Here is a 57671-nt window from a genome sequence, read left to right as displayed (position 1 = left end):
CGTCGATCACCAGCCACGCCACATGATCGTCATCGAGCCAGTCCCGGATATCGGGTGGAATCAAAAACCCCTGATCGAGACCGGAAGGTCGATAGTCACGCGCCACCCAGCCATCATCCCAAAGCAGGCCCACCACCACTCGAGCGAAACACCCTCAATTAAGCAACAGGCTCCAGGTTGCAACTATCCGCGCACGGGTGCGGAGCGCAATCAGCGCACGAGCCCCGCAGCGGTCCCGGCGTCGATGATCAGCGACGACACCAGTCCGGATTTCAGCACGGCTCGGACGGCCGCGACCTTCGCTTCACCCGCCGCAATGGCAATGACGTGCTCGATGCCGCGCAGGCCGTCCTCCGACACGCCCATCCGCCGGTCGTCCAACCCGTGCACGCGGTTTCCTTCCGCGTCGAGCAGTAGCGCACAGGACTCGGCCACCACGCCTTTCGCCGTCCAGTCCCTCGCCTCCGACGGCGTCAGCAAGTCGTACACCTGCGACAGACCCGGCCCCCACGCGCCGATGGAGACAACGGCTTTCGTCACCGAGGCATGGTGACGCAACGTCTCCTGAATTCCCCGACTGCTGCTCAGCGCAGCGCACGTGCGGGCGTCGGACACGACGAGCGGCGCGTACATCGACCACGCCTGCCCTCCCCCGAGTTCGGTGATTCGACGCACCAGTTCGGCGGATGTCGCACCGACGGCACCCGCCATGCCCGTCAACTGCACGACGTCGCATTCGGCGATGGCGTCGAGATGCGTCGTCATCCGGGACAACGTTCGACCACAGTCGACGCCGAGTACGTCTGCGGGCGTGACGATTTCGCTCAGCAGCTCAGCGGTGACGCGACCCACCGCGTCCCACAGCTCGTCCTGACCGTCACTGGCGGTACGGACCGCGAACGCCATCCGCAATCCGAACTCGTCCCTCAGTGCGCGCGAAAGTTCGATGTCGATCGATTCCGGGGCGTGCACGGTGATCTCGACCATTCCCGACGCGACGGCGTCCTCGAGAATGCGAGCCACCTTGAAGCGGGAAAGACCGAACTCGTCCGCAATCTGAACCCGTGTGCGCCCGTCGACGTAGTACCGACGCGCAATCAATCCTCGCTGGACGAGTTCCTCCGGCCCCACTCTGCGGACCTCGGACTCCTGCGGCATCCCCCCACCTTTCGCTGTCACTGACACCATCATCATCACATGCGCTCATCTGAGCAAGCTGATTGACACATGAGCACGGACAAAGCATGATCCTGTTCACTATGCATGTGAGCAGTGAGGTACGACATATGAGCAAGCTCGACGACGCCGAACTTCGGCGTCTCGCGCACACCGTGTTGGTCCGGGAGGCCGTCGGCCTGGCCAACCTCGCGGATACCGTCGAGCCCAGCGTCGTTCGCGTCGCCCGCGCCGTGGTCGAGACGTCCGGCAAGGTCATCACCACCGGTTCGGGAACGTCGGGAATCATGGCCGAGCGCCTGGCCCATTTGCTGTCCGTCTGCGGCGCACCCGCCCTCTACCTCCCCGCCATGGATGCACTGCACGGCGGAATGGGCGCGATCGAGACGTCCGATCTCGTGCTCGCCATCTCCAAGACAGGGCGCTCGTCCGAGCTCACTCGGCTGGTGACCCGCCTCGTCGAGCGCGGGGTTCGTGTCGTCGCCGTCACCGAGTCCGTCGAATCCCCCTTCGCGTCCGCGGCCACCGACATCGCGGAACTCCCTGCAACCCAGCCCGATTCCGACCCGGGAAACATGATCGCCATGGCGAGCACGCTCGCAGTCGGCGCATGGGGAGACGCGGTCGGCGTCGTCGCCATGTCGTTGAGCGGCCACACGATGCACGACGTCGTGAACTCGCACCCGGCAGGCGGCGTCGGAACTCGCGACGACGTCATGTCCGCGTCGAACGAACCGGTGGTCGGACTGTGACGCGACAGGTCGTCGTCGGTGTCGACTCGTCGACACAATCGTGCAAGGCCGAGGTACGCGACGCCGAGTCGGGCGAGCTGCTCGCCTCCGGGTCCGCGCCTCATACTCCCGCGTTCCCACCGTGCAGCGAACAGGATCCGCGTTCGTGGTGGGAGGCGCTGGTGATCGCCGTCCGAGCCGCGCTCGCCGCTGCCGGCGACGTACAGGTGACCGCGCTGTCCGTCGCGGCACAGTGCCACGGCCTGGTATTGCTCGACGCCGAAGGTGAGCCGCTGCGCCCCGCGAAACTGTGGAACGACACCACAGGCGCGGAGCAGCTCGCGAAGCTCGTCGAGGCGATCGGTGGCCCGAAGTGGGTGCGCCGCATCGGTTCTCTTCCGACCGCTGCATTCACAATCGCAAAACTCGCGTGGGTCGCCGAACACGAACCCGCGACGCTGGACGCCACGCGTCGAATCCTGTTGCCGCACGACTACTTGACCTTCCGGCTCACCGGTCGCGCCGTCACCGATCGATCCAACGCGTCCGGCACCGGCTACTTCGACGCGACGACGTCGACCTGGCTGCCCGAATTCCTGGATGCGGCCGCGGGTCCACGCGACTGGCTGCCGATGCTCCCGACAGTCCTCGGAGGCGCCGAGCCCGCCGGGGCACTGACCGAGTCCGCGGCCGCCGCGCTCGGCCTCACCCGTTCCGTGCTCGTCGGAGCAGGCGCGGGCGACCAGCACGCCGCATACCTCGGACTCGGTCTGAGCGACGGCGACCAGTACATCGGTCTCGGTACGTCCGGCGTGTTCGCGACCTCGACGCGCACACCGGTGTTCGACGAGGCAGGCATCGTCAACGGCGTCGCCGACACCACCGGCGGGTACCTGCCGCTCGTCTGCACGCTCAATGCAGCCCGAGTCGGTGATACCGCCGCCCGAATCCTCGGAACCGACCACGCCGGGCTCGCCGCTCTCGCCCTCGCCGCCGAACCCACCGTCGGCCCGACACTCGTGCCGTTCCTCGACGGCGAGCGGACGCCGAACCGTCCCTACGCACGGGGCCTGCTCTCGGACCTCACGTCGGCGACGACGCGCGAGGAAATGGCACGCGCGTTCCTCGAAGGTCCGCTGCTGTCTCTACTGGCCGGTCGAGATGCGTTGCGCTCGTTCGGGATCGACTGCAACGGCCCGCTCACGGTCGTCGGCGGTGGCGCCCGGTCACCGGCTACGCTGCAGCTGCTCGCCGACCTTTCCGGCGACACCGTCACCGTCCCCGACGCCGACGAGGCGACGGCACGTGGTGCATGCGTGCAGGCAGCAGCCGTAGCAGCGGGCGTCGACGAGGCGGGGATGGTCGAATTCGCACGGCGATGGACCCCACCCGCACGGACGACCGTCTCGCCGCGGGAGACCACCCGGGACATCACCGAAGTCCGCGCACGCTGGGCGGCAGCAACTGCCGTCGACGCACTGGACCGGCGGGACAACGCATGACGATCACGCTGGCTCCCTGGCACGTCGGGTACGAAAAGCACCTGGCCGGAAGCGTGTACGCCGCAGCACCAGGACTTCGGACGCAGGCCGCCGAGGCACTCGTGGCGGCAGGGATCGCGGTGCACGTCGACGTCATGGCGCCCGGCGAAGGTCTCCCCGTCGGCGTCACGCTGGACGAACTGGACGGGCTCGCTGCCATCGTGCCGCGCGACATGCTCGGAGTGCACCTCGTCGGAAGCGCAGACGGAGTCCGCGCCATGCTTCCTCGTATCCCGGACGTGGGCGATCTGTACGTGCCGCTCGGCACACCCGGTATCGGCTCGTCGCGAGTGTGGGCGGCGGTGTGGGACGAGGTCGACGAGGCGAGCGCATCGACGGTCGATCTGACCGGGTACGACGGTGCGCTGCTCATGCTTCTCGAACCCGGAACATCGGGAGTTGCCGACCCCGATCGCCTCTCGATCGCCACAGCCCTCGCACGTCGAATCGACGTCACGCTCGACGGCGGAGTGACCGAACATCTGATGCCTGCATGCCTGAGTACCGGTGCGTCGACCGCCGTCGTCGGCCGCGCCCTCATCCTCGATTCCCCTCTGCCGGAAGGACACTCATGACCACCGCAACACCGACACCGCCCGCATCGTCGATGCGCGCGAGTGTGATGACGGGCGTGCGCACGCTCGAGATCGAAGATCGCCCCGTTCCGACGCCCGCACCGAACGAGGTGCTCGTCGAGGTCGCGGCAGTGGGCGTCTGTGGTTCGGACGTTCATTACTATCGCGAGGGTCGCATCGGCGACTTCGTGGTTCACGACCCGATGGTTCTCGGCCACGAGCTGTCCGGACGGATCGCTGCCGTCGGCGAGGGTGTCGACGAGAGCCGCATCGGCCAGCGCGTCGCCGTCGAACCCCAGCACCCGTGCCGCCGGTGCGCGCAGTGCATGGCCGGGCGTTACAACCTGTGCCCCGACATGAAGTTCTACGCGACACCTCCTGTCGACGGCGCCTTCTGCCGCTACGTCACGATCGACGCGGACTTCGCCCACCCGGTTCCGGATTCGCTGTCCGACGAGGCCGCAGCACTGCTCGAGCCACTGTCGGTCGCCGTCACCACGATGCGCAAGGCCGGGATCGCTCCCGGGTCGTCCATCCTGATCGCAGGCGCAGGCCCCATCGGCATCATCACCGCACAGGCCGCACGCGCCTTCGGTGCTGCACGAATCGTCGTCTCCGACCCGGTGGCCTCGCGGCGCGAGCGCGCCCTGACTTTCGGCGCCACCGAAGTGATCGATCCGACGGTCGACGAGGTCGCCGCGCTCGACCCCCAGGTCGACGCATTCGTCGACGCCAGCGGTGCCGTCCCGGCCGTGCAGAGCGGCATCCGCGCCGTCGGACCTGCAGGGCGGGTCGTTCTGGTCGGAATGGGCGCCGACGACTACCCCCTTCCCGTCAGTCACATCCAGAACCTCGAGATCACGGTCACCGGCGTGTTTCGCTACACCGACACCTGGCCCGCTGCAATCCATCTCGCGTCCTCCGGACTGGTCGATCTCGACCGGCTCGTCACCGGACGCTACGACCTCGAGCACGTCGCCGACGCGCTCGAAAGCGACACCGACCCTGCCAGCCTCAAGTCGATAGTGGTGCCTGCATGAGCAACAATCCTTTTGATCTGACCGGACGTACCGCGATCGTCACTGGCGGCAACCAAGGACTCGGACGCGCGTTCGCGTTCGGTCTCGCCGCGGCGGGCGCCAAGGTCGCCATCGCCGGACGCAGCGCGGAACGCAACGAGAAGGTCGTCGCCGAGGCCGCAGCCGAAGGCCATGAGTTCGCGGCCATCACAGCCGACATCACCCGGCACGCCGACGTCGAGCGGATGACCGCCGAGGCGATCGACACGCTCGGTCACGTCGACATCCTCGTCAACAACGCCGGAACCTGTTACCACAACGACTCGTGGGACGTCACCGAAACCGAATGGGACAACGTCTTCGACCTCAACGTCAAAGCGTTGTGGGAGTGCAGCATTGCCGTCGGCGCCCACATGCGCGAGCGTAAGAGCGGATCGATCGTCAACATCGGTTCCATGTCGGGCATCATCGTCAACCGCCCGCAGATGCAGCCGGCGTACAACGCGTCGAAGGCCGCCGTACACCATCTCACCAAATCCCTTGCCGCCGAATGGGGCCCGCTCGGCATCCGCGTCAACGCCGTGGCCCCCGGCTACTGCAAGACCGAGATGGCTCCGGTGGACCGTCCTGATCTCAAGCGCTACTGGATCGACGACGCACCCATGCAGCGATACGCGATGCCCGAGGAAATCGCTCCGAGTGTCGTGTTCTTGGCAAGTGACGCAGCGAGTTTCATCACCGGTTCGGTTCTCGTCGCGGACGGAGGATACACAGCATGGTGAGCACCGAGGTGTCCACCGTCCGGCGCATCCTCGTCGAAGGCATCGACAGCGTCAGCGTCGAGACGGTCGCGACTCCGGAAGCGGCGACCGGAGAAGTCCGCGTACGCAGCACCGTCGTCGGCATCTGCGGATCCGATGTCCACGCCGCACACGGTCGGCATCCGTTCATCGACCTTCCGTTTCGGCCCGGCCATGAGGTCGTCGGCGTCGTCGACGCAATCGGCGACGGTGTCGACGCATCCCTCGTGGGCACACGCGTAGTGGTCGAACCCAATCTCGCCTGCGGGCACTGCACTCAGTGCCTCGCCGGGCGTTACAACATCTGCGCCGAACTCGCGGTGTTCGGGTGCCAGACACCCGGCGGCCTGACCGACGCGTTCACGATCGCTGCCGACCGCGTGATCCCTCTCGACGACGCACTCGACGACCGTCATGCTGCACTCATCGAGCCCCTCGCCACCCCCGTTCACGCTGTACGACGGGCCGCGACACTCGTCGACGGACTCGACGGCAAACGCGTCGCAGTGTTGGGCGCGGGGCCCATCGGATTGTTCGTGCTGCTCGCAGCACGTCGTGCAGGTGCGACCGTCGTCGTCGCCGATCTCCTGGAGTCGAAACGCGCTCGGGCGCAACGGCTCGGCGCCGTCGGCAGTTTCGATCCGACCGCGACGGACGCAGTCGCCACCGCGAAAGAAGCCCTCGGCGGGCCTGCCGACGTCGTCATCGACTGTGTCTCGCGGGAATCGTCGGTCGCTCAGGCAGTCGACCTCGTGGACAAGGGCGGCGTCGTCCTGATCGTCGGCGTTGCTGCCGGCGCGACGGCGGTACCCCTCGACCTCGTTCAGGACCGCGAGATCATCGTCGCCGGGTGTCTGATGTACGTCCGCGAGGACGTCCAGGAGGCCATCGACATGCTGACCGAAGGCCTCGTCCCGATCGACGAGTTCGTGACCGGCGAATTCCCGCTCGATCGCGCCGCCGACGCGTTCACGGCGTCGACCGATCCCGAACACGTCAAGGTACTTATCACCGTCGGAGGACGACCGTGACACGGCTGCTCGAATGTCGAGAGGTGACGAAGAGTTTCGGTGGAGTGCCTGTCCTGAAGGGCATTTCGCTCGAGCTGGAGCCCGGCACCGTCACCGCTCTGGCGGGTGAGAACGGCGCAGGCAAGTCCACTCTGATGAAGATCGCGACCGGTCAGATCCGCGCCGACACGGGGACCGTCACGATCGGCGAGCACACCTTGTCCGCCGGCGACCCGAGGGATGCCGTGCGGCACGGTGTGGCCATCGTGCCGCAGGAACTGGCGTCGATCGACGACATGACGGTGTACGAGAACATGTTCGTCGGCCGCGAGAAGCGCCGCGGCTTCTTCCTGGACCGCCGCGCGATGATCGACGAGGCAGCGAAAGCGCTTGCGGTGTTCGACGTCTCGATCTCGCCGACCGCACGGATGGGCAGTCTGCCCGTCGGCCTGCGCCAGATCATCGAGATCGTCAAGGCCGCGCGGACGGGCGCGCAGGTCGTCATGCTCGACGAGCCGACCTCTGCGATCTCCGAGCGCGAGGTCGAGGGTCTCTACAAGGTCATGAAGCAATTGCGCGATCGCGGTGTCGCCATGGTCTACACGACCCACAAGATGGCCGAGATCCGTGCCATCGCAGACCGAGTCGTCGTGCTGCGCGACGGAAAGCTCATCACCGACGAGAAGCTCACCGACATCACCGACGACGAGATCGTCACCGCGATGATCGGACGTGAACTCGAAACACTGTTTCCCGACGTCGTATCCGGCACGGGTGACGTCGTCCTCGAGGTCGAGAACCTGCACGTTTCAGGCGCTTCGGCTCCGGTGAACTTGACGGTGCGGCGCGGCGAGATCGTCGGTCTGGCCGGACTCGTCGGCGCCGGCCGCACCGAACTGCTCGAAGCACTGTTCGGTATGCGCGCGGTGACGTCGGGAACAGTCAAGGTGGACGGTCGCACGGTCCAGAAAGGCAAGCCCGCTGCGGCCATCACCGCAGGCATGGCGATGGTTCCCGAAGATCGCAAGATCAACGGCGTAGTCCTGTCGATGAGTGTGTTGGACAACGGATCACTGCCCAGACTGTCGAGCTTCAGCATCGCCGGTTGGCTGCGAAACAGGACGCGCACCAAGACGGTCTCCGACGCCATGGAGTCGGTGCGGCTGCGCAGCCGAGGAATGGGACAGTCCGTCGGTACTCTTTCCGGCGGAAATCAGCAGAAAGTCGTGCTGGCGCGGTGGTTGACCGGTACCGTCAACGTACTGCTACTCGATGAGCCCACTCGTGGCGTCGATGTCGGGGCCCGCTCCGAGATCTACCGCATCATCACCGAATTCGCCAGTCGCGGAATGGCTGTCGTGATGGCGTCGTCGGACATGCCGGAGATCGTTGGACTGTCGCACCGCGCGTTCGTCATGCGCGACGGCGCGTTCGTCGGCGAACTCGATCGGGACGCACTCGATCACCCCGAAGTTCAAGACTCGGTCTTCCGCATGGCGACCGCCCTGGACACACGTAGCGAAAACCCTGCGGCCCTTGACCGGTCGCCACTCGAGGAGGCACAACAGTGACAACACCCGTCGCTGAACCGGACGCCAAGACGTCCGTCTCGGCAACGACCGGAGAACCGGTGCGCCGATTCTCCGGCGCGTGGGCCGGAGCTCTGGCATTGCGTTATTCCATGGTCATCGTCATGCTGCTGGTGATCGGCTACTTCTCCTACCGCAGTGCTCGCTTCGGCACCGTCGACAACCTGCAGACCATCCTCGTGGCGGCCGCGCCGTTCGCGTTGATCGCCCTCGGGCAGACACTCGTCATTCTCACCGGTGGCATCGACCTGTCGGTCGGCAGCGTCATCGCAGTCTCGGCCATGGCGTCCGCCGCCGTGGCCAAGGCCAACCCGGGCCAGATCTGGATGACGGTACTCGTGGCCGTGGCAGTCGGACTCGTCGCCGGTTCGATCAACGGTTATCTCGTTTCTCGCATCAATGTGCCCCCGTTCATCGCAACACTCGGTATGCTCACGGCCGGTTCGGGTTTCGCGTACGTGATCGGCGGTGGCGCTCCGATCAACGGCCTTCCGTCCGAGTTCGGACAGATCGCCAACACCAAGATCTTCGGAATTCAGATTCCGGTGCTCGTGATGATCATCGGAATCCTCGTGCTGGCCGTCGTCATGAAGCGAACTGCGTACGGCATGCGGGTCTACGCCGTCGGTGGCAACCGCACGGCGGCCGAGATCGCCGGCATCAACGCCAAGAACGTCCTGTTCAGCGTCTACGCGCTGTCAGGCGTGCTCGCGGGATTGTCGGGTGTCATGCTTGCCTCTCGCGTCATCTCGGGCCCGCCGAATCTCGGCCAGGGATACGAACTCGACGCGATCGCCGCGGTCGTCATCGGCGGCGCGAGCCTCATGGGCGGACGCGGAACCATCTGGGGCACCGCGCTCGGCCTGTTCATGATCCAAACGCTCAACAACGGTCTCGACCTTCTCGTCGTCCCCGCCTACTGGCAGGACGTCATCAAGGGCGTGCTCATCGTCGCCGCGGTGTCGGTCGACGTCTGGTCCTCGAAACGAAGAACCTGACCGATCTTTTCCGAACCCTCGCACAACCCTTCACCGATCTGGAGATGACAATGAAGTTTGCTTCCAAAGTGCTGACCGTGGCTGCCGCCGGCGCGCTCACTGTCGGCCTCACCGCCTGCGGCGCAGGTGATACCAGCGCACAGGACGGCAAGACTCGTATCGGCGTCACCGTCTACGACATGAGCTCGTTCATCACCGCGGGCAAGGAAGGTATGGACACCTACGCCGCGGCGAACGACATCGAGTTGCTGTGGAACTCCGCCAACAACGACGTCTCGACGCAGGCAAGTCAGGTGGACTCGCTCATCAACCAGGGCGTCGACGCGATCATCGTCGTGCCTGCCCAGGCTGATTCGCTTGCCCCGCAGGTCCAGTCCGCCAAGGACAAGGGAATTCCGGTCATCGCAGTCAACGCAGCACTCGAGACCGATCAGATCTCCGGCAACGTCCAACCCGACGACGTCGCCGCAGGCGCACAGGAAATGCAGATGATGGCCGACAGGCTCGGCGGACGCGGCAACATCGTCATCCTGCAGGGACCACTCGGCGGATCCGGTGAGATCAACCGTGGCGCAGGCATCGACCAGGTTCTCGCGAAGTACCCGGACATCAAGGTTCTGGCCAAGGACACCGCGAACTGGAAGCGTGACGAAGCCGTCAACAAGACGAAGAACTGGCTCTCCAGCTTCGGTGACCAGATCGACGGCGTCGTCTCGCAGAACGACGACATGGGCCTCGGCGCGCTGCAGGCACTGAAGGAAGCCGGACGCACCGACGTTCCGATTGTCGGCATCGACGGCATCGAGGACGGTCTGAACGCCGTCAAGAGCGGCGAGTTCATCGGCACGTCCCTTCAGAACGGCACCGTCGAACTGTCCGCCGGTCTCGCCGTCGCGAACCGCATCGCCAAGGGCGAAGAGGGCGACACCGCGCCGGTGTACGTCATGCCTGCCATCACCCAGGACAACGTCGACGTCGCCATCGAGCACGTCGTCACCGAGCGTCAGGCCTTCCTCGACGGTCTGGTCGAACTGACGAACAAGAACCTCGAGACCGGCGACATCGCCTACGAGGGAATTCCCGGTCAGTAGCTCGACCGAAGTCGATTTCACTTCGAGGCGGGGCGGTGCCCCTCCATGCCCGCCCCGCCTCGAACACCACTGCTCGAACGAAAGGTGTGCCCTGACATGACGTCCCTCCCCGCGCCCGTCGACTTCTCGTTCGACGGCATGGTGGCCGTGGTATCCGGCGGTGCGTCGGGTATCGGCGCTGCCATCGGTGCAGCCTATGCGGCACAGGGCGCCACCGTGGTACTGCTCGATCGCGACGGCGACGCGGCCGCCGGAGCTGCGTCGGACATCGGCGCTCGCAGTGTTTCCTGCGACGTGGCCGACCGCGAATCGGTCCGTTCCGCAGTCGACTCGGTGATCGCCGATTTCGGACACGTCGACGTTCTGGTCAATTCGGCAGGCGTGGCGCGTCTGGCACCTGCCGAAGACCTGTCCGACGACTTCTGGAACCTCACCATCGACGTCAATCTCACCGGCACGTTCCTGATGTGCCAGGAGTTCGGGCGCGCCATGCTCGAACGCGGCTCGGGCCGCATCGTCAACATCGCGTCGCAGGCGGCCACCGTCGCCATCGAGGAACACGCCGCCTACTGCGCCTCGAAGTTCGGTGTACTGGGGTTGACGAAAGTCCTTGCCGCAGAGTGGGCGGGTCGCGGCGTCACCGTCAACACCATCTCCCCCACCGTCGTCATGACGCCCCTGGGTCGCGAAGCTTGGTCCAACCCCAAGGGCGACGCTCTGCGCGCCCGCATACCGGTGGGCCGCTTCGCGGAAACCCACGACGTCACGTCGGTTGCCGTCTTCCTCGCCTCCCCCGGCGCAGCCATGATCAACGGCGCCGACATCCTCGTCGACGGCGGTTACACGATCTTGTAGTGCGGCTGCGCCACCCGTGCGTGGATGGTTGGCCCAGGTTGCAGCTATCCGCGCACGGGTGCGGAGCGCAACTCCCGCTTCAGAAGTTTGCCGCTCTGGTTACGCGGGAGCTCGTCGACGAACGTGACGGTCTTGGGCACCTTGAACGGTGCGATCAAGCCCTTCACGTGGTCGACGATCTCCTGCGCGGTCACGCCGTCCGCGCCGTCCTTCAGCACCACCACCGCGGTCACGGCCTCGATCCATTTCTCGTCGGGCGTACCGATGACGGCGACCTCCGCGACAGCGGGATGCGTGTAGACGGCGTCCTCCACCTCACGTGAGGCGACCAGAATGCCGCCGGTGTTGATCACGTCCTTGATCCGGTCGACGACGGTGATGAACCCTTCGGCATCCCGCGTCACGAGATCACCGGAGTGAAACCACCCGTCCTGGAACGCTTCTGCCGTCGCCTCGGGCTTGTCCCAGTAGCCGTCGCACAGTTGCGGTGAGCGGTAGAGAATTTCACCGGGCTCGCCGTCGGGAACGTCGTCGCCGTTCGCGTCGACGACACGTGTCTCGACGAAGAACACCGCACGACCGCACGAGGCAGGACGCTCCTCGTGCTCCTCGGGTTGCAATACCGTTGCGAGCGGACCGATTTCGGACTGTCCGAAGCAGTTGTAGAAGCCCAGGTCCGGATACCGCTCCCGTAGACGGTTCAGTACGGTCACCGGCATGATCGACGCGCCGTACTGGGCCTTGGTCAGGGACGACAGGTCACGCGTCTGCAGATCCGGATGATTCGCGAGCGGCACCCACACCGTGGGCGCGAGGAACAGCGAACCGATCCGGTCCTCCTCGATGCGCCGCAGGATCTCCGGCACATCGGGACGCCTCATCAGATGCACTGTCGCACCGACCGACAGGTACGGCATCGTGAACACGTGCATGCCGGCCGAGTGGTACATCGGCATCGCGATCAGTGGATTGTCGTCCTTGGTGAAACCGAGCGCGATCACCGACGAGACGTACTCCGCGATCAATGCGCCGTGAGACATCATGGCGCCCTTCGGTTTCGACGTCGTCCCCGACGTGTAGAGCAGCTGCGCCAGGTCACTCGATTCTGCGGCGGACTCGAGTTCGTCGACGCTTTCGGAACCGTCGAGCAGGTCCGGAAGAGCCAGCACGTGATCGACCGGCAAGTCGGCACGGACGGAGTCGAGCGTGGCCGCGAGTTCCGGGTCGACCAGTACCGCGCGCGAACCGGACTGCTCGACAAGGTATTTCAGCTCGTCCCCGACGAGTGCGTAGTTGACCGGAACGTGCACCAGCCCTGCCCGCGCGCACGCGAGGAACCCGACGACGTACGCATCGGAATTCACGCCGTACGCGGCGACACGGTCGCCGGTGACCAGCCCCAGCGCGAGCAGGCGTCGTGCGGCCCGGCTGACCGCATCGTCGAGCTCGCGATACGTGTGGCTGCGGCCCTCGAACGTGATGGCGGTGCGCTCGGGGAATCGGGCGGCCGACCGGCGCAGTACGCCGTCGATGGTGTTGGCTCGGGTGCTCATGAGCGGAGATTATCGTGCGGCTGTGCCACCCGTGCGCGAACAGTCGGTCCAGGATGCAACTATCCGCGCACGGGTGGCGAAGCCGCCCGAACGAACGTCCGCATTGGTTACCATCGCGGGATGCGCTCCTCCGTGCCCGAAGCCGCCTCGTCGTGGCAGGACACACTGTCCCCCGAGCATCTGCGTCGCATACTCGGGGTCCTCGACGTGTGCCGCACTTCCCCGGGTGGCACGCAGTTCAAGGAAAGTCTGGTCGACGCCATCGCGACGATCTTCGACGTCCGCGACGTCACGTTCTTCTTCGGATCGACCTATCCGACGCTGTTCGCCGACCCCGCGCCGCTGCTCACCGGGGCCGCCGAGCCGCTGCTCGTCGAATACCAGGAGCGATGGCGCGACAAGGACGTCTTCGCGCTCCCGCAAGCCCGACGCACGCTGACCGACGACGGGTTCGCGACGCTGGACGATCTCGCTCGTCTCCCGGTTCCGCAGAGGTCCTACGTCGAGGACTATCTGGCATCGCACGGGATGGGCACCGCGTCGGCGATCCACCTTCGCTTCGCCGACGGCGAGGCCCTCGTCGGAATGTTCGACCGCGAGCGCTACTGGGATCTCGGCGATCTCACCGCGATCCGATTGCTCGCCGCCCACCTGCGCGTGGCCAGTCGATCCATCGTCATCGGTGACGACGTCGACGCAGAGGACCCGCTCGCGGGGTTGACTCCCCGACAGGTCGAGGTGGCCGAACTGATCAGTGACGGCTTGACCAACGCGCAGATCGCCGCCGAACTGACACTGACCGAAATGACTGTCAAGAAATACGTGAGCCGAATCTTCGAGGCCACCGGACTACGCAACCGCGCAGCTCTCACGGCCTCGTTGCTGCGCAGAAACGGGTCGGCTGCCCGTTAAGTTGTCCACTTTCGAGGACTGTCAACGAGTGTGGCGTGGGTCATACAGTCGCTGGGACCCCATCCCCTCGTCACAGTTGGAGAACCGATGACGCGCCTGAAGTTCGGTACGTTCCTCGCCCCGATCCACACACCCGGACAGAACCCGACGCTTCTGCTCCAGCGCGATCTCGAGCTCGTCGAATACATCGAGAAGCTCGGCTACGAGGAAGCGTGGTTCGGCGAGCATCACTCTGCGGGCGCCGAGATCTACGCATCCCCCGAGATCATGATCGCCGCCGCAGGCGAACGCACGAGTCGTATCAAGTTGGGCACCGGCGTCACGTCGGTCAGCTACCACAATCCACTCTGGGCAGCCGAGCGCATGGTGATGCTCGACCACCTCACCCACGGCCGCGTCCTGTTCGGCCTCGGTCCAGGATCGCTGCCGACCGACGCCGCGATGCTCGGCCTGTCGCAGATCGACACCCGCGAGCTGTTGGCGGAGAACGCCGACATCATCATGCGACTGCTGCGCGGTGAAACCGTCAGCGCGAAGACCCGCACGCACGAATTGTTCGACGCGAAGATCCAGATGGCCCCGTACTCGGATCCGCTGTTCGACGTCGTCGTCGCCGCCATCGCGTCGCCGACCGGCGCTCGCCTCGCCGGCAAGCTCGGCATCGGCCTGCTGTCCATCGCCGCCACCCTGACCGCCGACGGCTTCAGTGCACTGCAACACCATTGGGGCATGCTCGAGGAATTCGCCGAGCAGGCGGGACGGTCCGACGAAGTGGATCGTTCGACGTGGCGCCTCGTCGGCCCGTTCCACATCGCCGAGACCGTCGAGCAGGCATACGAGGATGTCGAGCACGGGATCGAGTACTGGTTCAACTACCTGCAGCACGTCGCCGCGTTCCCGCAGATGGACGTCCGCGGTGAGAACAAGAAGGAGATGATCGACTTCATCAACACGTCGGGCATCGGCGTCATCGGTACCGCGGGGCAGGCACGCGCACAGGTGCAGCGACTCGTCGACCAATCCGGCGGCTTCGGCACGTTGCTGCTGCAGGGCCACGACTGGGCGAACCCGCAGGCCACCAAGCGTTCCTACGAACTGTTCGCACAGGACGTCATGCCGTACTTCCAGGGCCAGGCGCAACCGATGCTCGACGCGGCAGCCCATGCCGAATCGGTCCGCGAGGGCCAGGCCGACGAGCATCGCAAAGCCGTCGACCACATGACGAAGAAGTACAACGCCGAGTTGGGAAGGGCCTGATCATGGCAACCGTCTCGGTACGACAGGAGTTCGCCCAGAGCCCGTCCGCGCTGTGGGCCGTCGTCGGCGATCCGGCGGCTGCCGCGTCGTGGATCCCGTCGCTCGGCTCGGCCACGATGGAGGGCGACGTCCGGCACGGTGTGTTCACCGACGGAAACCCGGTGCGGGAACGCATCGTGGCCCACGACGACGAGAACCGCACGTACACGTACGAATACGTCGACGGGCCGCTGCCGCTGGCCAAGTACGTGTCGACGATTCGCGTCGACGCCGCGGGATCCGGATCGGTCGTCTCGTGGGACGCGGAATTCACCGCGTCGGGTGACGCCCCGGCCGCGTTGGAGAAAGATCTCGAGAGCGGCATCGGCGACATCTACCGCGCCGCACTCGACGAAGCCGGGCGGCTGGCCCAGTCGTGACGGACGGTCTTGCTTCACTGTTCGACAAGGTCACCGTCATGCACTCGACCAGCGAATGGGCCGACGTGCATCGTGACCTCGTCGACGTTCTGGGTCCGGCCGTCTTCTCCGACGGCCGGGCCTGGGCCAGTTTCGGCGCGGTCAGCCTGTCCGACGAATCCGGGCCTGCGTGGTCCCTTCTCGCGAAGACGACCGATCTCGAGGCCGTCGCCCGGGCCGCGGAAGACCTCGGGTGGGACGTCGGCACACCGGTTCGAGGTGGTCACGAAACGCGCCTCCCTCTGCGCTCCCCCGCCGGGCTGACCGTCGTCGCCTACGCACCGGAAGGAAAGACCTCATGACCGCACCAGCGCACGACCCCACGCACTTCCGCACGGTGTTGGGCCAGTTCTGCACCGGAGTCGTCGTCGTGACCTCGGTCGACGACGCCGGAAGCCCGCTCGGCATGGCCGTCGGGTCGTTCACCTCCGTCTCGCTCGACCCGCCGTTGGTGGCGTTCTTCGTCGCGCACACTTCGACGACGTTCCCGAAAATCGCTGCCAGCGGGCGGTTCTGCGCGAACATCCTGTCCCACGACCAGCTCGACCTCTGCCGGGCGTTCTCCAAGTCCGGCGGGGACAAGTTCGCGGGAATCGGTTGGCATCCGACCGAATCCGGTGTCCCGGTGTTGGACGGCGCTCACGGCTGGATCGACTGCGCCATCGACAGCGTGCAGCGGCTCGGTGACCACGACCTGGTCGTCGGCCGAGTCGAGCAGCTCGACACCGACGGCGCCGACGAGTCTCCTCTCGTGTTCTACCGCGCCGGGTTCCACGCACTGCAGCGCTAGGGCCTCAGCCCCCGTCGCCCAGGGGTCGGTGCGCAACGAGGTCGAGGGCGAACCGAACGTACGCGGCCGCGATCTCCTCGGGCTGCTCGTCGCCCTGCGGGTTGTACCACTGGGCGACGGACACGCACATCGTGACGACGGCACGCGCGGCCTCGTGCGGTCGGTTCGTTCCGAACAGGCCGAGGTCGACGCCGGACTGCACCTCGACGTCGACCATTCGCTGCAGCGCAACGCGTTTCGTGGCGATGGCGGCGTAACTGCCGTCTTCGAGGCTGCGCATCTCGCTCGATCCGACGAAGCCCATTTCCTTGCGGTAGCTGTGGTAGAGCGTCAAGCTTTCGACGAGGCGTGAGAACCGCTCGACGTGATCGTCGGGATCGCACTCGTCGCGGGCGGCGGTCGCGCGTCGCAGTAGATCGGTCATAGTGAGCTCGAACAGGGCGACCAGCATGGCCTGTTTGCTGGGGTAATAGTGGTAAAGCGCGGACACGCTCGATTCCGCTTCCTCGGCGATGTCGCGAATCGAGCAGCCGTGGTAGCCCTTGCGGACGATGCAGGCCAGTGCGGCCCGCAGGACGACATCCATCGGGACGTCGTCGAACTCGCGCCAGTTGCCGGTGGTGGATTCGTCCTCGTCGGGCCGCCTCGACGCGACGCTCACCGAACCCGTCGCGAACAGATCGGCGGGCGAGACACCGAGCGCGATGGCAATCTCGTGCAATCGATCGACACTCATGGTGGTTCTGCCCTTCTCGAGGGCGGTGATGGTCGCCGGGCTCAGTTCGAGACGTCGCGCCAGTTCGCGGAGGGACACACCCGTCGCCATCCGGATCTCGCGTACGCGCGCCCCGATGTGCACCCCGGGACTGTCTGCCATGGACACCATCTGTTCAGCGTAACGGAACGCGATTGTTCGGCACGATCGAACGACTCGGACATGCGTCAGGTCTAGGGCTTCAGCGCATCGAGATTCGTCCGTAACAGCAACACGTTGTAGTCCGACCACCGAGAAGCCGTGAAATACAAGTCTTTTCCGTTGGTCGTCGGGTGAATGTAGGGCGCGTAGATGCCACCCGAGGTGTTACGGGCGTCGAGCAGCGTGGTCGGCGCGGTCCACGGGCCCTCGGGCTTCTCGGCGGTCCGAGCGACGATCGTGCGGTTCGCCTCGTTGCCGTACAGCATGATGTACCGCTGCAGGTAGTCGTTCCAGGCCACCGACAACTCGCTGACGGGTTCTTCGACGACCGAGACCGAATCGGCGACATCCGTCGACCACGGTCGTGCAGGATCCGCCGTCGAATACTCGTACTTGCCGAGATCGAGAATGTTCTCCGGCAGGACACGAGACAGGAAGGCTGCGCCGAATCGTCCATTGGGCGTGCCGAATTGGTAGATGTAACCGTCCTGCCCGCGTGTGTACGCGTTCATCTGGAACTTGCCGTTGCTCTCCTCGACCTGCTCGACGCCGGGGATCGTGACACCGGCATTGACACGGATCGTCGACGGCGCCGTCGCCCAGGTCTGGCCGTTGTCGTTCGAGACGGCGATCGCAGAGAAGTTCGTGACCCACCGCCCGGGCGCTCCCCATTCACGCACCGACATGTAGTTCATGTACTGGACGCCGTCGATCGAGATGGCCGCGGTCGGGATCGTCGTGTCCTCGACCTTCGGCAGTCCGAGGCTCGGAATGACTTCACTGGCGAAGTTCGCGGCGAGTGGCTGCACGACCGCGCCCGAGTCGACATCACCCGGAACAGCCGGGCCGACGGTGATGCCGTCGGACAGGTTGTCGTCGTTCGACCTCAGCAGAACGTTGCTGCGCCACTGCTGACCGGTGACCGAGCAGTTACCGAAGGTGTCGCCGAACGCCATCAGCGTCTGACCTGCACCGTTGTCCCAGCTGATGCCGAGGTCGGTGCCCGAGATACCGAGGGTCTCGTACGTGTCGTTGGGACTCTGCGGTCCGGTGACCCACGCGATCGACTGCGTGGCGCCGGTATCGATGCGCGGCAACGGGCCCTGCGGGCCTCGTGGATCTCTGCCGTCGCCACTTCCCGACGATCCGAACAGCGGCGACGACCCCGGGCCGCCCAGTCCTCCACACGGTTCCGCCGACGCGACAGGGCCGGCGAGGACGGCGAGCCCGCTCGTCATCAGAGTGAGGGCCGCACCGAGTGCGATCTGTCGACGTCGTGTGCGCATACGAATCCTCACGGGGGTCGTGTTACTCGTGTGACTGATGTGGTGAGTGTTACTGAAATGGACTGTTTGCGCAAGAAATGGGCAACGGCAAACCCCGTTGTAGCGGAATGACATTGGTGTGATTTACGTGGGAATGCAGCGATGCGACGGGCAGCGGGGACGCTACTCGGGCGGTCTCTGCGGAACGGCACCTGTGAAGAACAGGGCGGTCACCGCCAGGAGTGCGGTGAGCGACAACGCCATGCGCAGAGCTTCGAGACGCGCATCCGCATTGAGCTGCACGATGTCGTTCACTCTGGCCTCGTCGATCGAGGCATCCTCGGCGGCCGCGCGCAGCTGTGTGTCGGACAGGAACGGTACACCTGACGACAGTTCGGTCGACGCCTGCTCCTTCACCGCGGCGGGGACATCCGAATTGCCCTGTATGCCAGTGACTATCGACGCGCTCAGCGTGGCGATCAAGACCGAGCCGATCAGAGCCGTTCCGAGGGATGCCCCGAGATTGGTGGCCGTGTTCTGAAGTCCACCGACCTCTGCACTCTGCGAATCCGGCACCGCGGACACCGTCACCGCACCGAGTTGCGACGCGAGCGCACCCAGTCCGACACCCATCAGCAGCATCGGTAGTGCAACGATCCCCGCGTTGGCCCCCGGATCCAATCCAGCGACCAGGATCAGGATTCCGACGATCATCGACGCCCAGCCCGCTCGTACGACACGTCTGGGATTCGCGCGCGGCCACATCCGCGGAATGCCTGCGGCCGAGACGAGGAGCGCCACCGACAGCGGCAGCAGTCGAAGTCCGGTCTGCAACGCACTGAGTTCGAGGACGACGGACAGGAACAACGGGACGGTGAAGAAGACACCGGCTTGCACGGTGAATTGCGAGAAGAACATGGTCAGGCCACCGGTGAGCTGGCGGTTTCGCAGCAGTTGTGGGTCGACGAGCGGCCGCGCATCCGTGGCCGCGAGGTGAGTTTGCCAGCGCAGGAAGACGTACAGCAGCACTGTTCCGGCGAGGATCAGCCAGATCACCGGCGACAACCCCAGGATCACCGGGCCGCCCGTCTGCGCACGCACCCAACCCCATTCGCCGGAACGCAGGACACCGAACACGATGGATCCGAGACTGACGATCGACAGCAGTGAGCCGACGACGTCGAGCCGGGCAGGCTCGGGTGGAACATCCTTGACCCGGCGCAGAACCGCCAGAATGACCACGACGAGAACGACTTCGCCGAAGAACACGTACCGCCAGGAGGCGAACGTCGTCACGGCACCGCCGATCAGGGGGCCCGCGGCGACCGCCATTGCCCCGGCCGCTGCCACGAGACCATAGGCGCCTGCACGTCGCTCGGGCGGGAAGTTGGCCGCGACCAGCGCCACGATGGCCGGCATGATCAACGCAGCACCGATGCCTTCGAGCAGTGACCACCCGAGCAACAGGACGGGAAGTCCGGGTGCGAGACCCGTCGTGAACGAGCCGGCGCCGTACACGACCAGTCCGATGCCGAAGGCCCGTCTGCGCCCGATGATCGTGCCGATCTTTCCGCCGGTGATCATCAGTGTCGCCATCACCAGCGTGTACAACGTGATCGCAGTCTGAATCCCGGTGATGGAGGTGTCGAGGTCGGCCGCGACCGACGCCATCGACACGTTCATCACCGAGCTGTCCAACGTCATCAGGAATTGGCCTGCGGCCAGTACCGCAAGCACCAACGACGAACCGGACTTCACCCGGGCGGGCATCCTCCGATGATGCGCCGGGAGCTGCCGCCTACGAATCACCCGGGGAGGGTGACTGTCACCGCTGTACCGCGGCTCCCGCGCCCGCACGGGCGGTGAAGATCGTGGGTGCCGGGTAGCCGCTTTCGGCGATGTCCGACGCGATCTTCTCGGCGATCGCATCTTTCTCGGCGGCCTTGACGAGAGCGATGACGCACCCGCCGAATCCGCCGCCGGTCATGCGGGCCCCGAGCGCACCGTGCCGGACCGCCGAGTCCGCGATGAGATCGATGTGCGGTGTGGTGATCTCGAAGTCGTCGCGCATCGACGCATGCGACTGATTCATCAGATCACCGACGCGGCGGAATCCGCCGGCCGTCAACGCTATTCCGCAGTCGAGGACGCGTTCGTTCTCGGTCAGGACATGCCGTGCTCGGCGACGGTCGGTCGGATCGTCTATTCGGCTCAGGACATCCTGCCCCTGCACTTCCCGGAGCGAATCCGCCCCGAGAACGTGCGCCGCCCGTGTGCAGGAATCCCGACGCGCCGCGTATTCCCCTGTCGAATGCTGATGTGCTGCATGGGAATCGACGACCAACAACGCCAGACCGTGACTGGCCGGGTCGAAGTCGACGGGCGTGACGTCGGCCGCCTCGAAGTCGACGAGGAGCGCGCGGTCGGCTTCGCCGTGGAGCGACGCCAGCTGGTCCATGAGGCCGGTCGGGGCGCCGACGAAGTCGTTCTCGGCACGCTGCGCGATCCGCGCGACATCGAGAAGGTCGAGTTCGACGCCGGTCGCTTCGTTCACGGCCAACAGCACCGCACATTCGAGCGCTGCGGACGACGACAGTCCCGCGCCGATCGGCACAGTGCTGCTGATCGACATCGTGCCGCCGACGACGCGGTGGCCCGCCTCGGCGAGCGCCCAGACGACGCCGGCCGGGTACGCGGCCCAGCCGTCGACGTCGCCGGGTTGTACGGTGACGTCGAAGGCGTGCTTCCCTGCCTCCCTGTCTGTTTCGAGCGTGATCGTCGTGGAGTCGTCCGGCTCGAAGCGGACGGTCGTACGCTGCTCGAGCGCAATGGGCATTGCGTACCCGAGGTTGTAGTCGGTGTGTTCACCGATCAGATTGATGCGCCCCGGCGCGTGCGCGACGATCACTTACGCAACTCCTTCAGTCGGTCGGCCATCTGTTCCGGCGTCACGTCGGTGATGAACGCGTCCATCGCCGACTCCGACCCCGCCAGGAATTTCAGCTTCGTGGCGGACCGACGCACCGACATCAATTCGATGTGGAAGTACCCGTCCTGCTGACCGCGATCCGGTCGATACTGATGTAGCGCCGAAATGTAGGGCAGCAGTGTGGGATACATTCGGTCGAACCGACCTAGCACGTCGAGGTACACGTCGGTGAGCCCGTCGAGCTCCGGTTCGGTGAGGTCGGTCAGGTTGTGCACGTGGCGATTCGGATAGATGTGCACCTCGACCGGCCAGCGCGCCGCGAACGGCACGAACGCCGTGAATTGCCCGTTCGACGCGATCACTCGGACACCGTCCTGAATCTCTCTGGCCAGGATGTCCTCGAAAAGGTTTGCGCCGTCGTTGTTCTCGGCAAAAGTGCGAGCCTGACGCAGCATCGACGTCGTTCTCGGCGTCAGATACGGGTAGCCGTAGATCTGGCCGTGCGGGTGGGACAGCGTGACGCCGATTTCCTCTCCCCTGTTCTCGAAGCAGAAGACCTGCTCGATCCCCGGCATCGCCAACAGCGTTTCCGTCCGCTGACGCCAGACGTCGACGACGAGCCGTGCGTGCTGGTGACTCAGTTCGAAGAACGACGTCGTGTGGTTGCTGGAGAAACAGATGACCTCGCAGCGGCCGACGCCGGGACCCGAATCGCTTTCCGGGTCCAGCGGTTCGGCGGCAGGTCCTCCGTGCGACAGGCTGGGGAAACGGTTCTCGAACACGACAACGTCGTAGTCCGCGGCCGGCACCTCACTCGAATCGCCTCGCGGGGACGGACACAGCGGGCACTGATCGGCCGGAGGCTTGTAGGTGCGGTCCTGACGCAACGCGGCGATCGCGATCCAATCACCGGTCTGACGGTCACGACGAACCTCGGACTGCGCGACGGTGGGGCGCGGCGACAGCGGCCTCACATCCGGCACCGGACGAACGTCGTTGCCGGGCAACGAGAAGAAGAGTATTTCGCGACCGTCCGCCAGCGCCGCCTGTGTGATCTTCATGCATTCTCCGTCTCGGCTACGACAATGGTGTCGACATGTTTCGCGAGTGCCCTGCGGTCGGCGGACGCGAGTCCGTCGTCCACGACGAGCGTGTGGACGTCCGACATCCGTCCGAACACGTTGGTTCCGACCTCGCGGTACTTGGTGTTGTCGGCGAGCACGAACAGTCGCCGACCGGTGGCGATGAGACGTCGATTCGTCTCTGCCTCAGCGATATTCGGTGTAGTCAGCCCCGATTCGACGTCGAATCCGTGCACACCGAGGAAGACCGCGTCGACACGGAAAGAATCCAGCGCCGCGTTGGCGACCGGACCCACCAGCGCATCGGACGGCGTGCGCGATCCTCCCGTCAGGTACACGATGGGGTCGGGTTCCGACGGGTGCCCGGTCAGCTCCTGAAAGATCGGGATCGAATTGGTGACGACGGTGATCGAACTGCGTCCGCGCAGTAGCTTGGCCAGCTCGAGCGTCGTGGTTCCTGCGCTGACCGCGATGGTCATACCGTCCTCGACCGCTCCGAGAGCTGCTCGACCGATCGCCACCTTCTCCGCGTGCTGACGTGCGGCCTTCGCCGTCGACGGTGGTTCGACGCCTCGGTTGTCGCGGGCGATCGCGCCACCGTGCACCTTGCGCAGAACCTCCCGCTCGTCGAGAACGTCGAGGTCACGCCGGATGGTCATCTCGGACACGTCGAGACTGTCCGCGAGGTCGACGACCTTGACGGCACCCTCCGCGCGAAGCGCCGACATGATTCGTTCATGCCGCTCTGCTGCGAGCATCCGCTTCTACCTCCGAGTCCCTGGTGAAATCGAACATTACCAAACATCGAGCCGGCAAATAACGGTCGAATCTGTACGTAAATGTTTGGCTCTGTTACTTTATGTTCACATTGCTCACGACCGTGAGCCAGCTCACTCGACCAGGGAGGTTGACGCGTGACGTCGAACCTTGCGGCAGAAGGCGCGTTGTCGTTCAACACGAACGCGCTGGACTACGTCCTCATCGCCGTATATTTCGTATTCGTCCTCGGAATCGGATACGTAGCCCGCCGACAACTGTCGACGAGCCTCGACTTCTTCCTCTCCGGCCGTCGGCTACCCGCATGGGTCACCGGCATCGCATTCGTGTCCGCGAATCTCGGAGCCGTGGAGATCATGGGCATGTCCGCCAACGGCGCCCAGCTCGGTCTTGCCACGATGCACTACTACTGGATCGGAGCGATCCCGGCGATGCTGTTCCTCGGCATCGTCATGATGCCGTTCTACTACGGCTCGAAGGTGCGCAGCGTTCCTGAGTTCATGCGCAAGCGGTTCGATTCCAAAGCGCACCTGGTCAATGCGATCAGCTTCGCCGTCGCGCAGATCCTCATCGCGGGTGTCAACCTGTTCCTGCTCGCGACCGTCGTGAGAACCCTTCTGGGATGGTCGCTCTGGGTGTCGCTGGTCGTCGCCGCGGCAATCGTGTTGACGTACACCGTCCTCGGCGGCCTGTCCGCCGCCATCTACAACGAAGTGCTGCAGTTCTTCGTCATCCTCGCTGCGCTCGTGCCGCTGACGGTCATCGGGCTCATCAAGGTCGGCGGCTGGTCCGGGCTGAAGGAAAAGGTCGTCCCGACGGTCACCGACGGCAGTGTCACCGCGTCGACGGGTGAACAGCTCTCGTCGTGGCCCGGGCAGGCGTTGAGCGGTTTCGATTCCCCGATCCTGTCCATCGTCGGCATCGTGTTCGGACTCGGATTCGTGCTGTCGTTCGGCTACTGGACGACGAACTTCGTCGAGGTGCAGCGCGCCATGGCGTCCGATTCGATGTCCGCAGCCCGGCGAGCCCCGATCATCGGCGCGATCCCGAAGATGTTGGTGCCGTTCGTCGTCGTGGTCCCCGGCATGATCGCGGCCGCGGCCATCGGCGACATGATCAACCTGAAGCAGAACGGCACCGGCGACATCACCTACAACGACGCCATGCTGTTGATGATGCGCGACATCCTGCCCAACGGTTTGCTGGGCGTCGCCGTCGCCGGTCTGATGGCCGCGTTCATGGCAGGTATGGCCGCGAACATCTCGGCGTTCAACACCGTGTTCAGCTACGACCTCTGGCAGCAGTACATCGTCAAGGATCGCGAGGACGGCTACTACATCACGGTCGGACGCGTCGCGACCGTCGTCGCAACGATTCTCGCGATCTTCACCGCGTTGATCGCGTCGGGATACTCCAACCTGATGGACTATCTGCAGACGTTGTTCGGATTCTTCAACGCACCGCTCTTCGCCACGTTCATCCTCGGTATGTTCTGGAAGAAGATGACGCCCGCGGCCGGGTGGATCGGGCTCGTGTCCGGAACGGCGTCAGCGGTATTCGTGTTCGTCCTGTCCGAGGTCGGGGTGATCAACCTGCCCGGTCAGGGCATGCCGTTCGTGGCCGCATCCGCTGCGTTCGTCGTCGACATCGTCGTCAGTATCGGTGTCAGCATGGTGACCCGACCGAAACCGGCGAAGGAACTGGTCGGCTTCGTGTACTCCGAGACTCCTCGCGAGATGTTCGCCGACCCCGAAGATGCCACCAACCCGTGGTTCAAGCGGCCGGTTCCGTTGGCAGGCTTCGCGTTGGGCCTCGTCGTCGTTCTCAACATCGTCTTCCACTGATAGGGCACTGACATGACCTCACCAGATTCGAAGCCCAGCGCGATCGCGCGATTGTTCGACATCCGTTCCGTCATCGGCGCGCTTCTCGGCATCTACGGAATTCTGCTGACGCTGGCGGGCCTGTTCCCGTCGGTGTTCGGCAACGAGACCCATTCCTCGCCGTCGAACAACGTGGTCGACATGAGCGTCGGAACGAGCGCCAACCTGTGGGTCGGGCTCGTCATGCTCGCTCTCGCGCTGACATTCGGTGGATGGGCACTCGCGCGGCCTGCGGTCGTCGGGGACAAATAACACCCGTGCGCGGGAATGTATACCCCTCTATACATTCCCGCGCACGTGAGGCTTACAGCCCGATGGTCACACCACCCGACAGCAACGAGTCGTGCAGTTCGATCTGTGTCGGAACGGTCCCGACAGGGACGTCGAAGACGATCGTCGCCTCGATCGAGTTGCCCGGGTTGATCTGCTCGAACGCGATCCCCTGATCGAGCACGATGGTCGCCATGTCGGCGACGGAGTACTGACGCCCCTGGCCGTCGAGCAGCTTCTGCGCCGACGTCGTGAAACTCTGCGCCTGATCACCGATGTTGCGGACCGACATCGTCACGAGCACGTACTCGCCCTGCGCGGTCTCGGTCAGAAATTCCTGTCCGACGCTGGGTACTCCGGGCTGAGCGCCGGTGACGACGAACTCGAATTTGCCGTCGCGCACCGGGGTTCCGAGGCCGACGACCGGTTCCGTCGCCTCGGGGGCCGAGGCCCCGGGGCTCGACGGACTGGTGTCTCCTGATCCGCTGTTGACCGCCGTGACCACGATGACGAGCACGATCAGCGCGAGAATTCCGGTCAGGATCTTGTGCCGGAAGAACCAGTTGCGCTTCGGTTCGGTGGCGACGGGCTGCGGTGTGGTCATGATGTAATCCCTTCGTTCGTGAGCGATGGGACAAGAACACCGCAGCGGGTTTGGTCACCACTTCGGCAGAACGGACGAACCGTCTCATCCTTTCGGTCGGGGTTCGAACCGAACGACCGGTGCGTTCGTGTCGGCGGGCGACCGTATCGTTTCCGGTCATGAGCACGAGCACTCCCAGCAGGTGGCGTCGCCGCGTATGGACGACGGCAGCCGTGAGCCTGAGCGTGACCTGCTCGATGTTCACGGTCATGTTCGCCTCGACCGCCGAGAACGTCCCGCCGGTGAACTACTTCGTCGGCTTCCTGCTGAACCTGGTTGCCGCAGTCGCCCTGGTGTGGCGGCACGACAAGCCGTTCGTCGTACTGGGTCTCGCCGTTGCCGGCCCGCTGTTCTTCGAGACCGATGCGACCGCCGCTCTCATCGCGTTGTACGCCGTCGCACGATTCGCGACGGGTCGCAGACTGGCGCTGTCCGCGGGCGTCGTGCTCGTCGCCTGTGGCGTCTCCCTGACTTACGACGCGTACCGTCGGCGTGACTATTCGGTGCTGACGGTCGGCACCCAGACAGTCGAGGACGGGCCTGTCCCCGACTGGAACGTCCCCGTGTGGATCGCGTGGGTGGTCGCCGCCGTTCTGGTCGCAGCGGTCACGGGTCTTGCTGTTCTACGCCGCACTCAATCGGATCTCGATGCTGCCGTTCACACTCGCGACCGGTATGCCAAGCAATCCGACGCGCTGCGTGAGGAAGCAATTCTCGTCGCCGAACGCACTCGAATCGCGCGCGACATGCACGACACGTTGGCGGCCGGCCTCAGTCGAATCTCGTTGTTCGCGGGCGGATTGCAAGTCAACAGCACCGAAGGACCCGAGAAAGTCGCCAACACCGCGTCGTTGATCAGGCAGACCGCCCACGACGCGCTCGACGACCTGAGGCGCATCATCGGCGTGCTCCGCGGCACAGGCGACTACGCGGGCGGACGGCGAAGCATCGAAGGGGTGTCGGATCTCGTGCACAGCGTCCGCGACGCCGGCACCCATGTCACCTACTCGCTCGACCTGTCGCCCGGAGACCTGGGAGCGTCCACCAGTCAGGTGGCCTATCGCGTCGCGCAGGAGTCGCTGACCAACGCCCAGAAGCATGCACAGGGCGCACCGATTCATGTTGGCGTGCGCGGCAACAGCGACGTCGGACTCCGCATCGTAGTCCGTAATCACCTCACCGGTGCACCGGCGTTCGCGCACGGATCGGGCACCGGTCTGACGGGGTTGAGCGAGCAGGTTCGTCAGATCGGCGGCACCTTCGAAGCACAAGTCGTCCCCGGCGAATTCGTCGTCCAGGCCTGGCTTCCCTGGCACACGTGAACTTCTGTCGGTGGCGCGTCGTAAGCTTCGCGCACCATGACAGCACCGGGTATCATCACAGTTCTCGTCGTCGACGACGATCGGTTCGTGCGCGCAGGAGTTCGTGACATCTTCGCTGCCACGGGCGACATCGAGGTGACTGCCGACGTCGACGACGGTGACCGAGTCATGCAGGCCGTGAGTACATTCCGTCCGCACGTGGTGCTGATGGATCTGAAGATGAAGCGCGTCGGCGGACTGGAGGCCACCCGTCGGCTCATGACGCTGCAGAACCCGCCTGCCGTCATCGCGATGACGGCACTGGACGTCGACGACGTCGTCGTGCAGGCGGTCGCGGCAGGCGCGCACAGCTTCGTCAGCAAGGACGAAGCGCCCGAAACCTTTCATCTCGCTGTACGCGGGGTCGCCACGGGCAACACGGTCTTCAGCAAGGACTCGCTGAGACGAATCGTGGCGTCACAGGCCCCGGCGCCGCAGGCGGTACCTACCGCACTGAACTCGCTCACCGAGCGTGAGCGAGAAGTGCTGTGCATCATGGCTTCCGGTGCCACCACGTCGGCCATCTCGAAGAAGTTGTTCCTCAGCGAGACGACGGTGAAGACACACATCAACGGCATCTTCACCAAGTTGGGTGTCTCCAACCGGGTGGAGGCAGCACTCGATGCTTTCCGCGCCGGATGGGTGACGTGAGCAGCCCGTCAAATCGGCAGCAGCGATTCCAGAAGTGCGAACTGTTCCCGGTCCACCCACGACGGGTTGGATTGCTGCGGTGAGCGAAACACCTCGAGACCGTCGAGACCAGGAACGTTCCTGATCGTCGATGCGAGAACGGGCTCGGCGAAGAGTTCGATGTCGGTGGCAATCTTCCACCGAGGCCCGGGAACCGCGCTGCCGGTCACGACGCCCGCGCCCCAGAATCCGCGTCGAGGATGTGCACTCACCCAGAACAGCACTCGCTGACCGGCACTCATCAGCCGCGTCCGATAGTTCGAGGCGACACACCAGTTCTCGTGGGCTCTGCCGGCGGCGACCATCGGCCCGAGGTCCGTCGTGTTCGGGTTGCACTTGATCACCCAGGCGCCCAATGACTCGGGCGTCACCGTTCGTGTCGTCACCGTTGCCAGCGTAGGACGCTACCGTGGGCAGCATGATCTGGTACGTCTCCTACGGCTCGAACCTGCTGGCAGAGCGGTTTCGGACCTATCTGACCGGGTCAGCCGCCGACGGCGAGTTCGGCTTCCATCCTCCTGCTCCCTCACCGACGCCGCCCGCGGACGACCGCTGGCTGTGGATCGACCACGCCCTGTATTTCGCCGGGGTGTCTCAGCGGTGGACGGGTTCGGCCGCATTCGTGTCCACCGAGCGCGGCGACGTGCGGTCTGTTGCCCACGGATACCTCGTCGAGCACGACCAGTTCGCGCACTTACTCGCCGTCGAGAACGTCGTCGACGACATCGACGTGGTCGAGCCCACCGAGGTCGAGGTCGGAACCGTCGGACTTCTCGACATCGACCGGCGCGGCCAGGCTTTTCGAGGTAAATACGACGCCGTCCTCCGCCTTCCCGACATCGACGGCATCCCGGCGGTGACCGTCACCAGTTCGACGGTCCGTGAACGCGGAACACCCGCCGACCGCTACGTGCAGACGATCGGACGAGGGGTCGCCGCGTCCCCGTTCGATGTCGATCCCGACACCTATGTCGCCGACGCGATCGCCCGGTCGTCGACGATCACCCTTCCCGAGAAACCGGACGAAAGCCGTCTTCCCAGGTGATCGAGTTTGAAAGTGCGATCGACCGTCAATCCTCGGTCGGAGCGCGGCAGGCCCGCGCCTGAAAAGAAGGTACGTCGACCGAAAGGCATCCGATGAGCATCAACGACGACGACATCACCACGAGCGGCTCGGGCGGCGAAGGACCTGCCGACGGCGGCTCGAACCCGAACGGCCACGACGGCGGCGCCGACGGCACGGCAGGACCCGGCGAAGGCCCCGCTGACGGCGGCTCGAACCCCAGCGGCCACGACGGCGGCGCCGACGGCACGGCAGGACCCGGCGAAGGCCCCGCTGACGGCGGCTCGAACCCCAGCGGCCACGACGGCGGTGCGGACGGCACGGCTTGAGCCACATAACTGACGACCAGCGCGGATCGGGCAACCGGTCCGCGCTGGGCCGTCTGATCTCCGTCCACGAACGAGTTTTCGCCGACGACTACTGGGGCCGACAGCCCCTTCTGTCGCGCGCCTCCGAGCTTCCCGGATCGTTCGACGACCTGATGACGCCTGCGGCGGTCGACGAGCTCGTCTCGCATCGCGGTGTCCGCACCCCGTTCGCGCGCATGGCCAAGGACGGGTCGCTGCTGGACAAGTCGCAGTTCACGTCGTCCGGCGGATTCGGCGCCGAGATGACCGATCAACTGGACTCTGCCGCCATCCTGTCCGCGTTCGCCGACGGGCACACACTGGTCCTGCAGGGTTTGCACCGCCTGTGGCCGCCGCTGATCGACTTCGTCCGCGATCTGGTCGACGACGTCGGGCACCCGACGCAGGTCAACTCGTACATCACGCCTGCGTCGTCGAAGGGATTCTCTCCGCATTACGACGTGCACGACGTCTTCGTGCTGCAGATCAGCGGCGAGAAGCGCTGGATCCTGCACCCTCCCGTGTACCCGCATCCACTGTCGAATCAGCCGTGGTCGGACCGTACGTCGGCGGTGGAGGAGCGTGCACGCGACACTCCCGCGATGGACACCGTGCTTCGGCCCGGGGACGTCCTGTACCTCCCTCGTGGTTGGATTCACTCCGCGGAAGCATTGGGCGACACGACGATTCACTTGACCATCGGGGTTGCGTCACTCAATCGATACGACGTCGCGCACCAGTTGTTCGGCGCGCTCCAGGACGAGGCCGCTCTGCGTGCGCCACTCCCCGCAGGCATCGATCCGACCGACACCGACGCCGTGCTCCCCCATGTGGATCGAGTCATCGACGACGTCGCACACGTGCTGCAGCAGCTCAGGACCGACGAGTCTGCGCGTCGGCGCATCGCCGAACGACTCGGCCGGCGCTTCTCCGACATCACACGACCCGAGCCGGTGAATCCGCTGCGCACCGTCGACTTCATGAACGACCTGCGCGCGGAGAGCGTCGTGGTGTGGAGGCAGGGACTCGACCCGTCGATCACGCAGGGCGGCGGCAAGATTCACCTTGGACTTCGCGGTAAGACCGTGTCCCTTCCCGATGAATGCGCCGACGCGATATACCAGCTGCGGTCTCGAAAGCCCTGCCGCGTAGGCGAACTCGTCGGCCTCGACTTCGGCAGCGCGATCGTCGTCGCCCGACGCCTCCTTCGGGAAGGCGTACTGGTACCGGCGTCGTGACGTGCAGTGAGGCCGCGCGGTCGCGTGGGGATTCGCTGGCGGGAACCGCGTCCGCGGGTCGGCGCTGGTTTTTGCTCGAAATCGACGGCGCGTGGGGACATTCGGCGTTCGTGAATTCCGACCGTGTTCTCGCACCCGCGCTCGGTTTCGAAATCGCGCGGCACGTGGAGGCCGCCGGTATGCGCAGCCTGGCGATTCGACGCCCTGGCCGTCACCGCGGTGAGGGTCGGTGGCGCTGGGCCGTCGTCGATGCCCGCGTCGGCACGGAAAGCATTCGCTGGGGTGAGGTCGAGCGTCCCGAGGACGTTCTGGAACTCGACGTCGACGATCCTGCCGGGACGCTGTCGACCGACCCCATCGTCGCGGTATGCACTCACGGCCGTCACGACCAATGCTGCGCGGTGCGCGGGCGCCGAGTTCTGCCTGCACTCATGACCGCGCACAGCGAGATCACCTGGGAATGCTCACACCTCGGCGGCGACCGGTTCGCCGGCACGATGGTGGTCTTTCCCGAAGGCTTGTATTACGGGAACGTCGACGACGCGGATGCGGAGCAGATCGTCGGTCTACACGGCGAGGGAATGGTGGATCCCCGCTTTTTCCGCGGACGCTGCTCGCTGTCGGCCGTCGTACAGGCGGCGCAACACCACGCACGAGTTGCGCTGTCCGACAACCGAATCGACACCCTTCATCCGGTTTCCGAACGACAGGACGGGTCGTCGTGGACCGTCGTTCTCGATCACTACGGCCGGCATGTCGAAGTGCGGCTCGAGCAGGGGCTGTCCGACCCCATCACCACGACGTGCAGAGCCACGCAGGCAGGCCCGGTTCGTAGGTTCGACGTCATCTCCATGTCACCGGTTGGGTAGCGTGCGCCGAGTGGATCAATCGATGACTGGCCGACGCGTCTCGCTCTCCGCCGCCTCAGGACTCGCGGCCGCCATGGGCGTCGGCAGGTTCGTGTTCACACCGATTCTGCCGATCATGGTCGACTCGGCCGGCGTCAGCCCGAGCAGCGGCGCGGTCATCGCCACCGCGAACTACGCGGGCTACCTCCTGGGCGCAGTCGTGCTGTCGATTCGGCCGGGCGTCAACACCACCGCGGCGTTCAGAGCGTGGGCAGTCGTGCTCGTCGTCAGCGAGCTCGCCATGGCTGCCGTGGACAGCACCGCATTGTTCTCGTTCCTCCGCTTGCTCGCCGGTATGGCCAGTGCGGCAATTTTTCTCGGATGCGCCAGCACCGTCGCACATCATGCCAAGGCGTCGCCCGGTGTGACGTTCGGCGGGGTCGGCACCGGCATCGCGGCGTCGGGAATTCTCACACTCGTTGCAGCGCCGCACCTTTCGTGGCAAGGACTGTGGCTCTGCTCGGCATTGTTGACGGCGATTCTGATTGCGCCCGCGCTCGCCCTCCGCATCCACGCCGAATCCCGTTCGGGCGGTGGCGAAAACCCGTTGTCGACGCGTGATCGCACCATCTGGCGGGTCCTGCTGGCCACGTACTTCCTCGAAGGCCTCGGTTACATCATCGTCGGCACATTCCTCGTTGCAGCGGTCGGCGGTCACGGAAATTCGTCGGTCGGCCCTGCCGTCTGGATCGTGGTCGGCCTGGCCGCGGTGCCCGCAACCGTCCTGTGGCACGCCGTCGCTCGTCGCATCACGACGAAACGCGCACTGGTGGCTGCATTCTCGTTGCAGACGATCTCCGCGCTGCTCCCAGCGCTGACCTCGAACTCCGCCGTCGCCGTCGTCTCGGCCGTCCTGTTCGGCGGCACGTTCATGGGCATCACGCTGCTGACTCTCACGACCGCCGCCCGCCTGCCCATCGGCCGCACGGCCGCCGCCCTGACCACGGTCTACGGTGTCGGCCAAGTCCTCGGGCCGCTGGTGGTCGCACGGGCAATCGGTGACTCGTACACCGTCGCGTTCATCGTCGCCGCGGTCGTTCTCGCTCTCGGCACGATCGGCGCCGCTGCGGTCGCACGACTGCAGACGGCGGCGTAAGCCACCAGAACACTCGCGATCGGAAGGCGATCCGCGTCACAGTAAAGAATTTCTATGTTCCGAGTCACACATGCGTTACTGTATGTGCACAGAGGGCAACGGTGTTGCATATAGTGCAACACATTCACTCGGAGGCAGATTTTGATAACTACGATCACCCGCCCAATCCGGCTCATCGCCGGTAGTGGCGCGGCAGCAGCGATCCTGATTGGAACCTTCACCGGCTGTGCCGATCGATCGGGCGGAGGATCGTCGGACGACGACTTCCCCAGCGGGAACATCACCCTGTTGACACCGACCGCGGCCGGTGGGGCGACCGATCTGACTGCACGCACACTCGGCAAGCAGATGGAGGCGGACCTCGGCGTCAGTGTCATTGTCGAGAACCGCCCTGGCGGTGCAGGATCCATCGGAATGCAGTACCTGGCCGACCAGGACGCGAACGGATATACCATCGGCGTTCTGCCGGTCGAAGTCAGCCTTCTAGGGCATCAGGGGTACTCGATCGACCCAGCCGCATACGACTTTCTGGGACAGGTCAACTCTCAGCCCGGCACGATTGCGGTACCGGCTAACAGTCCATTCCAGACACTCGACGATCTTCTTGCAGCAGCGAAGGCCGAGCCAGGCTCGGTCACGGTATCCAACGCAGGCCCCGGATCGATCTGGGAGGCAGGCGCATTGGAATTGGGACGAGTCGCCGACGTCCAGTTCACCGGAGTGCCGTTCGACGGCGGCGCCCCCGCGGTCACGGCCGCGGTCGGCTCGCAGGTCGATGCCGTCGTCGCAGGAATCGGCGAGACCGCGCCCGCACACGCCGACGGCCGTCTCCGTGTGCTCGCCGTCTTCACCGAAGAGCCCGCGCCTGGGCTTCCCGGAGTTCCGACCGCACAGGAACAGGGTCTCGACGTCGTGATCGGCAGTTGGGCGGTCATCGCCGCGCCCACGGGGCTTCCCGACTCGGTGGCGACACGCCTCGAGGAAGCCGTCGAATCCGCCTCAGCTACCGACGAATACATCGACCTGATCGAGTCGGGCGGAAACCTGCCGCTGTACCGCTCAGCAGACGAGACCACCACGTTCGTCGGTACCGAGTCCGATCGATTCGAACAGTTGGCGGCGCAGGAATGACGACCCAGGAGATTCCCGCGAACGCCGTCGGCGTGCCCGACCACGTGCGATCCGACGTTGGACGCCCCAACAAGCGAGTTTACGAAGCCTCGCTTGGTGTCGCTGTCATCGCGGTCGGAGCAGCGGTCTACTTCGCGACGGACGGGATCGACGTCGCGCGGGAGGGCCAGTCCTTCGGCCCACGCTGGTGGCCGACGGCCCTTGCGGTCACGATGGTCGTCATCGGACTGATACTGATCGTCCAAGCGATACTGAGCCGGGTCACATCCGACGAACCGCCCGTCACGATGTCCGGCGGTGTCGCTCTGACTGCGACGCTGAGCCTGATTGTGGTGTACGGATTTGCTTGGCAATACTTCGACTTCAGAGTCGTCACCGTAGTCCTTCTCGCCGGCCTCGTCGCCATCTCCGGAGGACGAGGACTCAAAGCTCTGATCGTGTTCCCACTGGTCACAACCTTCATCCTGTGGGCTGTTTTCGGCCTGCTACTGCAGGTTCCGCTGTGAACGCGGTTGCCGAGGGACTGAGTGCCCTCCTCGATCCGAGCATCGGTCTGTGTCTGCTCGTCGGTGTCCTCCTCGGCACCCTCGTCGGTGCCGTTCCTGGCATCACGGCAGCCATGGCCGTCGCGCTCGCGGCAGGTTTCACGCTGACGCTGGAGCCCCTTCAGGGATTGGCCGTTCTCCTGTCCATCTATGTCGCAGCGCAATTCGGTGATCGCGTTCCCTCCATTCTGATCAATACACCCGGCACACCCGCGTCGATCGCGACCACCTTCGACGGCTTCCCGATGGCCAAGCAGGGCCGCGCCGGTGTCGCGCTCACCAGTTCGGCTCTCGTCTCCGCTGTCGGGTCCGTCGTCGGGATTTGCATTTTGATCTTCGCCGCACAGCCGATCGCAGGCGTTGCGTTGCAATTCGGGCCGGCCGAGATGTTCGCGCTCGTCGTGTTCGGAATGACAATGATGATCGGCGTTTCCGGCGGCCGCGTCGTGAAGGGATTGTTCGCCGGCGTCCTCGGATTGTTGCTCGGTACCATCGGGCGCGACCCGATCACGGGCGACGGACGGTTCACCTTCGGCCTGAACGAACTGAGCTCAGGTGTACCGTTCATCGCTGCGATCGTCGGTCTGTTTGGCATCGCCGAAGTGTTCAATCAGATGATCTGCCGCCATCCGAACCTGATCCCGGCGCCGATCACGCAACTTGGAAAGTGGTGGCCCAACAAGGCGGAACGCCGCGAGCTCGTCAAGCCGGCGCTGATCGGTTCGGGTGTCGGTGCGGTGGTCGGAGTAGTTCCCGCAGCGGGCGGTGACATCGCCGGGATCGTGTCGTGGGACCAAACGCGTCGCGCGTCGAAGACACCGGAGAAGTTCGGAAAGGGTTCACTCGAAGGACTTGCCGCGGCCGATACCGCAAGCACGGCAACCATGGGCGGGTCACTCACGACCACGCTCGCCCTTGGCGTCCCCGGTGACGCTGTGATGGCCGTGATGATCGGCTCGATGGTCATCTGGGGCCTACAGCCCGGACCTGCGCTCTTCGTCGATTCGCCCGATCTCGTCTACAGCCTCGCTGGAATAATGTTGCTCGCAACGTTCGTCGCTCTCGCTCTCGCATTGGTTCGAATGCGTGGAGTGATCAAGCTACTCGATCTACCCCAGCAATACCTGTGGGCGGTCATCATCACGTTCTGTATGGTCGGCACCTACGCCGTGCAGAACAGCGCATTCGACGTCGGTTTGATGCTCGTATTCGGACTACTCGGATTAGCATTGCGACGCAACGGCTTTCCCGCAGGGCCGCTCGTCCTCGGGCTGATACTGGGCCCGCTCGCCGAGAGCAACATTCGACGCGCGTTCCTGATCGACGGTGCAGCAAGCATCTACAGCAGCGCAATCGCAGTCGGGCTTCTCGTACTCAGCGCGCTCGCGGTCCTCGGGCCGTACATTCGCGCCGGGCTGAGGAAGGGACTACGACGTGGTAGCAAGGAGAGCGTCGATGCCTGACATTCTGTGCATCGGCGAGACCATGACGCTCGTCACCCCTGTCGACGCGGCTCCACTGGCCTCCGCCGACCTGTTCGGTCTGCATATGGGCGGTGCAGAATCGACTGTCGCGCTGTACCTGGTCGAACAGGGACACAGCGTTGCGTGGGTGAGTCAAGTGGGCAACGACCCTCTCGGACAACGAATCGTCGATGAGATTGCGTCACACGGCGTCGATACGTCGTTTGTCACGATGCTCGACGACGCCCCCACCGGCGTTTATTTCAAGGATCCCGACGACGGCATCACGACTGTGCACTACTACCGCCGAGATTCCGCCGCGTCACGCATGTCGCCCGCTACTCTCGACCGCTTGCCTCTGCGCGAGGTGTCCATCGTGCATGTTTCGGGAATCAACGCAGGTTTGTCGAATTCGTGCGCAGCAATGATGGATTCACTGTTCGACCTCTGTGCCGGGTCGCCGACTTCGATCTCGTTCGATGTCAACTATCGCCCAGGCGTATGGGGAGTCGACGAAGCCTCCCCTGTTCTACTCGAGCTGGCTCGACGGGCGGACATCGTGTTCGTCGGCAGGGACGAAGCCGCCGAACTCTGGGGCACGACCGACGCTGAATCGGTCGCGACTTTGATCAGAAGTCCTGAACGCGCGGCCACACTCGTGGTCAAGGACAGTGACGTCGGTGCCACGGAGTTCACGGAGTCGGGCGCGGTGTTCGTTCCTGCACACGCCGTCGAGGTGGTCGAGGTCGTCGGCGCCGGTGATGCGTTCGCTGCTGGATATTTGTCGGGGTTAGTGAACGGCAAGGCCGCATACGGCCGGTTGTCCATGGGGCATGATCTCGCGGCCAGGGCATTGTCGAGTACCAGTGATTTTGTCCCTGCCGAAGGCCTCGATGCCTGACCGAGCACGTCCTATCGTCGAAGGAGCAGAAAATGTCGCAGAGCGTGGAACGCGCGGTCGAGATCCTGGAATTCGTGGCGGTCCAGCCGCGAACTCAGAGCGAAGTCGCCGCCCACCTCGATGTCCACCGCTCCACCGCTCTGCGTCTGTTGCAGACCCTCACGGACTACGGACTGACCCGTAGGCGCGGGGACGGCAAGTACAGCGTCGGGTATCGACTTGCAGGGCTCGCCAACGCGGCACGTGAGCAGTTCGACTTCGCGAACGTGGCGCGTCCGTACCTCGTGTCACTGGGTGAACAGTGTTCCCACACCATTCATCTCGCAGCGTTGGAGGGCCGGCGCATTGTCTATGTCGACAAGATCGAACAACCCGGAATGATCAAACTGTTCTCGCAAATCGGCGCCCCGGTATGCCTGCACACGGCAGGCGTCAGCAAGGCCATTCTCGCTTTCCAGCCGCGAGACATCGTCGACTCCGTCATGGAAGCAGCCGATTTCGAGAAGCACACGTCGACGACCATCACTTCCCGCAGCCAGTTCGACGCAGAACTGGCTGTCGTCTCGGAACGAGGCTGGTCCGTCGACGATGCCGAATACGAGGACTACGTCAACTGTGTCGCGATGCCGGTGCGCGACGCGAGCGATCGCGTCGTCGCCGCGGTATCCGTCACAGCACTGAAGGGGCGTGCAGACCTCGCGGCCCTCGAACACTTGCTGCCCGATCTGCGAGCAGTAACCGACAACGTATCGAAGGAGCTCGGATGGAGACCATGAATTCCTGGTTCGACCAGGCATTCTCCCCGGCGTCGGTCATGGCCATTCTGCGCGGATTCTCGCCCGCGCGGACCGTCGAACTCGCCCAACGCGGTTGGGACGCCGGGATCGCCTGTATCGAAGTGCCCATCCAGTCCCCTGCCGCCGTCGCAGCGTTGGTGGCGGTCGCCGAGGCCGCCGAGAAACGGGGCATGATGGTAGGAGCAGGTACCGTGATATCCACGGAACTCGTTGCCACGGCACGAGACTCGGGTGCATCTTTCACCGTCGCGCCCGGCTTCGACCCTGTCGTCGCGGAAGCGAGCACGGCCGCCGGAATGCCGCATCTACCCGGCGTCGCCACCGGTTCCGATCTGCAGAGCGCCGCAGCGCTCGGACTGGGATGGGTCAAGGCGTTTCCGGCGTCGGTGCTCGGTACCGAATGGTTTGCGGCGATGAAAGGACCGTTCCCGACGATGAAGTTCGTCGCCACGGGCGGAATGAACGCGCGCAACGCTTCCGATTACCTGAGGGCAGGCGCCGACGTCGTGGCCGTCGGGTCGGCGCTCGAAGACGAGACCCAGATCGGCCTTCTGACAAATCTTTTCGTAACTCGATAGGAGCTCTTACCGAATGCCTTCCCTGATCGACGACGCCTACACCCCGGCGCCGAACCGTTACGACAGCATGGACTATCGGCCCGTCGGAAACTCTGGGTTGCTGCTGCCCGCAGTCGCGCTCGGAATGTGGCACAACTTCGGTGACGACACCCCGATCCAGAAGCAGCGCGACATCATCCGTGCCGCATTCGATCTCGGTATCACGCACTTCGACCTGGCCAACGGATACGGCCCCCCGATGGGGTCCGCAGAGAAGAACGTGGGCCGAATACTGGCCGAGGACTTCGCAAATCTGCGCGAGGAGATCGTCGTCTCGACCAAAGCCGGATACAATTTCTTTCCAGGACCCTACGGACGCGGCGGCGCTTCGAAGTATCTGCTCGGTAGCCTCGAGCACTCGCTCTCGAGCCTCCGACTCGACTACGTCGACATCTTCTACAGTCACCGTTACGATCCCGACACTCCACTGGAGGAGACTGCACGCGCACTCGACACCGCCGTTCGCTCGGGTAAGGCGCGCTACGCCGGAATTTCGTCGTACTCCGCCGCGCGCACTGTCGAAATGGCTGGAATCATGCGAGATCTGGGCACGCCGCTTGCCATTCACCAGCCGTCCTATTCGCTGCTGAATCGCTGGGTCGAAGACGGCGAACCCTCCCTTCTCGAGGTGCTGAGGAGCGAAGGCGTTGGTTGCATCGCATTCTCGACACTCGCACAGGGATTGTTGACCACCAAATATCTGAACGGCATCCCTGACGGTTCTCGGGCGACACAGGGCAAGACCCTGCGCAACGGCATGCTGTCGGACAAGAACCTGCAGAACGTGGCTGCACTGAACGAGATTGCCGAACGGCGCGGACAACCGTTGGCGCAGATGGCACTCGCATGGGTGCTGCGACGCCCGGAGGTCTCGTCCGTTCTTGTCGGCGCATCGCGCCCGAGCCAGTTGGCGGACAGCGTGCTCGCCCTTCGAAGCCCGGAGTTCACGCCTGACGAGTTGACCGAGATCGATCAGTTCGCCATTGACGGCAACCTGAACATCTGGCTGGCTTCCTCTACCGCATGACGACGCCAGGACTCGAGGCAGTGACCGCCGACGAACAGGCGGTCCGCTTCGACAAATTCGACTACGACGACGCATGGAGACTCGGTTGCCAGATGCGAGACATCGCTGCGTCCCGAAACCTCCCGCTCGTCATCGGGGTCACGCACGGTCAGCAACGTGCATTCCACGCTGCACTGCCCGGTGCTTATCCAGAAAACGATCAGTGGCTGTCCCGCAAACTGGGGGCCGCCAGAAGGTACGGGCGAAGCTCGATGGGCGTGCTCGAATTCTTCCTTGCAACCGGACGTGACTTCGACACCCAGTCGCGCCTCCCCGCCGAACGGTTCGCGGCCGCGGGGGGAGTTGTGCCGGTACAGGTGACGGGAGTCGGAATCGTCGGCTACGTCGGAGTCTCCGGGCTTCCGCACCGGGAAGACCACGCATTTGTCATGGAGCAGCTCAAGAGCTTCTCGGTGAGTACCTGACAACGGTGGCCGGTGCACGTACGCCGACAAGTCGTGCACCGGCGACCGACGGGCCTATGTCCGTGCCGAGGTGTAACTTGCGGTCATGACTACCTCGTGGCAAGACCCGAAAGCAGTCGACCTCATGCTCGACGACCTCGAGACGTGGGCAGTGGTCGGTCTGTCCGGCGATCCGAGCAAGACCGCGTACTCCATTGCCGAATTGTTGCAGCAACGTGGCAAACGAATCGTTCCGATTCACCCCGACGCACCGACCGTGCTCGGCGAACAGGGCTTCGCGACGCTGGCCGACGTCCCCTTCCCGATCGATGTCGTCGACGTGTTCCGACGATCCGAGGCGGCAGGCCAGTTCGCCGACGAGGCGGTAGCGGTGGGCGCCAGGGGCGTGTGGTTTCAGCTCGGCGTCGTCGACGAGGCAGCGTTCGAACGCACGACCGCCGCTGGGGTTGCGATGGTCATGGACACCTGCCCGGCCATCGAATGGCGGCGCAGACCGTAGCCTGAACCACACGAAACGGACATCTCCGAAAGGTTTCCCATGGCGATCGACAACACCCGCAGACCGTCCGATTCCGGTGCGTCCGGCGTCAACCTCGGCAAGGTCACGCTGTCCAAGGCTGCGCCCACGGTCAGCCTGGCCAAGAAGGGCGAGTCCCAGGGCACCATGCGCGTGAACCTGAACTGGTCGAGCGGGGCGCCAGCGCAGCCGAAGAAGCAGGGCTTCTTCGCCAAGCTCGCCGCGGCCGCGAGCGCACCGAGCGCAGTCGATCTCGACCTGGGCTGTCTGTACGAGCTGGCCGACGGATCGAAAGGCGTCGTTCAGGCCCTCGGCAACAGCTTCGGCTCGGTCCAGGGTCACCCGTTCATCGCTCTCGACGGCGACGACCGATCCGGCAACGTCGCGGGTGGCGAGAACATGCACGTCAACCTGGCGAACCCCGCCCTCTTCAAACGAATATTGATCTTCGCGATGATCTACGAGGGCGCGCCCAACTGGGCTGCCGTCGACGGTGTCGTCACGTTGTTCCCCACCAGCGGACCGCAGGTCGAAGTGCGACTGGATTCAGCCAGCAATGCCGCCCGCATCTGCGCAATCGCACTTCTGCAGAACTCGGGCCAGGGTTTCACCGTCACCCGCGAGGTCAAGTACATCGACGGCGGCCAGGCCGAGCTCGACAAGGCATACGGCTGGGGAATGCGCTGGACGGCGGGGCGTAAATAGAGGTCCGACCACACCCGGTTGCGTGATCGCATTCACCGACGGTCACTATGGAGGTACAGAGGATCGGTTACGTGAACTAAGCAACAGGGTGGGTGCACATGAGCGACGCGGCAGCAATCGGAGACGGCATCTACCGCATTCCGGTGCCCATCACCGACAACCCCCTCGGCCACACACTCGTCTACGCGATGGAGTCACCGAACGGCTTGATCCTCGTCGACGCCGGATGGGACGACGACAACGCCTGGCACGGCCTTACTTCGGGCCTCGAGGCCATCGGACACTCGGTGACCGACGTGGAAGGCGTCGTCCTGACGCATTTCCACCCCGACCACATCGGGCTGTGCGGCCGGGTGCGCGAGGCGTCGGGCGCGTGGATCGCGATGCACGAGGCGGACCATGCCCAGTTCAAGGGCATGGTCGAACCACGCGACAACGACTGGCTCGAGGCCGAGAAGCAGAACATGATCGCGGCGGGCGCGTCGACGGCTGACCTCGCCGCGTGGCAGAACGTCGCACCCGAGCCGCCGACGGGTCCCGAATCCGCGCCCGATCGAGTACTGGTGGACGGCGAAGCGATCGCACTCGCCGGCCGTGAGCTGCGTGCCGTCTACACCCCCGGCCATACCCCGGGACATGTCTGTTTTCACCTTCCCGCGTCCGATGTCATGTTCACCGGCGATCATGTTCTGCAGAAGACCACCCCACACGTCGGGAACTTCGTGTACCCACTCGAGGAACGCGACGCGTTGGCCGAATTCATGGACTCGCTACGACGGGTGCAGACGATGAACATCACTCGCGGCCTCGGCGCTCACGGACTTGCGATCGACGATGTCGCCGGTCGTGCAGGCGAATTGATCGAACATCACGAGGAACGACTCGACCATCTGTACGACGCGTTCGGCGACGATCGAATCTCCGTCTGGCAGGTCGCCGAACGGATGCAGTGGTACAAGCCGTGGGCCGACATCTCACCGATGGGCAAGGTGATGGCGCTGTCCGAGGCGGCCGCACACCTGCGACACCTGGTGGCGCGCAACCTCGTTCGTCAGGTGCCGGAGACATCGCCTTCGTTGTTCGCGAGGGTCTGATCGACCGGGGTCATCTCCAGTCGGACACCCATCAGGCGCACTTGTCGAGTGTGATCGAAGCGGTCGACGAGGGCGGCGGCGGCGGCGGAGATAACCGCCGGGTCGAACGTCGGTTCTCTCAATGCGGCTGTGGTGGTGTGAGTTTCGAACGGCACGTATCGGACTTTCAGCGTGACACGTACGGCCATGCGGTCGGCTGCCATGATGTCCTCGCGTACTCGCAGAGCCAGCGTCCGCACCTCCTCGGTGACGGCTGACCAGTCGTCGAGATCCTGCTGAAACGTCGTCTCGCGACTGTGCGACCGCGGAATCCACGGTTCCGCGGACACCGGTGACAGGTCGACGCCCCGGCCTTTGGTGCCGATCCACGGCCCCGTCTTCGGACCGAAGGCCGCAGCGAGCACACCGTCGTCGGCCGCTGCCAGCTCCGCGACCGTCGTGATGCCGAGTGTCGCGAGTTTTTTCGCGGTTTTCTTACCTATCCCCCAGAGCGCGTCCGTGCCGCGTTCCCCCATGACTTCGAACCAGTTGTCCTGCGTCAGGGTGTAGATGCCTTGCGGTTTCCCGAAGTCCGTGGCGATCTTCGCCCGGAGCTTGTTGTCGCCGATGCCTACCGAGCAGTGCAGAGCCGCCGCCTCGAAGACCTCATCGTGTACTCGTCGTGCGAACGCGATCGGATCATCGGTCTCGACGCCGAGAAACGCCTCGTCCCAACCCATCACCTCGACGACCACGCCCAGCCCTCGCAGCGTCTCCATCACCACGTTCGACGCGGCCGTGTACGCCTCACCGTCGACCGGAAGAAAAATTGCGTCCGGCAACTTCTTCGCAGCCACACGTAGCGGCATCCCGGAGCCGACGCCGAACGCACGGGCCTCGTACGACGCCGTCGACACCACGCCGCGTTCCGTCGGATCTCCTCTGCCGCCTACGACGACCGGTTTACCCGCGAGCTCCGGATTGCGTAATACCTCGACCGCGGCTATGAACTGATCCAGATCGACATGCAGCACCCACCGTCGGCGCGGGGTGGCGGTCATGAGGACATTCTGCGTCATCGGGGCGATCAGTTCGAGCGAACCGGGGCGCCGGATGTCCGACGTCCGATCATCCAGTCGAATGAATTCCTCCGGCCCCTACGTCGGATCAGGCAGTTCGAAACGACGTCGTCGAAGATCGCCGCGTGCAGCACTGCGGGGGTCATGCCAAGATGTCCGGGATGTTCGAATTCGGTTCGCTCAACCCCAACGTGGTGGTGCTATGTCCCGTCAGTCCGACAACGGGGACAGCACGACGAGGATTCATATGAAACATCACGACGAGATGCCGTGGTACACCCAGCATTCGCACAATAGGGTGGTCCAATTCCTGGGTGTCGACGCCGCGACATTCACTTCGCAGCTCGACCCGCTGCCTGCCGACGCACCCGCGATCGTTCAGCTTCCGATCGACGAGGCGCAGCCACAGAACCGGCTCGTGAAGTCGATACTCGACCTCCTGGAAAGCGCAGCGCGTCAACTATTCCCTGTGTGGCTGCCGGGCGCCGAGGACTTCGACGGCCCCAACCGTCTCGACGTGCTGGCTGCACGACGTCTTGCGAACGACCTGTCCGAGTCGGCCGGTCACTTCGGCCCGTACGTTGCAGCGCTGGCCGAATCCGCATTGCGCGATCACGTGATCACGCGGACGTTCATTGCCGAAACCAGGGCAGAGGGTGTTCGGCGGTTGCTCGCGTCGGCGTACGAGCGCGACGCGGTCGCTCTGATCCTCGACGTCGATCCACGCGTGCTCGAAGCAGCGCCGAACCAATTCGTCGGCGCGTGCGAATGGCTCGCGCATCACGGAGGGTTCGCCGTCTGGGTAGTCGGTGCGCCGAATCCCGTATCCGACCGCGTCCGCAGCGTCGCCGTTCCGCTGGACAAGGTGCGCCTGCACACCAGGACGGACGCCGAGGACACCGGACCCGTCCGAATTCCTGCACTGGCCGGTCGACCGCATCCTGGCAGCGCGGCCGAGAAGAAGCTCGAACGCGCTCTTGCGCTCTGCGTCTGGGCCACCGGCCGAGAGTGGAATCAACCCTTTCAACCGTCCAGCCTCCACGAACGCATCGTCGTCGACTTGCGTTGGCCCGCCGAGAAATGTGTCGTCGAAGTCGATGGTCCGGAGCACCGCCACGCCGCCAAATTCGCGCGGGACCATCAGCGGGACGTCGTTCTTCAACTTCACGGCTACTCCGTGCTGCGGTTCACCAACGAACAAGTGCTGGACGACGTCATCGCTGTAGTCTCCGCAATCGAGAGCTTCATCGAGAAGAGGCGGCGAGCGATGCTCCCGCGTAGTGCACATATCGAAGGGAAACCCAGTGGCCAGTGACGAATTGACCGGCACAGAGCGATTGATCCTGCTCGTGTTGATGGCCCAAGCCGAGGAAACGTCGAACACGCGGCTGAAGGAACTGGGTCCCGAACTCAAGAAGGACCACAGGGACAGACTGAACCGACTTCGCTTGATCGAGACCGACACCAGCAAGAAGCCGATGGTTCACACACTGACCGACAAGGGCTGGGCCGAGTGTGCACGCGAACTGAAGAGCGGCCCTCCTCCCCGCGCGACCCCGCAGGCAAGGGGTCTCTATACGGTGCTCGCCGGGCTGCAGCGCTACCTGGACAAAGAGGATCTGCGGCTGTCGCACGTCTTCCGCGTCGAAACGCCTAGCGACGAGACGCCGTCCGTCCCAGCATCGGACACGCCTGTTCGGCCCGTCGCGGTGACACCAGCGGCTGAAGTCGACATCGAGGCGGGCGTTCGCAAGGCCTATTCGAACCTCGCCTCGCGTGAGGGCGCATGGGTGACGCTCGCTGACATCCGTTCCGAGCTCGCACATATTCCGAGAGCCAAGCTGGATCGAGAACTCGGCGAGATGAAGAGGTCGGCCGACGTAACTTTCATCGCTCAGGAAAATCAGAAAGAACTCACCGATTCTGTGCGAGGCGCCGCCATTACCATCGCCGGACGACCAGTACACCTGATAGCAATCGAGGGATGATGAAGGATCTCGAACGGAAAGCCCTGAGATCGATTCGACTCAACTGGGCTCCCACTCCGGACGACGTCTGGAAGTCGCAGTCGGAGTTGCACGCTCACTCGCTGCACGACTCTGCGTTGAACTTCATCATGGAAGCTTTCGACGATGCTGACGCCAGCCCCGACGCCAGCCCGATCGGTGTCGCCCTGCGCGGTACCGCAGGCTCGGGAAAGACCCACCTACTCGGTCAGGTACGCGAACGGGTGCAGGCAAGCGGCGGCTACTTCTTCCTGATCGGTCTACTCGATTCGACGACCTTCTGGCAGACCACTCTCGTCGGCATGCTGGATGATCTGACACGCCCCGCCCCTGAACAGGACACACAACTCAAGCTGTTTCTCTGGCGTCTGGCCTCGACTGCACGCGTCTCGCGAGCAGAACGCCGGGCAATCATCGGCGAAGACAAACTGACACCGGAAACGCTCGACAGGTTCGTCGCTGCGGTCCATACCGTGCACACACGTCTGATCAACCAGAGTCAGTCAACTCTACGAGCTCTGGTCCTCTACGCCGCGACCGAACTGAACGTCCTGGACATCGGCAACGCATTCCTGCAGTCGATCGAGGAGGTGGCAGTCGGAAGTCGGGAGAAGTGGGGAATTCAGCAGAGTGTGCTCACTCCCCAACAGGTAGTGCGCGATATTTCGAGGTTGCTCGCGGCAACGGGTCCTGCGGTACTGGCGGTGGATCAGATCGATACCCTTCTGGCGCAGTCACGATCTTCGACGGATGCGCAGGGTACCGCTGACATGTCGGACGACCTCGTGCTGGAGCAGGTCGCGCACGGGTTGATGGCGCTCCGCGAAAATCTCGGACGCACAGCCTCGGTCGTCGCGTGTCTGCCCTCCGTTTGGGAATTGATCCAGTCGCGCGCGACCGCTAGCGTTGCGGACCGCTTTCGAGTCACGCAGACGATCACAGGCCTCGACAAAGGCTCGATTGCAGAAGAGATCCTGGAGAAGCGGTTCACGCCGAAATACACAGCAGCCGGATTCGAGCCTCCGTACCCGACGTGGCCCGTGTCGCGCGCTGCCTTCGCGACCGCTGAGGGGATCACTCCTCGGCAACTGATGATCAACGTAGACAAACACATTCGGCGTTGCCTGGAGACCGGCGAGGTCGTCGAGATGACGAATTTGGTTGGCGACCAGGTAACGCTGCCGCCACCCGATGACAACGAATCGGAACTGAAACTACTCGACGAACGCTACGAGGAGTTTCGCAAGTCCGCGGTCACCAATCTGCCCACGAGCCCGAAGTTCGAGGACAAACTCGTACCACCGCTTCTGCACGCAGGCCTGACGTCCTGGATCAAGGAACTAGGGGACATCGGCGACGCGTTCAGTCTCGACAATCTCCCGAGCGCCAAGCCTGCGCTGCACGCCCGACTTCGGCAGAAGTTGGATCCCGCGACAGAAGACGAGCAGCATTGGGCATTCCGTGCGATCGCGTCGGAGAACGCTGTGGCAGTGCTGAACAGACTGCGTGCAGCGTGCACCACGGCGGGACTGCACACGGGAATCTCACGCCGGCGCCTGTTCATCGTGCGCAACGCCGCATGGTCGTCGGGCCCCAAAACGGCGCAGGCAGTCAACGACTTCGAGCAAGCGGGCGGTCGAACCCTGTCGATCTCCGAAGAGGATCTCGCGTCACTGTCGGCCCTGAAAGACATGGTCGACGAGGCGTCACCCTTACTCGACTCGTGGTTGGCCACCCGTCGCCCCGCGCACGACATCAAGGTCCTCGTCGACGCGATCGACGACTCCCCGGCGACCGGCTCCGGCCTGTTCCCTATCGATGACACCGGCTCGACGGACGAAAATGGCGGCGAGGCGTCGCCGGAGGCGGAGACACCAGTGGAGATCGACCCGCGCATGGTCCCGTTGGGCGCGAAGCTGGACCGGAACGGGCATCTTGGAATCGACCTCGAAGCCCTACGCAAACACACCGCGATCTTCGCCGGATCCGGTTCGGGCAAAACAGTTCTCATCAGGCGGTTGGTCGAGGAATGCGCACTTCGCGGCGTGTCCGCAATCGTGTTGGATCCCAACAACGACCTTGCACGTCTCGGTATCGCGTGGCCGACGCCTCCCCCTCACTGGGACAGTGCCGAGGTCAGCCGGGCCGCCGAATACCATCGGAACACAGAGGTGATCGTGTGGACGCCTCGTCGTTCCGCTGGACGTCCGATCAGCTTCCAACCTCTGCCGGACTTCGCAAGCGTGAAGGACTTCCCGGACGAGTTCGCGGAGGCACTGGACTCAGCCGTCGCAACACTCGCGCCGCGGGCACTTGTTTCCGGCAAGACATCGAAGGCGATGCAGGCGAAAGCTGTTCTGAAGCAAGCGTTGGAACATTTCGGCCAGAACTCGGGCAGCAACCTTGTGCAGTTCATCGATCTTCTCTCCGAATTACCCGATTACATAAGCGATCTGGAGAACTCGGAGAAGATCGCTGCAGATATTGCACAGAATCTGCGGGCGTCGATGGTCAACGACCCGATGTTCGGCGGCGAAGGTACGCCCATGGATCCAGGCCTGCTGCTGACTCCGTCGCCCGACAAGCGTGCGCGCATCTCGGTGATCAGCATGGTCGGCCTCCCGTCCGACGAGCAGCGTCAGAGCTTCGTGAACCAGTTACAGATGGCACTCTTCGCGTGGATCAAGAAGAACCCCGCCGGTGAGAAGCCGCTGGGCGGTCTGTTCGTGATGGACGAGGCGCAGACCCTGGCTCCATCCGGGGCTTTGACGGCATGCACGCAAAGCACTTTGGCACTTGCCTCGCAGGCCCGAAAGTACGGACTGGGGTTGGTCTTCGCCACACAAGCCCCCAAGGGCCTGAACAACCGGATTCCGGGTAACGCCGCCACCCAGTTCTTCGGATTCTTGAACAGTCCGGTGCAGATCGATGCCGCACAGGAAATGGCACGCGCGAAGGGCAGTTCGGCGACCGATATCGGAAGGCTCAAGACGGGACAGTTCTACGCCGCGGTCGAGGGCGAAGGATTCAACAAGATTCAAGCCCCACTTTGCCTGAGCTACCACCCCAAGAGTCCGCTGACCACCGAGGAAGTCATCGATCTGGCCCACAAGCCGATACCCGGACGCTGAATGCACGGGTGGTGATCGGCGCGCGAACATCCGACCACCGGTCACCACCTGTGCCACACTCGAACGCATGGACTCGCATCCACTCGAGATCACGGTCGTCGGGCGAGGTCAGGCGACGTTCACGCCGGAACGCTGCACGGTGTCGCTCGTCGTCAGGACCGACGGCCGTTCCGCCGAGGCAGCGGCCGAGCCGGCCCACCGGCTGGTGAAAGACCTGACAGGACTGATCGACCCGCTGTTCAACGAGACGTCGGGTCCCATCGACACATGGGCGCTCGATCAAGTGCGCCATTCGCGCAGGCTCCCGTTCAACCAGGACGGCGAGCAGCTTCCCTACGTCTATCAGGCAGTCGCAACGATCGAAGTGCAGTTCAGTCAGATCGACGTCATCGATGCGTTCGTCTACGCCGTGTCGGCGCTCGACGGCGTCGACGTCGGTCGTTTCGACTGGGCTCTGACCGAACAGAGCGCGTTGGAGAAGACCCGCTTCGTCCGCACCCTCGCGGTACAGGACGCCGTCGAGAAGGCGGAAGTGTATGCGCAGAGCGTCGGACGCACCGCCATCACCGCACTGGCGATCGCCGATCCTGGACTTCTCGGTGTAGCGGCCGCCACCCACTCCGACTACGCACTTGCGTCGCGCGCTTATGTGGGCGGGGCGGACGACGGGTTCGAGTTGAAGCCGCAGGACATCGTCATTCACGCCGAGGTACACGCCCGGTTCTCCGCGAGCTGAGGCCTGCGCGACGGCTCTGCGCCGTTGCGCCGCCGCATGCGTTCGACGCACGACCGACCACGACCATGACGGAACGGCGGCCGTCACGACACCCTTCGACTCGAGCTGATTCTGACTCTGGACCGGTACCGGACGCATCCGTACCTTCGTCACAATGTCAGGAAACACGCTGTATCGCAGACTGATCCGCACACTCGCCGCGGTCAGCGCTTTGTTGATGTCTGTATCACTGGCCACAAGCTGTGCGGGCTCGTCCGAACCGGAGAAGACGCTCGACGGCCGAACCGTCCTGCGGTATCAGGGATCGACCGGACAGGTCACGTTTCCCGAACTCGCCGAGAACCTCGGATATTTCGACCGGATAGCGCTGAACTGGGTAGGTGACACCACCAGCGGACCGCAGGACATCCAGTCCGCCGCGACAGGTGACACCGAGTTCGGCGGTGCGTTCAACGGTGCAATCGTCAAACTCGCGGCCGCGAATTCTCCTATCCAGTCGGTACTTTCGTATTACGGCGCCGACAAGGAGACGTTCAACGGATTCTACGTTCTCGACGACAGCCCGATCCGATCGGCACGAGATCTCATCGGCAAGAAGGTCGCGATGAACACATTCGGCGCGCACGCGGAGTTCGTCATCAGAGAATGGCTGGCACAGCAGGGACTGTCGAAAGACGAGATAGCACAGGTCGAATTGACTGTCGTCCCGCCGGTGAACACCGAACAAGCACTACGGCAAGGCCAGATCGACGTCGGAACCCTCGGATCGGTCTTCCGACAGACGGCCGTCCAACGAGGTGGTTTGCGCGAACTCTTCACCGACGAATCCCTGTACGGAACCTTCTCGTACGGAACCTACGTTCTGAGAAAGGATTTCATCGCAAAGAACAAGGACGACGTCGCCGACTTCGTCCAAGGTGTCGCCCGCGCGATCCGATGGACACAGACCGTTCCGCGCGACGAGGTGATCGCACGCTACAAGGACATCATCACCAATCGGGGACGCAACGAGAACCCCGATCTGGTCGATTACTGGCGCAGCTCGAGCGTCGCGCCGGGCGGCGTGATCGCCGACAAGGAGTTCCAGATCTGGATCGACTGGCTGAAGCGCAACGAGGACCTCGGCGACGACATACAACCGTCCGATATCTACACCAACGAATTCAATCCGTATTCAAACGGTACCTACCCACCGAACAGCGACTCCGACGGTCGGGCGTTGCAGGAGGCGAAATGACCATTCCGAAACTGACTTTGGACGGCGTCACCAAGCAATTCGACGCTCGTGGCGAACACGAGAAGTTCACGGCAATCGACGACATCACTCTCGACGTCGCGCCAGGCGAATTCCTCGTTCTGGTCGGGCCGAGCGGTTGCGGCAAATCGACCTTGCTGGACCTTCTCGGCGGCCTCAGCGATCCGACGCGTGGACGAATTCTGCTCGACGGCAACCCGATCCAGGGTCCCGGTCTCGATCGCGGCATCGTCTTCCAACAATACGCGCTACTCCCCTGGCGTACTGCGAGACACAACATCGAATTCGGTCTGGAAGCAAAGGGACTACCGAAGAACGAGCGCCGCGCCGTCGCGCAGCATTACCTCGAACTCGTGGGTCTCGACGCCTTCGCCGACCGCTATCCACACGAGTTGTCCGGCGGCATGAAGCAACGCGTCGCAATCGCACGCAGCCTCGCGTTCGATCCCGAAGTCCTCCTGATGGACGAGCCGTTCGCCGCGCTCGACGCCCAGACGCGCGAATCGCTGCAGGACGAACTGCTCCGCATATGGAAGGCAACCGGCAAGACGATCGTCTTCATCACGCATGGCATCGACGAGGCAATCTACCTGGGCCAACGCGTCGCCGTTCTGACGTCACGGCCAGGCCGAATCAAAACCGTCGTCGACGACGTCCGTTCCGACGCGCAGTTCCGATCGTTGCGCCACCACATCTGGACGCTGCTTCACGGTGAAGTCGAGCGTGCACAGTCCGTCGAACTCGAGGTGTCCCATGGTTGATCTCAAGCCCACGCCGACGAAAGTCGTTCGTACAGAGCCGATTGCCGCAGAGTCGGCTGTGCCGTCATTGCATCGACAGGGCGCGTCGGTGGTGTGGCGCATCGTCAAGCCGTTGATCGCCATCGCGGCCTTTCTGGCCCTGTGGGAGCTCGCACCCCGATTCGGCCTCGTCGACGAGGTCTTTCTTCCGCCCTTCTCGGTCGTCGCCGAAGCGTTCGTCGAACTCGTCGTCAACGGGCAACTGTGGGAACATCTGTCCGCCAGTTTGTCTCGTGCGCTGACAGGTTTCGCCATTGCCATCCTCGTGGCCGTTCCTCTCGGCGTCGCGATCGCGTGGTACAAACCCGTGGCCGAGTTCCTCGGCCCGATCCTCGAACTGTTCAGAAACACAGCGGCGCTGGCTCTCTTGCCGGTGTTCATTCTGATCCTGGGTATCGGTGAGACTTCGAAGATCTCACTCGTTCTGTACGCCAGCACATTCCCGATTCTGCTCAACACCATCTCGGGTGTGCGCACCGTCGACCCGTTGCTCATCAAATCGGCTCGGTCGCTGGGTTTCTCACCGCTGAGGCTGTTCCAGAAGGTCGTGTTGCCCGCAGCGGTACCGACGATCTTCACCGGGGTCCGGATGGCAGCCGCGTCGTCGATCCTCGTTCTGATCGCCGCCGAGATGGTCGGCGCAAAAGCGGGTCTGGGGTACCTGATCACAGCGTCGCAGCTGAACTTCCAGATCCCGAACATGTATGCCGGCATCCTCGCGATCTCACTCGTCGGACTGACGTTCAACGGTCTCATCGTCGCCGTCGAGCGGCGCATCTCGCGCTGGCGCCCGACTCACTGAAAGGGAAGTCATGACCGAACGAAAACAGCTTCACCTCAATGCATTTCTGATGGGTGTCGGGCATCACGAAGCCGCGTGGCGCCACCCTCGTACCGACGCACACAAGGTGCTCGACGTCGAACATTTCCAAGACCTCGCACGGTTGGCCGAGCGCGGTAAGCTCGATTCGGTGTTCTTCGCCGACAACCTCGCTACTGGGCCTCGGGTGAAGAACAACGCACCGGCGATCTTCGAGCCGATCACGTTGCTGACGGCGATGGCCACCGTGACGAGTCATGTCGGACTGATCGCGACGGCATCGACCGGTTACAACGAACCTTTCACTCTCGCTCGCAAGTTCACGTCGCTCGACCACATCAGTGGCGGACGCGCCGGTTGGAACATCGTCACCTCGGGAGGCGTCGACGAAGCAGCCAACTTCGGCTACGACGAAGTCCCCGATCACGCGGGGCGTTATGATCGCGCAGCCGAATTCGTAGACGTGGCAACGGCACTGTGGAACAGTTGGGAACCGGATGCGTTGGTGCTCGACGAGGAAACCGGCACCTTCGCCGACGCCGACAAGGTCCGGACGATCGACCACGTCGGCGATCGATTCGCAGTCCGTGGCCCGCTGAATTCCCCTCGGTCCGTTCAGGGTCGACCTCTGCTGGTGCAGGCCGGCTCGTCGGAGAGCGGAAAGAACTTCGCTGCGCGGTATGCCGAAGCCGTCTTCACGGCACAACGGACGCTGGTCGAAGGTCAGCAGTTCTACAGTGACCTTAAAGCCCGATTGGCCTCGTACGGCCGCGGGGCCGACGACCTGAAGGTGCTCCCCGGCATCGTCCCGTACCTCGCGTCGACGGAGGCCGAAGCACGTGCGCTCGAGGCCGAGTTCACCGATCTCATATCGCCGGAATACTCTCTGCGACAGCTGTCGTGGATGCTCGGTACCGATCTCAGCGCCCATTCCCTCGACGAACCGCTGCCGACGCTGCCCCCGATCGAGAACATCCGCGGCAACAAGAGCCGCTACCAACTCGTGAAGAACCTGGCCGAATCAGGGAACCTCACCGTCCGTCAGTTGATCGGGCTTCTGGGTGGCGGACGCGGCCACCGCACGTTCACAGGAACACCGGAGCAGCTGGCCGACGAGTTGGAACTGTGGTTCGACGGCGGAGCGGCGGACGGATTCAACATCATGCCACCGTTCCTGCCCGGCGGCCTCGAGCTCTTCGTCGACCACGTCGTGCCGATTCTGCAGCGCAGGGGGCTGTTCCGCACCGATTACACCGAAAAGACACTCCGAGGTCATTACGGTCTCACTCCGCTCGCGTCTCCGACGTCCGTCTGAAAGGGATTACATGTCAACCACGTTCGCGATACCGACCACCGAGCAGGTCCAGGTCGTCAAACTCGGACAACACATCGGAGCCCGAATCGACGGTGTCGCCCTCGGGGCCGACCTCGACGCGTCGACCATCGATCTCGTTCAGCACGCTCTCGCCGAGCACAAGGTCGTCTTCTTTCGCGGCCAGCATCACCTCGACGACGAATCGCAACACGCATTCGCCGAACTTCTCGGTACGCCCACCACCCCGCACCCGACGGTCACGTCCCGCGGCGTCAAGACGCTCGCCATCGACTCGGAGTACGGCAAAGCCAACAGCTGGCACTCGGACGTCACCTTCGTCGATCGCATCCCGAAAGCGTCGATTCTGCGTGCGGTCTCACTCCCGGACTATGGCGGGACGACGACGTGGGCCTCCACGACGGCTGCCTACAACGCCCTTCCGGATTCGCTGAAGGCGCTCGCCGAGAACCTGTGGGCAGTGCACAGCAACGTGTACGACTACGCCGCAACATCGGCCTCACGGATCGCCGACGAGAAGACCACCGAGTACCGCAAGGAGTTCCAGTCGACGTACTACGAGACGGAGCACCCCGTCGTACGGGTCCATCCCGTCACCGGCGAGAAGACGCTCCTGCTCGGGCATTTCGTCAAGAACTTCGTCGGGCTGGGCACCGCGGAGTCACGAGCGATCTTCGACGTTCTTCAGGCGCGTATCACCGAACTGGAGCACACCACGCGGTGGTCGTGGCAGCTCGGCGACGTGGCGATCTGGGACAACCGCGCAACGCAGCACTATGCCGTCGCGGACTACGACGACCAGTACCGACGCCTGGAACGGATCACGCTGGCCGGAGATGTTCCTGTCAGCGTCCGTGGAGAACGCAGCCGTGTGATCGAAGGGGACGCGTCGCATTACTCGATCATCGAGGACTGAAACAGCGGGTCCCTCGACCCGAATCTGTCGGTGGGTAGTTCTATCTTCTGCGGCCATGACGATCCCAGCGATGGACGACCTCGATTTCGACGCTCTCGAAGTTCGCTTCGGCAGCGCAGTATTTGCACGCGGAACCCAGTACTTCGACGAGGGCCGAGTCGGGTACGTCGAATGGAACGAAGCGGCTTCGACGCTGACAGCATCGGTGCGTGGCAATCGTGCGACGCCGTACGCGACGTCGATATCGGTGGGCATCGAAGCGGGTCGTATGTGCAGCGTCGACTACGGACGATGCAACTGCCCCGTCGTCTTCAACTGCAAGCACATCGTCGCGACGCTCCTTCGAGCCCGCGCCGACGGTCGAACGACCGCGCGAGCCACGCACGGACTTCCGATCGTCGGCCACTGGTCGCAGGCGCTGGCCCCGATTCGTCGCGTCGGAGAAGAACGGCGGCAACGCGGATTCGGGCTCCAACTGGGAGTACAGCCGTCGAGCGGGCGATCCGATGCAGTCGGATTGTTCGCTCGGCCGGTTCGTTTCGACAGTCGCGGAGCGTGGTTCACCAGAGGTGTCTCGTGGTCGTCACTGTCCGCGACCTCCGACCATCGGCTCGAACGACAGAGCGAGATTCTGCGAGAGCTGCACGCGCTGTCCAGAGTTCGTGCGCACGTCGTGATCCGGCATTTCTACGAGGCTCACGACGCGTCACTCGTCGATTTGTCCGAGGTACCAGGTCGCGTGTTGTGGAGTCTGCTCGACGAGGCACGCGATGCCGGTGTCACGTTGGTCCATACCCGGCGCGAACTCGGTGAAATTCCCTGGCCGGGGACCGCGGCGTTCGTCGTCGACATCACGGGCGACGACATCGGCACTCTCACACTCCAGGGACGCGTCACCGTCGACGACGAGACCATTCCGTCCGAGAGACGACGGTTCGTCGGTTCCGACAACGCGGGGATCGTCTATTGGGACGCCGGATCCGACTACACCAATAACGGCTTTCGCCTGGCTGCTCTCTCCCAGTCCGTTCCTGCGGCACTGAGGCGGGTGTCGAACTCGTCTCTGCCCCTGACCATTCCGGTAGCCGACCGCACCGACTTCGCGGTGAACTACCTCCCAGCGCTCGAACGCGACAGTACGATCGTTTCCTCTGACGCGTCGTACACCCCACCGGTATTTGCCGGTCCGGACCTGCACATCACTGTCACCCATATCGGCGGTAGCCGACTGACCATCAGCGCACTGTGGCGTTACTACCTGGACGACCGTGAGTTCGACTACGCCGCCGACGTACTCGGCGCCGGCGACGGCCTTCGAGACGCGGCGTCGGAAATTGCAGTGCTACGTTCCGTGCTCGATCTGTTCGGCAGGAACGATTCGAGCCCGGGTTTGTTCACGCCGTTCACCGTCGCAGACACCGAGGCTGCGCTCTTCGTCGTCGACGTCCTGCCGCAGCTCGATGGGTACGACAACGTGCACGTGTCGACGATCGGTGACGTTCCCGACTTCGAGGACGTGAGCGACGACGTCGGCGTGGCCGTGTCGACCGAAGCACTGACCAACGACAACGATTGGTTCGACCTCGGAGTCGTCGTCACCGTCGACGGGACCGACATTGCGTTCGCGAGTGTCCTTACCGCGATCACGCGCGGCGCCACACACATGCTGTTGGACGACGGCCGATTCTTCTCCCTCGCCCGGCCATCGCTCGAGAAGCTGCGTCGGCTCGTCCAGGAGGCGCGTGACCTGCAGGACGATCCCGAAGGGCCATTGCGGATCAGCAGATATCAAGCATCGCTGTGGGAGGAGCTCGCCGAAATCGGTGAGGTGACGCGTCAGGCCGACGCGTGGCGTCAACAAGTCGCCGCTCTGCTACAGCTCGACTCGGTCCCGGCTCAAGACCCGCCTCCAGGTCTCGACGCCGTCCTTCGTCCCTATCAGGTCGACGGCTACTCCTGGCTGTCGTTTCTGTGGACCCACGGTCTCGGGGGCATCCTCGCCGACGACATGGGACTCGGAAAGACGGTGCAGACACTTGCCATGATCGTCGACGCCAAGGAGAAGGGTGCGTTGAGGGCACCACTGGTCATCGTGGCGCCGACAAGCGTCGTACACAACTGGGCACGGGAAGCAGCAAGGTTCGCACCCTGCCTCACTGTGGCGACGGTCGCAGAGACCCGAACGCGACGGCGATTCTCCGTCGCCGAGATCGCGGCAGGCGTCGATGTCGTGGTCACGTCGTACACGGTGTTTCGACTCGACTTCGACGACTTCGACGCTGTCGCTTGGTCCGGACTCGTCCTCGACGAGGCGCAGTACGTGAAGAACCACAAGGGCAAGACCTACCACTGCGCACGACGGCTCTCGGCGAACTTCAAACTCGCCATCACCGGAACTCCTATGGAAAACAACCTCATGGAGCTGTGGGCGCTGTTGTCGATCACCGCACCCGGATTGTTCCCGTCACCGAACCGCTTCATCGAGCACTACCGAACACCGATCGAGAGGAGCGGCAACGTCGACGTTCTGAACACTCTCAGGCGGCGTATCAAGCCTCTCGTCCTCAGACGGACGAAAGAAATTGTCGCTCAGGACCTTCCGCCGAAGCAGGAACAGATCATCGACGTCGACCTTCATCCCCGCCATCGCAAGGTGTACGAGACACGACTCGCCAGGGAGCGGCAGAAGATACTCGGTTTGCTCGACGACTTCGAGCGTAACCGCGTCATCATTCTGCGTTCGCTGACCATTCTGCGGCAGTTGAGCCTCGACGCATCCCTCGTCGACGACACGCATGCCGACATCCCCAGCGCCAAGATCGACGAGTTGGTCACCCAGCTGCGCGACGTCGTCGACGGCGGTCACCGCGCGCTCGTCTTCAGCCAGTTCACCCGTTTCCTCGGGCGTATCCGAGAAAGGTTGGAGGATGAAGGAATCGAACTGGTCTACCTCGACGGAACGACCCGCAACAGGGCCGACGTCGTCGAACGCTTCACATCAGGAGACGCTCCAGTCTTCCTGATCAGTCTCAAGGCCGGTGGGGTCGGATTGACGCTCACCGAGGCCGACTACTGCTTCATCATGGATCCGTGGTGGAACCCCGCCACCGAGGCGCAAGCAGTGGACCGAGCTCACCGAATCGGCCAGACCCGAACGGTATTCGTCAATCGATACGTCGCGCGAAACACGATCGAAGAAAAGGTCATGGATCTGAAGGAGCGGAAAGCGAAGCTCTCCGCCAGCGTCCTGGACGACGGCGGCGCGTTCTCCGGGAGTCTCAGCGCGGACGATATCCGCGGGCTGTTCGAGTGAATCAGCTTGCGCATGGATGGTCCGTGGCAGCGGGTAGACGGGGTGGGTGGTTCATTCATGCTGTTAGCCGGCGGGGTGTTCGCGTGAATGGCGCATTCATACGATCTGTCAGCGTGGATGGTTCATTGATGCCGTTCGCCGGCAGGTTTTGTGTTTGGGTGTGGAATACAGAACACCCCGCAACCGTGGGTTGCGGGGTGTTCTGTGATGTTGTGCACG

Annotated in this window: 57 protein-coding genes (1 of these 57 running past the window's edge); 45 read left to right on the top strand and 12 right to left on the bottom strand. The window is 64.1% G+C overall.

Going from position 1 to position 57671, the window contains the following annotated elements:
- Both HQ354_RS22575 and HQ354_RS22570 read right to left on the bottom strand, forming a co-directional pair.
- Positions 1-139: part of a transposase coding region (locus HQ354_RS22575; RefSeq protein ID WP_222636278.1), annotated on the bottom strand (this coding region is incomplete at its 3' end). Its footprint begins 348 nt before the window's first position; the window shows 139 of its 487 annotated nt.
- Between the two features lie 71 nt (positions 140-210).
- On the bottom strand, positions 211-1158 hold the full coding sequence (locus tag HQ354_RS22570; RefSeq protein ID WP_167678451.1) for a sugar-binding transcriptional regulator: 948 nt from the start codon (positions 1156-1158) through the stop codon (positions 211-213).
- A gap of 128 nt (positions 1159-1286) precedes the next feature.
- Here HQ354_RS22570 and HQ354_RS22565 point away from each other — a divergent pair, with 128 nt between their 5' ends.
- The 10 genes from HQ354_RS22565 (at position 1287) to HQ354_RS22520 (ending at position 11385) form a co-directional block, all read left to right on the top strand.
- Positions 1287-1928, top strand: coding sequence for an SIS domain-containing protein (locus tag HQ354_RS22565; RefSeq protein ID WP_243636793.1), 642 nt, complete (start codon positions 1287-1289; stop codon positions 1926-1928).
- The gene (gene xylB / locus HQ354_RS22560; RefSeq protein ID WP_222635647.1) at positions 1925-3409 is read left to right on the top strand and encodes a xylulokinase; all 1485 of its coding nucleotides are present in this window, start codon (positions 1925-1927) and stop codon (positions 3407-3409) included. The genes HQ354_RS22565 and xylB overlap by 4 nt, the downstream gene beginning before the upstream one ends.
- A complete protein-coding gene (locus HQ354_RS22555) occupies positions 3406-4023 on the top strand; it encodes a hypothetical protein (RefSeq protein WP_222635646.1) in 618 nt (205 codons plus the stop codon). Before xylB ends, HQ354_RS22555 begins: the two co-directional genes overlap by 4 nt.
- The gene (locus tag HQ354_RS22550) at positions 4020-5063 is read left to right on the top strand and encodes an NAD(P)-dependent alcohol dehydrogenase (protein ID WP_222635645.1); all 1044 of its coding nucleotides are present in this window, start codon (positions 4020-4022) and stop codon (positions 5061-5063) included. Before HQ354_RS22555 ends, HQ354_RS22550 begins: the two co-directional genes overlap by 4 nt.
- Complete coding sequence (locus HQ354_RS22545) at positions 5060-5824, top strand: SDR family NAD(P)-dependent oxidoreductase (RefSeq protein WP_068430221.1); 765 nt, start codon at positions 5060-5062, stop codon at positions 5822-5824. The genes HQ354_RS22550 and HQ354_RS22545 overlap by 4 nt, the downstream gene beginning before the upstream one ends.
- Positions 5818-6873, top strand: a complete 1056-nt coding sequence (locus tag HQ354_RS22540; RefSeq protein WP_222635644.1) for a zinc-binding dehydrogenase — start codon at positions 5818-5820, stop codon at positions 6871-6873. The genes HQ354_RS22545 and HQ354_RS22540 overlap by 7 nt, the downstream gene beginning before the upstream one ends.
- The gene (locus HQ354_RS22535; protein WP_222635643.1) at positions 6870-8423 is read left to right on the top strand and encodes a sugar ABC transporter ATP-binding protein; all 1554 of its coding nucleotides are present in this window, start codon (positions 6870-6872) and stop codon (positions 8421-8423) included. Before HQ354_RS22540 ends, HQ354_RS22535 begins: the two co-directional genes overlap by 4 nt.
- Complete coding sequence (locus HQ354_RS22530) at positions 8420-9439, top strand: ABC transporter permease (protein ID WP_068430212.1); 1020 nt, start codon at positions 8420-8422, stop codon at positions 9437-9439. The genes HQ354_RS22535 and HQ354_RS22530 overlap by 4 nt, the downstream gene beginning before the upstream one ends.
- Before the next feature lie 50 nt (positions 9440-9489).
- On the top strand, positions 9490-10530 hold the full coding sequence (locus tag HQ354_RS22525; RefSeq protein ID WP_068430208.1) for a substrate-binding domain-containing protein: 1041 nt from the start codon (positions 9490-9492) through the stop codon (positions 10528-10530).
- Positions 10531-10626: 96 nt separating this feature from the next.
- Entirely contained in the window at positions 10627-11385 is a 759-nt protein-coding gene (locus HQ354_RS22520; RefSeq protein ID WP_222635642.1) for a GolD/DthD family dehydrogenase, read from the top strand.
- A gap of 44 nt (positions 11386-11429) precedes the next feature.
- Here HQ354_RS22520 and HQ354_RS22515 read toward each other — a convergent pair whose 3' ends face one another.
- On the bottom strand, positions 11430-12938 hold the full coding sequence (locus HQ354_RS22515) for an acyl-CoA synthetase (protein WP_222635641.1): 1509 nt from the start codon (positions 12936-12938) through the stop codon (positions 11430-11432).
- Between the two features lie 120 nt (positions 12939-13058).
- Between HQ354_RS22515 and HQ354_RS22510 the strand changes: the two genes are divergently transcribed.
- The 5 genes from HQ354_RS22510 to HQ354_RS22490 all read left to right on the top strand — a co-directional run bounded on the left by HQ354_RS22510 (position 13059) and on the right by HQ354_RS22490 (position 16355).
- Positions 13059-13850, top strand: a complete 792-nt coding sequence (locus HQ354_RS22510; RefSeq protein ID WP_222635640.1) for a LuxR C-terminal-related transcriptional regulator — start codon at positions 13059-13061, stop codon at positions 13848-13850.
- An 87-nt stretch (positions 13851-13937) separates the two neighbouring features.
- Positions 13938-15107, top strand: coding sequence for an LLM class flavin-dependent oxidoreductase (locus tag HQ354_RS22505; RefSeq protein ID WP_222635639.1), 1170 nt, complete (start codon positions 13938-13940; stop codon positions 15105-15107).
- A 2-nt stretch (positions 15108-15109) separates the two neighbouring features.
- The gene (locus tag HQ354_RS22500) at positions 15110-15526 is read left to right on the top strand and encodes an SRPBCC family protein (protein ID WP_222635638.1); all 417 of its coding nucleotides are present in this window, start codon (positions 15110-15112) and stop codon (positions 15524-15526) included.
- 38 nt (positions 15527-15564) lie between these two features.
- Complete coding sequence (locus tag HQ354_RS22495) at positions 15565-15867, top strand: hypothetical protein (RefSeq protein WP_261769021.1); 303 nt, start codon at positions 15565-15567, stop codon at positions 15865-15867.
- Positions 15864-16355, top strand: coding sequence for a flavin reductase family protein (locus HQ354_RS22490; protein ID WP_222635636.1), 492 nt, complete (start codon positions 15864-15866; stop codon positions 16353-16355). Before HQ354_RS22495 ends, HQ354_RS22490 begins: the two co-directional genes overlap by 4 nt.
- A 4-nt stretch (positions 16356-16359) precedes the next feature.
- Here HQ354_RS22490 and HQ354_RS22485 read toward each other — a convergent pair whose 3' ends face one another.
- The 6 genes from HQ354_RS22485 to HQ354_RS22460 form a co-directional block, all read right to left on the bottom strand.
- A complete protein-coding gene (locus tag HQ354_RS22485) occupies positions 16360-17241 on the bottom strand; it encodes a TetR family transcriptional regulator (protein WP_222635635.1) in 882 nt (293 codons plus the stop codon).
- A gap of 62 nt (positions 17242-17303) precedes the next feature.
- Positions 17304-18557, bottom strand: a complete 1254-nt coding sequence (locus HQ354_RS22480; protein ID WP_222635634.1) for a DUF4185 domain-containing protein — start codon at positions 18555-18557, stop codon at positions 17304-17306.
- Positions 18558-18719: 162 nt separating this feature from the next.
- Positions 18720-20306 carry an MFS transporter gene (locus tag HQ354_RS22475; RefSeq protein WP_167678427.1) on the bottom strand — a complete coding sequence of 529 codons (1587 nt, stop codon included), beginning with the start codon at positions 20304-20306 and terminating at the stop codon, positions 18720-18722.
- Positions 20307-20361: 55 nt separating this feature from the next.
- Positions 20362-21444, bottom strand: a complete 1083-nt coding sequence (locus tag HQ354_RS22470) for a galactokinase (RefSeq protein ID WP_167678425.1) — start codon at positions 21442-21444, stop codon at positions 20362-20364.
- Complete coding sequence (gene galT, locus HQ354_RS22465) at positions 21441-22526, bottom strand: galactose-1-phosphate uridylyltransferase (RefSeq protein ID WP_222635633.1); 1086 nt, start codon at positions 22524-22526, stop codon at positions 21441-21443. Before galT ends, HQ354_RS22470 begins: the two co-directional genes overlap by 4 nt.
- Positions 22523-23305: a DeoR/GlpR family DNA-binding transcription regulator gene (locus tag HQ354_RS22460; protein ID WP_222635631.1), complete on the bottom strand. Its 783-nt coding sequence runs from the start codon at positions 23303-23305 to the stop codon at positions 22523-22525. Before HQ354_RS22460 ends, galT begins: the two co-directional genes overlap by 4 nt.
- 156 nt (positions 23306-23461) lie before the next feature.
- Between HQ354_RS22460 and HQ354_RS22455 the strand changes: the two genes are divergently transcribed.
- Positions 23462-25168: a sodium:solute symporter family protein gene (locus tag HQ354_RS22455; protein ID WP_068430176.1), complete on the top strand. Its 1707-nt coding sequence runs from the start codon at positions 23462-23464 to the stop codon at positions 25166-25168.
- Between the two features lie 12 nt (positions 25169-25180).
- Positions 25181-25459 (top strand): hypothetical protein, encoded by a 279-nt coding sequence (locus HQ354_RS22450; protein WP_068430175.1) that lies wholly within the window; start codon positions 25181-25183, stop codon positions 25457-25459.
- Positions 25460-25511: 52 nt separating this feature from the next.
- On the opposite strand, the gene HQ354_RS22445 is transcribed toward HQ354_RS22450, so the two are convergent.
- Positions 25512-26081 carry a DUF4352 domain-containing protein gene (locus HQ354_RS22445; RefSeq protein ID WP_222635629.1) on the bottom strand — a complete coding sequence of 190 codons (570 nt, stop codon included), beginning with the start codon at positions 26079-26081 and terminating at the stop codon, positions 25512-25514.
- Positions 26082-26239: 158 nt separating this feature from the next.
- On the opposite strand from HQ354_RS22445, the gene HQ354_RS22440 reads away from it, so the two are divergent.
- Both HQ354_RS22440 and HQ354_RS22435 read left to right on the top strand, forming a co-directional pair.
- Positions 26240-27442 (top strand): sensor histidine kinase, encoded by a 1203-nt coding sequence (locus HQ354_RS22440; RefSeq protein ID WP_222635628.1) that lies wholly within the window; start codon positions 26240-26242, stop codon positions 27440-27442.
- A gap of 36 nt (positions 27443-27478) precedes the next feature.
- Positions 27479-28132, top strand: coding sequence for a response regulator transcription factor (locus HQ354_RS22435; RefSeq protein ID WP_068430169.1), 654 nt, complete (start codon positions 27479-27481; stop codon positions 28130-28132).
- 8 nt (positions 28133-28140) lie between these two features.
- Here the strand turns inward: HQ354_RS22435 and HQ354_RS22430 are convergent, their stop codons facing one another.
- Positions 28141-28557 (bottom strand): EVE domain-containing protein, encoded by a 417-nt coding sequence (locus tag HQ354_RS22430; RefSeq protein WP_254303613.1) that lies wholly within the window; start codon positions 28555-28557, stop codon positions 28141-28143.
- 32 nt (positions 28558-28589) lie between these two features.
- On the opposite strand from HQ354_RS22430, the gene HQ354_RS22425 reads away from it, so the two are divergent.
- The 16 genes from HQ354_RS22425 to HQ354_RS22350 all read left to right on the top strand — a co-directional run bounded on the left by HQ354_RS22425 (position 28590) and on the right by HQ354_RS22350 (position 42084).
- Complete coding sequence (locus HQ354_RS22425; protein ID WP_222635627.1) at positions 28590-29216, top strand: hypothetical protein; 627 nt, start codon at positions 28590-28592, stop codon at positions 29214-29216.
- A gap of 92 nt (positions 29217-29308) precedes the next feature.
- Positions 29309-29563, top strand: a complete 255-nt coding sequence (locus tag HQ354_RS22420; protein WP_068430160.1) for a BatC protein — start codon at positions 29309-29311, stop codon at positions 29561-29563.
- 5 nt (positions 29564-29568) lie between these two features.
- Positions 29569-30819, top strand: a complete 1251-nt coding sequence (locus tag HQ354_RS22415; protein ID WP_222635650.1) for a JmjC domain-containing protein — start codon at positions 29569-29571, stop codon at positions 30817-30819.
- Positions 30816-31688 carry a sucrase ferredoxin gene (locus HQ354_RS22410; RefSeq protein WP_068430158.1) on the top strand — a complete coding sequence of 291 codons (873 nt, stop codon included), beginning with the start codon at positions 30816-30818 and terminating at the stop codon, positions 31686-31688. The genes HQ354_RS22415 and HQ354_RS22410 overlap by 4 nt, the downstream gene beginning before the upstream one ends.
- Before the next feature lie 22 nt (positions 31689-31710).
- Positions 31711-32823 (top strand): YbfB/YjiJ family MFS transporter, encoded by a 1113-nt coding sequence (locus HQ354_RS22405; RefSeq protein ID WP_222635626.1) that lies wholly within the window; start codon positions 31711-31713, stop codon positions 32821-32823.
- A 141-nt stretch (positions 32824-32964) separates the two neighbouring features.
- Complete coding sequence (locus tag HQ354_RS22400) at positions 32965-33954, top strand: tripartite tricarboxylate transporter substrate binding protein (protein ID WP_261769022.1); 990 nt, start codon at positions 32965-32967, stop codon at positions 33952-33954.
- Positions 33951-34460 (top strand): tripartite tricarboxylate transporter TctB family protein, encoded by a 510-nt coding sequence (locus HQ354_RS22395; RefSeq protein WP_222635625.1) that lies wholly within the window; start codon positions 33951-33953, stop codon positions 34458-34460. Before HQ354_RS22400 ends, HQ354_RS22395 begins: the two co-directional genes overlap by 4 nt.
- On the top strand, positions 34457-35962 hold the full coding sequence (locus tag HQ354_RS22390) for a tripartite tricarboxylate transporter permease (RefSeq protein ID WP_222635624.1): 1506 nt from the start codon (positions 34457-34459) through the stop codon (positions 35960-35962). Before HQ354_RS22395 ends, HQ354_RS22390 begins: the two co-directional genes overlap by 4 nt.
- Positions 35955-36863 (top strand): sugar kinase, encoded by a 909-nt coding sequence (locus HQ354_RS22385; RefSeq protein ID WP_222635623.1) that lies wholly within the window; start codon positions 35955-35957, stop codon positions 36861-36863. The genes HQ354_RS22390 and HQ354_RS22385 overlap by 8 nt, the downstream gene beginning before the upstream one ends.
- Positions 36864-36895: 32 nt before the next feature.
- Positions 36896-37639, top strand: coding sequence for an IclR family transcriptional regulator (locus tag HQ354_RS22380; protein WP_222635622.1), 744 nt, complete (start codon positions 36896-36898; stop codon positions 37637-37639).
- On the top strand, positions 37627-38238 hold the full coding sequence (locus tag HQ354_RS22375) for a bifunctional 4-hydroxy-2-oxoglutarate aldolase/2-dehydro-3-deoxy-phosphogluconate aldolase (protein ID WP_222635621.1): 612 nt from the start codon (positions 37627-37629) through the stop codon (positions 38236-38238). The genes HQ354_RS22380 and HQ354_RS22375 overlap by 13 nt, the downstream gene beginning before the upstream one ends.
- Positions 38239-38251: 13 nt before the next feature.
- Positions 38252-39304, top strand: coding sequence for an L-glyceraldehyde 3-phosphate reductase (mgrA, locus tag HQ354_RS22370; RefSeq protein ID WP_222635620.1), 1053 nt, complete (start codon positions 38252-38254; stop codon positions 39302-39304).
- Positions 39301-39768 (top strand): heme-degrading domain-containing protein, encoded by a 468-nt coding sequence (locus tag HQ354_RS22365; RefSeq protein WP_222635619.1) that lies wholly within the window; start codon positions 39301-39303, stop codon positions 39766-39768. Before mgrA ends, HQ354_RS22365 begins: the two co-directional genes overlap by 4 nt.
- An 85-nt stretch (positions 39769-39853) precedes the next feature.
- Positions 39854-40267, top strand: coding sequence for a CoA-binding protein (locus HQ354_RS22360; protein WP_114330839.1), 414 nt, complete (start codon positions 39854-39856; stop codon positions 40265-40267).
- Positions 40268-40306: 39 nt separating this feature from the next.
- Complete coding sequence (locus HQ354_RS22355; RefSeq protein ID WP_222635618.1) at positions 40307-40990, top strand: tellurium resistance protein; 684 nt, start codon at positions 40307-40309, stop codon at positions 40988-40990.
- A 98-nt stretch (positions 40991-41088) separates the two neighbouring features.
- Positions 41089-42084: an MBL fold metallo-hydrolase gene (locus HQ354_RS22350; RefSeq protein WP_068430151.1), complete on the top strand. Its 996-nt coding sequence runs from the start codon at positions 41089-41091 to the stop codon at positions 42082-42084.
- On the opposite strand, the gene HQ354_RS22345 is transcribed toward HQ354_RS22350, so the two are convergent.
- On the bottom strand, positions 42042-43124 hold the full coding sequence (locus HQ354_RS22345; protein WP_068430549.1) for a DNA polymerase IV: 1083 nt from the start codon (positions 43122-43124) through the stop codon (positions 42042-42044). The genes HQ354_RS22350 and HQ354_RS22345 overlap by 43 nt on opposite strands.
- Before the next feature lie 265 nt (positions 43125-43389).
- On the opposite strand from HQ354_RS22345, the gene HQ354_RS22340 reads away from it, so the two are divergent.
- From HQ354_RS22340 to HQ354_RS22295, 10 genes are all read left to right on the top strand, one after another.
- On the top strand, positions 43390-44457 hold the full coding sequence (locus HQ354_RS22340) for an endonuclease domain-containing protein (RefSeq protein WP_167674336.1): 1068 nt from the start codon (positions 43390-43392) through the stop codon (positions 44455-44457).
- A 133-nt stretch (positions 44458-44590) separates the two neighbouring features.
- Positions 44591-45130, top strand: coding sequence for a hypothetical protein (locus HQ354_RS22335; RefSeq protein WP_254303612.1), 540 nt, complete (start codon positions 44591-44593; stop codon positions 45128-45130).
- Positions 45130-48279 (top strand): helicase HerA domain-containing protein, encoded by a 3150-nt coding sequence (locus HQ354_RS22330; RefSeq protein WP_068430543.1) that lies wholly within the window; start codon positions 45130-45132, stop codon positions 48277-48279. The genes HQ354_RS22335 and HQ354_RS22330 overlap by 1 nt, the downstream gene beginning before the upstream one ends.
- 67 nt (positions 48280-48346) lie before the next feature.
- Positions 48347-49015, top strand: coding sequence for an SIMPL domain-containing protein (locus tag HQ354_RS22325; RefSeq protein WP_222635617.1), 669 nt, complete (start codon positions 48347-48349; stop codon positions 49013-49015).
- Between the two features lie 154 nt (positions 49016-49169).
- Positions 49170-50252 carry an ABC transporter substrate-binding protein gene (locus HQ354_RS22320; protein WP_167678407.1) on the top strand — a complete coding sequence of 361 codons (1083 nt, stop codon included), beginning with the start codon at positions 49170-49172 and terminating at the stop codon, positions 50250-50252.
- Positions 50249-51031: an ABC transporter ATP-binding protein gene (locus HQ354_RS22315; RefSeq protein ID WP_222635616.1), complete on the top strand. Its 783-nt coding sequence runs from the start codon at positions 50249-50251 to the stop codon at positions 51029-51031. Before HQ354_RS22320 ends, HQ354_RS22315 begins: the two co-directional genes overlap by 4 nt.
- Positions 51024-51872: an ABC transporter permease gene (locus HQ354_RS22310; protein ID WP_084423921.1), complete on the top strand. Its 849-nt coding sequence runs from the start codon at positions 51024-51026 to the stop codon at positions 51870-51872. Before HQ354_RS22315 ends, HQ354_RS22310 begins: the two co-directional genes overlap by 8 nt.
- A 10-nt stretch (positions 51873-51882) precedes the next feature.
- The gene (locus HQ354_RS22305) at positions 51883-53205 is read left to right on the top strand and encodes an LLM class flavin-dependent oxidoreductase (RefSeq protein WP_068430138.1); all 1323 of its coding nucleotides are present in this window, start codon (positions 51883-51885) and stop codon (positions 53203-53205) included.
- Between the two features lie 10 nt (positions 53206-53215).
- Positions 53216-54139, top strand: a complete 924-nt coding sequence (locus HQ354_RS22300) for a TauD/TfdA family dioxygenase (protein ID WP_068430136.1) — start codon at positions 53216-53218, stop codon at positions 54137-54139.
- 55 nt (positions 54140-54194) lie between these two features.
- A complete protein-coding gene (locus tag HQ354_RS22295) occupies positions 54195-57452 on the top strand; it encodes a DEAD/DEAH box helicase (protein WP_167678401.1) in 3258 nt (1085 codons plus the stop codon).
- The last annotated feature ends 219 nt before the right edge of the window (positions 57453-57671 follow it).

It is taken from the genome of Rhodococcus sp. BP-261, assembly GCF_019835205.1.
In the GTDB taxonomy this organism is placed as follows: domain Bacteria; phylum Actinomycetota; class Actinomycetes; order Mycobacteriales; family Mycobacteriaceae; genus Rhodococcoides; species Rhodococcoides kyotonensis_B.
Note: the sequence above shows the minus strand (reverse complement) of the source record. Positions and strands in the feature narration are given on the sequence as shown.

Coding starts and splice junctions, on each gene's coding strand:
- mgrA (WP_222635620.1), top strand. CDS start 38,252: ATGCCTTCCCTGATCGACGACGCCTACACCCCGGCGCCGAACCGTTAC.
- HQ354_RS22350 (WP_068430151.1), top strand. CDS start 41,089: ATGAGCGACGCGGCAGCAATCGGAGACGGCATCTACCGCATTCCGGTG.
- HQ354_RS22315 (WP_222635616.1), top strand. CDS start 50,249: ATGACCATTCCGAAACTGACTTTGGACGGCGTCACCAAGCAATTCGAC.
- HQ354_RS22345 (WP_068430549.1), bottom strand. CDS start 43,124: ATGACCGCCACCCCGCGCCGACGGTGGGTGCTGCATGTCGATCTGGAT.
- HQ354_RS22305 (WP_068430138.1), top strand. CDS start 51,883: ATGACCGAACGAAAACAGCTTCACCTCAATGCATTTCTGATGGGTGTC.
- HQ354_RS22550 (WP_222635645.1), top strand. CDS start 4,020: ATGACCACCGCAACACCGACACCGCCCGCATCGTCGATGCGCGCGAGT.
- HQ354_RS22295 (WP_167678401.1), top strand. CDS start 54,195: ATGACGATCCCAGCGATGGACGACCTCGATTTCGACGCTCTCGAAGTT.
- HQ354_RS22520 (WP_222635642.1), top strand. CDS start 10,627: ATGACGTCCCTCCCCGCGCCCGTCGACTTCTCGTTCGACGGCATGGTG.
- HQ354_RS22375 (WP_222635621.1), top strand. CDS start 37,627: ATGGAGACCATGAATTCCTGGTTCGACCAGGCATTCTCCCCGGCGTCG.
- HQ354_RS22485 (WP_222635635.1), bottom strand. CDS start 17,241: ATGGTGTCCATGGCAGACAGTCCCGGGGTGCACATCGGGGCGCGCGTA.
- galT (WP_222635633.1), bottom strand. CDS start 22,526: ATGAAGATCACACAGGCGGCGCTGGCGGACGGTCGCGAAATACTCTTC.
- HQ354_RS22490 (WP_222635636.1), top strand. CDS start 15,864: ATGACCGCACCAGCGCACGACCCCACGCACTTCCGCACGGTGTTGGGC.
- HQ354_RS22480 (WP_222635634.1), bottom strand. CDS start 18,557: ATGCGCACACGACGTCGACAGATCGCACTCGGTGCGGCCCTCACTCTG.
- HQ354_RS22440 (WP_222635628.1), top strand. CDS start 26,240: ATGAGCACGAGCACTCCCAGCAGGTGGCGTCGCCGCGTATGGACGACG.
- HQ354_RS22450 (WP_068430175.1), top strand. CDS start 25,181: ATGACCTCACCAGATTCGAAGCCCAGCGCGATCGCGCGATTGTTCGAC.
- HQ354_RS22330 (WP_068430543.1), top strand. CDS start 45,130: ATGAAGGATCTCGAACGGAAAGCCCTGAGATCGATTCGACTCAACTGG.
- HQ354_RS22540 (WP_222635644.1), top strand. CDS start 5,818: ATGGTGAGCACCGAGGTGTCCACCGTCCGGCGCATCCTCGTCGAAGGC.
- HQ354_RS22565 (WP_243636793.1), top strand. CDS start 1,287: ATGAGCAAGCTCGACGACGCCGAACTTCGGCGTCTCGCGCACACCGTG.
- HQ354_RS22570 (WP_167678451.1), bottom strand. CDS start 1,158: ATGCCGCAGGAGTCCGAGGTCCGCAGAGTGGGGCCGGAGGAACTCGTC.
- HQ354_RS22385 (WP_222635623.1), top strand. CDS start 35,955: ATGCCTGACATTCTGTGCATCGGCGAGACCATGACGCTCGTCACCCCT.
- HQ354_RS22515 (WP_222635641.1), bottom strand. CDS start 12,938: ATGAGCACCCGAGCCAACACCATCGACGGCGTACTGCGCCGGTCGGCC.
- HQ354_RS22355 (WP_222635618.1), top strand. CDS start 40,307: ATGGCGATCGACAACACCCGCAGACCGTCCGATTCCGGTGCGTCCGGC.
- HQ354_RS22420 (WP_068430160.1), top strand. CDS start 29,309: ATGAGCATCAACGACGACGACATCACCACGAGCGGCTCGGGCGGCGAA.
- HQ354_RS22545 (WP_068430221.1), top strand. CDS start 5,060: ATGAGCAACAATCCTTTTGATCTGACCGGACGTACCGCGATCGTCACT.
- HQ354_RS22325 (WP_222635617.1), top strand. CDS start 48,347: ATGGACTCGCATCCACTCGAGATCACGGTCGTCGGGCGAGGTCAGGCG.
- HQ354_RS22500 (WP_222635638.1), top strand. CDS start 15,110: ATGGCAACCGTCTCGGTACGACAGGAGTTCGCCCAGAGCCCGTCCGCG.
- HQ354_RS22505 (WP_222635639.1), top strand. CDS start 13,938: ATGACGCGCCTGAAGTTCGGTACGTTCCTCGCCCCGATCCACACACCC.
- HQ354_RS22435 (WP_068430169.1), top strand. CDS start 27,479: ATGACAGCACCGGGTATCATCACAGTTCTCGTCGTCGACGACGATCGG.
- HQ354_RS22525 (WP_068430208.1), top strand. CDS start 9,490: ATGAAGTTTGCTTCCAAAGTGCTGACCGTGGCTGCCGCCGGCGCGCTC.
- HQ354_RS22360 (WP_114330839.1), top strand. CDS start 39,854: ATGACTACCTCGTGGCAAGACCCGAAAGCAGTCGACCTCATGCTCGAC.
- HQ354_RS22425 (WP_222635627.1), top strand. CDS start 28,590: ATGATCTGGTACGTCTCCTACGGCTCGAACCTGCTGGCAGAGCGGTTT.
- HQ354_RS22380 (WP_222635622.1), top strand. CDS start 36,896: ATGTCGCAGAGCGTGGAACGCGCGGTCGAGATCCTGGAATTCGTGGCG.
- HQ354_RS22555 (WP_222635646.1), top strand. CDS start 3,406: ATGACGATCACGCTGGCTCCCTGGCACGTCGGGTACGAAAAGCACCTG.
- HQ354_RS22405 (WP_222635626.1), top strand. CDS start 31,711: ATGACTGGCCGACGCGTCTCGCTCTCCGCCGCCTCAGGACTCGCGGCC.
- HQ354_RS22495 (WP_261769021.1), top strand. CDS start 15,565: ATGCACTCGACCAGCGAATGGGCCGACGTGCATCGTGACCTCGTCGAC.
- HQ354_RS22300 (WP_068430136.1), top strand. CDS start 53,216: ATGTCAACCACGTTCGCGATACCGACCACCGAGCAGGTCCAGGTCGTC.
- HQ354_RS22320 (WP_167678407.1), top strand. CDS start 49,170: ATGTCAGGAAACACGCTGTATCGCAGACTGATCCGCACACTCGCCGCG.
- HQ354_RS22365 (WP_222635619.1), top strand. CDS start 39,301: ATGACGACGCCAGGACTCGAGGCAGTGACCGCCGACGAACAGGCGGTC.
- HQ354_RS22310 (WP_084423921.1), top strand. CDS start 51,024: ATGGTTGATCTCAAGCCCACGCCGACGAAAGTCGTTCGTACAGAGCCG.
- HQ354_RS22475 (WP_167678427.1), bottom strand. CDS start 20,306: ATGCCCGCCCGGGTGAAGTCCGGTTCGTCGTTGGTGCTTGCGGTACTG.
- HQ354_RS22395 (WP_222635625.1), top strand. CDS start 33,951: ATGACGACCCAGGAGATTCCCGCGAACGCCGTCGGCGTGCCCGACCAC.
- HQ354_RS22340 (WP_167674336.1), top strand. CDS start 43,390: ATGAAACATCACGACGAGATGCCGTGGTACACCCAGCATTCGCACAAT.
- HQ354_RS22460 (WP_222635631.1), bottom strand. CDS start 23,305: ATGCTCGCAGCAGAGCGGCATGAACGAATCATGTCGGCGCTTCGCGCG.
- HQ354_RS22510 (WP_222635640.1), top strand. CDS start 13,059: ATGCGCTCCTCCGTGCCCGAAGCCGCCTCGTCGTGGCAGGACACACTG.
- HQ354_RS22445 (WP_222635629.1), bottom strand. CDS start 26,081: ATGACCACACCGCAGCCCGTCGCCACCGAACCGAAGCGCAACTGGTTC.